At 38.0% G+C, this 57,671-nt stretch carries 52 protein-coding genes and 2 riboswitches; of the genes, 9 read left to right on the top strand and 43 right to left on the bottom strand.

Features of this window, described 5'->3' with window-relative positions:
- Positions 1–77 precede the first annotated feature (77 nt).
- Positions 78–1,385 carry an ABC transporter substrate-binding protein gene (locus E7274_RS06890; protein WP_304174775.1) on the top strand — a complete coding sequence of 436 codons (1,308 nt, stop codon included), beginning with the start codon at positions 78–80 and terminating at the stop codon, positions 1,383–1,385.
- A gap of 16 nt (positions 1,386–1,401) precedes the next feature.
- The gene (locus tag E7274_RS06885) at positions 1,402–3,174 is read left to right on the top strand and encodes a methyl-accepting chemotaxis protein (RefSeq protein WP_304174774.1); all 1,773 of its coding nucleotides are present in this window, start codon (positions 1,402–1,404) and stop codon (positions 3,172–3,174) included.
- Positions 3,175–3,262: 88 nt separating this feature from the next.
- Here the strand turns inward: E7274_RS06885 and E7274_RS06880 are convergent, their stop codons facing one another.
- The 8 genes from E7274_RS06880 to E7274_RS06845 all read right to left on the bottom strand — a co-directional run bounded on the left by E7274_RS06880 (position 3,263) and on the right by E7274_RS06845 (position 14,133).
- Entirely contained in the window at positions 3,263–5,668 is a 2,406-nt protein-coding gene (locus tag E7274_RS06880) for a glycoside hydrolase family 3 protein (protein ID WP_304174772.1), read from the bottom strand.
- Between the two features lie 99 nt (positions 5,669–5,767).
- The gene (locus E7274_RS06875; RefSeq protein WP_304174770.1) at positions 5,768–6,811 is read right to left on the bottom strand and encodes a glycoside hydrolase family 53 protein; all 1,044 of its coding nucleotides are present in this window, start codon (positions 6,809–6,811) and stop codon (positions 5,768–5,770) included.
- Complete coding sequence (locus E7274_RS06870) at positions 6,808–7,827, bottom strand: LacI family DNA-binding transcriptional regulator (RefSeq protein ID WP_304174768.1); 1,020 nt, start codon at positions 7,825–7,827, stop codon at positions 6,808–6,810. Before E7274_RS06870 ends, E7274_RS06875 begins: the two co-directional genes overlap by 4 nt.
- A gap of 21 nt (positions 7,828–7,848) precedes the next feature.
- The gene (locus tag E7274_RS06865; RefSeq protein ID WP_304174766.1) at positions 7,849–9,123 is read right to left on the bottom strand and encodes a glycoside hydrolase family 53 protein; all 1,275 of its coding nucleotides are present in this window, start codon (positions 9,121–9,123) and stop codon (positions 7,849–7,851) included.
- A gap of 3 nt (positions 9,124–9,126) precedes the next feature.
- Positions 9,127–10,635, bottom strand: coding sequence for a glycoside hydrolase family 53 protein (locus E7274_RS06860; protein WP_304174765.1), 1,509 nt, complete (start codon positions 10,633–10,635; stop codon positions 9,127–9,129).
- Between the two features lie 50 nt (positions 10,636–10,685).
- Positions 10,686–12,290, bottom strand: a complete 1,605-nt coding sequence (locus E7274_RS06855; protein ID WP_304174763.1) for an ABC transporter substrate-binding protein — start codon at positions 12,288–12,290, stop codon at positions 10,686–10,688.
- A gap of 28 nt (positions 12,291–12,318) precedes the next feature.
- The gene (locus E7274_RS06850) at positions 12,319–13,215 is read right to left on the bottom strand and encodes a carbohydrate ABC transporter permease (RefSeq protein WP_304174761.1); all 897 of its coding nucleotides are present in this window, start codon (positions 13,213–13,215) and stop codon (positions 12,319–12,321) included.
- 15 nt (positions 13,216–13,230) lie between these two features.
- Complete coding sequence (locus tag E7274_RS06845; protein ID WP_304174760.1) at positions 13,231–14,133, bottom strand: ABC transporter permease; 903 nt, start codon at positions 14,131–14,133, stop codon at positions 13,231–13,233.
- A 332-nt stretch (positions 14,134–14,465) separates the two neighbouring features.
- On the opposite strand from E7274_RS06845, the gene E7274_RS06840 reads away from it, so the two are divergent.
- Both E7274_RS06840 and E7274_RS06835 read left to right on the top strand, forming a co-directional pair.
- Positions 14,466–14,663 carry a hypothetical protein gene (locus tag E7274_RS06840; RefSeq protein ID WP_304174758.1) on the top strand — a complete coding sequence of 66 codons (198 nt, stop codon included), beginning with the start codon at positions 14,466–14,468 and terminating at the stop codon, positions 14,661–14,663.
- A 187-nt stretch (positions 14,664–14,850) separates the two neighbouring features.
- Positions 14,851–15,240: a hypothetical protein gene (locus tag E7274_RS06835; protein ID WP_304174756.1), complete on the top strand. Its 390-nt coding sequence runs from the start codon at positions 14,851–14,853 to the stop codon at positions 15,238–15,240.
- Between the two features lie 397 nt (positions 15,241–15,637).
- Here E7274_RS06835 and E7274_RS06830 read toward each other — a convergent pair whose 3' ends face one another.
- Positions 15,638–16,306 (bottom strand): DUF6037 family protein, encoded by a 669-nt coding sequence (locus tag E7274_RS06830; RefSeq protein ID WP_304174754.1) that lies wholly within the window; start codon positions 16,304–16,306, stop codon positions 15,638–15,640.
- Between the two features lie 40 nt (positions 16,307–16,346).
- On the opposite strand from E7274_RS06830, the gene E7274_RS06825 reads away from it, so the two are divergent.
- The gene (locus tag E7274_RS06825) at positions 16,347–16,538 is read left to right on the top strand and encodes a helix-turn-helix domain-containing protein (protein ID WP_304174752.1); all 192 of its coding nucleotides are present in this window, start codon (positions 16,347–16,349) and stop codon (positions 16,536–16,538) included.
- Between the two features lie 73 nt (positions 16,539–16,611).
- Here the strand turns inward: E7274_RS06825 and E7274_RS06820 are convergent, their stop codons facing one another.
- The 4 genes from E7274_RS06820 to E7274_RS06805 form a co-directional block, all read right to left on the bottom strand.
- Positions 16,612–17,259 (bottom strand): hypothetical protein, encoded by a 648-nt coding sequence (locus E7274_RS06820; protein WP_304174750.1) that lies wholly within the window; start codon positions 17,257–17,259, stop codon positions 16,612–16,614.
- A gap of 208 nt (positions 17,260–17,467) precedes the next feature.
- Positions 17,468–17,797: a type II toxin-antitoxin system RelE/ParE family toxin gene (locus tag E7274_RS06815; protein WP_304174748.1), complete on the bottom strand. Its 330-nt coding sequence runs from the start codon at positions 17,795–17,797 to the stop codon at positions 17,468–17,470.
- Positions 17,790–18,047, bottom strand: a complete 258-nt coding sequence (locus E7274_RS06810) for a type II toxin-antitoxin system Phd/YefM family antitoxin (protein WP_304174746.1) — start codon at positions 18,045–18,047, stop codon at positions 17,790–17,792. The genes E7274_RS06815 and E7274_RS06810 overlap by 8 nt, the downstream gene beginning before the upstream one ends.
- A 117-nt stretch (positions 18,048–18,164) precedes the next feature.
- Positions 18,165–18,500, bottom strand: a complete 336-nt coding sequence (locus E7274_RS06805; RefSeq protein ID WP_304174744.1) for a hypothetical protein — start codon at positions 18,498–18,500, stop codon at positions 18,165–18,167.
- A 233-nt stretch (positions 18,501–18,733) separates the two neighbouring features.
- Between E7274_RS06805 and E7274_RS06800 the strand changes: the two genes are divergently transcribed.
- Both E7274_RS06800 and E7274_RS06795 read left to right on the top strand, forming a co-directional pair.
- A complete protein-coding gene (locus E7274_RS06800; protein ID WP_304174742.1) occupies positions 18,734–19,216 on the top strand; it encodes a GNAT family N-acetyltransferase in 483 nt (160 codons plus the stop codon).
- Positions 19,213–19,791 carry a GDSL-type esterase/lipase family protein gene (locus E7274_RS06795; RefSeq protein ID WP_304174740.1) on the top strand — a complete coding sequence of 193 codons (579 nt, stop codon included), beginning with the start codon at positions 19,213–19,215 and terminating at the stop codon, positions 19,789–19,791. The genes E7274_RS06800 and E7274_RS06795 overlap by 4 nt, the downstream gene beginning before the upstream one ends.
- Before the next feature lie 1,138 nt (positions 19,792–20,929).
- Here the strand turns inward: E7274_RS06795 and E7274_RS06790 are convergent.
- The 20 genes from E7274_RS06790 to E7274_RS06695 all read right to left on the bottom strand — a co-directional run bounded on the left by E7274_RS06790 (position 20,930) and on the right by E7274_RS06695 (position 41,195).
- A complete protein-coding gene (locus E7274_RS06790; protein WP_304174738.1) occupies positions 20,930–22,168 on the bottom strand; it encodes an AGE family epimerase/isomerase in 1,239 nt (412 codons plus the stop codon).
- A gap of 23 nt (positions 22,169–22,191) precedes the next feature.
- Positions 22,192–22,995 carry an HAD family hydrolase gene (locus E7274_RS06785; protein ID WP_304174736.1) on the bottom strand — a complete coding sequence of 268 codons (804 nt, stop codon included), beginning with the start codon at positions 22,993–22,995 and terminating at the stop codon, positions 22,192–22,194.
- A gap of 4 nt (positions 22,996–22,999) precedes the next feature.
- Entirely contained in the window at positions 23,000–23,980 is a 981-nt protein-coding gene (locus E7274_RS06780; RefSeq protein WP_044935785.1) for a carbohydrate kinase family protein, read from the bottom strand.
- A 128-nt stretch (positions 23,981–24,108) separates the two neighbouring features.
- Positions 24,109–25,254, bottom strand: coding sequence for a substrate-binding domain-containing protein (locus tag E7274_RS06775; protein WP_044935784.1), 1,146 nt, complete (start codon positions 25,252–25,254; stop codon positions 24,109–24,111).
- Positions 25,255–25,338: 84 nt separating this feature from the next.
- Positions 25,339–26,559, bottom strand: coding sequence for a sugar ABC transporter permease (locus tag E7274_RS06770; RefSeq protein ID WP_044935780.1), 1,221 nt, complete (start codon positions 26,557–26,559; stop codon positions 25,339–25,341).
- 32 nt (positions 26,560–26,591) lie between these two features.
- Positions 26,592–28,127, bottom strand: coding sequence for a multiple monosaccharide ABC transporter ATP-binding protein (gene mmsA, locus E7274_RS06765; RefSeq protein WP_044935777.1), 1,536 nt, complete (start codon positions 28,125–28,127; stop codon positions 26,592–26,594).
- 27 nt (positions 28,128–28,154) lie between these two features.
- Positions 28,155–29,372 (bottom strand): ROK family transcriptional regulator, encoded by a 1,218-nt coding sequence (locus E7274_RS06760; RefSeq protein WP_304174734.1) that lies wholly within the window; start codon positions 29,370–29,372, stop codon positions 28,155–28,157.
- 378 nt (positions 29,373–29,750) lie between these two features.
- Entirely contained in the window at positions 29,751–30,215 is a 465-nt protein-coding gene (locus tag E7274_RS06755; RefSeq protein WP_033151672.1) for a MarR family winged helix-turn-helix transcriptional regulator, read from the bottom strand.
- Between the two features lie 53 nt (positions 30,216–30,268).
- Complete coding sequence (fabZ, locus tag E7274_RS06750; RefSeq protein WP_033151673.1) at positions 30,269–30,697, bottom strand: 3-hydroxyacyl-ACP dehydratase FabZ; 429 nt, start codon at positions 30,695–30,697, stop codon at positions 30,269–30,271.
- Complete coding sequence (gene fabF / locus E7274_RS06745) at positions 30,697–31,929, bottom strand: beta-ketoacyl-ACP synthase II (protein ID WP_304174732.1); 1,233 nt, start codon at positions 31,927–31,929, stop codon at positions 30,697–30,699. Before fabF ends, fabZ begins: the two co-directional genes overlap by 1 nt.
- 3 nt (positions 31,930–31,932) lie before the next feature.
- Positions 31,933–32,658 carry a 3-oxoacyl-[acyl-carrier-protein] reductase gene (gene fabG, locus E7274_RS06740; protein ID WP_304174730.1) on the bottom strand — a complete coding sequence of 242 codons (726 nt, stop codon included), beginning with the start codon at positions 32,656–32,658 and terminating at the stop codon, positions 31,933–31,935.
- Entirely contained in the window at positions 32,655–33,608 is a 954-nt protein-coding gene (gene fabD / locus E7274_RS06735) for an ACP S-malonyltransferase (RefSeq protein ID WP_304174728.1), read from the bottom strand. The genes fabG and fabD overlap by 4 nt, the downstream gene beginning before the upstream one ends.
- A 147-nt stretch (positions 33,609–33,755) precedes the next feature.
- Complete coding sequence (locus tag E7274_RS06730; RefSeq protein WP_044935756.1) at positions 33,756–34,691, bottom strand: nitronate monooxygenase; 936 nt, start codon at positions 34,689–34,691, stop codon at positions 33,756–33,758.
- A 2-nt stretch (positions 34,692–34,693) separates the two neighbouring features.
- The gene (locus E7274_RS06725; RefSeq protein WP_304174726.1) at positions 34,694–35,623 is read right to left on the bottom strand and encodes a beta-ketoacyl-ACP synthase III; all 930 of its coding nucleotides are present in this window, start codon (positions 35,621–35,623) and stop codon (positions 34,694–34,696) included.
- Entirely contained in the window at positions 35,624–36,475 is an 852-nt protein-coding gene (gene accA, locus E7274_RS06720; protein ID WP_304174724.1) for an acetyl-CoA carboxylase carboxyl transferase subunit alpha, read from the bottom strand.
- Between the two features lie 11 nt (positions 36,476–36,486).
- Positions 36,487–37,257, bottom strand: coding sequence for an acetyl-CoA carboxylase carboxyltransferase subunit beta (locus E7274_RS06715; protein ID WP_304174722.1), 771 nt, complete (start codon positions 37,255–37,257; stop codon positions 36,487–36,489).
- A complete protein-coding gene (gene accC, locus E7274_RS06710) occupies positions 37,254–38,645 on the bottom strand; it encodes an acetyl-CoA carboxylase biotin carboxylase subunit (RefSeq protein WP_304174720.1) in 1,392 nt (463 codons plus the stop codon). The genes E7274_RS06715 and accC overlap by 4 nt, the downstream gene beginning before the upstream one ends.
- Before the next feature lie 2 nt (positions 38,646–38,647).
- Positions 38,648–39,094, bottom strand: coding sequence for an acetyl-CoA carboxylase biotin carboxyl carrier protein (gene accB / locus E7274_RS06705; RefSeq protein WP_304174718.1), 447 nt, complete (start codon positions 39,092–39,094; stop codon positions 38,648–38,650).
- A 2-nt stretch (positions 39,095–39,096) separates the two neighbouring features.
- The gene (locus E7274_RS06700) at positions 39,097–39,321 is read right to left on the bottom strand and encodes an acyl carrier protein (protein ID WP_330371737.1); all 225 of its coding nucleotides are present in this window, start codon (positions 39,319–39,321) and stop codon (positions 39,097–39,099) included.
- Positions 39,322–39,503: 182 nt separating this feature from the next.
- Positions 39,504–41,195 (bottom strand): methyl-accepting chemotaxis protein, encoded by a 1,692-nt coding sequence (locus tag E7274_RS06695; RefSeq protein ID WP_304174716.1) that lies wholly within the window; start codon positions 41,193–41,195, stop codon positions 39,504–39,506.
- A 149-nt stretch (positions 41,196–41,344) separates the two neighbouring features.
- Here E7274_RS06695 and E7274_RS06690 point away from each other — a divergent pair, with 149 nt between their 5' ends.
- Positions 41,345–43,018 carry a GGDEF domain-containing protein gene (locus E7274_RS06690; RefSeq protein ID WP_304174714.1) on the top strand — a complete coding sequence of 558 codons (1,674 nt, stop codon included), beginning with the start codon at positions 41,345–41,347 and terminating at the stop codon, positions 43,016–43,018.
- Between the two features lie 6 nt (positions 43,019–43,024).
- Here the strand turns inward: E7274_RS06690 and E7274_RS06685 are convergent, their stop codons facing one another.
- The 10 genes from E7274_RS06685 to E7274_RS06640 form a co-directional block, all read right to left on the bottom strand.
- Positions 43,025–44,698, bottom strand: a complete 1,674-nt coding sequence (locus E7274_RS06685; protein ID WP_304174712.1) for an SGNH/GDSL hydrolase family protein — start codon at positions 44,696–44,698, stop codon at positions 43,025–43,027.
- A gap of 113 nt (positions 44,699–44,811) precedes the next feature.
- Positions 44,812–45,447 carry an ECF transporter S component gene (locus tag E7274_RS06680; protein ID WP_304174710.1) on the bottom strand — a complete coding sequence of 212 codons (636 nt, stop codon included), beginning with the start codon at positions 45,445–45,447 and terminating at the stop codon, positions 44,812–44,814.
- Positions 45,448–45,556: 109 nt separating this feature from the next.
- Positions 45,557–45,686, bottom strand: a riboswitch (FMN riboswitch).
- 93 nt (positions 45,687–45,779) lie between these two features.
- A complete protein-coding gene (locus tag E7274_RS06675; RefSeq protein ID WP_304174708.1) occupies positions 45,780–47,399 on the bottom strand; it encodes a Na/Pi cotransporter family protein in 1,620 nt (539 codons plus the stop codon).
- Positions 47,400–47,538: 139 nt separating this feature from the next.
- Positions 47,539–48,771, bottom strand: a complete 1,233-nt coding sequence (gene hflX / locus E7274_RS06670; protein ID WP_033151687.1) for a GTPase HflX — start codon at positions 48,769–48,771, stop codon at positions 47,539–47,541.
- A 152-nt stretch (positions 48,772–48,923) separates the two neighbouring features.
- Positions 48,924–51,017: an RICIN domain-containing protein gene (locus E7274_RS06665; protein ID WP_304174707.1), complete on the bottom strand. Its 2,094-nt coding sequence runs from the start codon at positions 51,015–51,017 to the stop codon at positions 48,924–48,926.
- Between the two features lie 20 nt (positions 51,018–51,037).
- The gene (locus tag E7274_RS06660; RefSeq protein WP_304174706.1) at positions 51,038–52,021 is read right to left on the bottom strand and encodes a LacI family DNA-binding transcriptional regulator; all 984 of its coding nucleotides are present in this window, start codon (positions 52,019–52,021) and stop codon (positions 51,038–51,040) included.
- Between the two features lie 14 nt (positions 52,022–52,035).
- The gene (locus E7274_RS06655; RefSeq protein ID WP_304174704.1) at positions 52,036–53,514 is read right to left on the bottom strand and encodes an alpha-N-arabinofuranosidase; all 1,479 of its coding nucleotides are present in this window, start codon (positions 53,512–53,514) and stop codon (positions 52,036–52,038) included.
- Between the two features lie 15 nt (positions 53,515–53,529).
- Positions 53,530–54,366 (bottom strand): carbohydrate ABC transporter permease, encoded by an 837-nt coding sequence (locus tag E7274_RS06650; RefSeq protein WP_304174702.1) that lies wholly within the window; start codon positions 54,364–54,366, stop codon positions 53,530–53,532.
- A 1-nt stretch (position 54,367) separates the two neighbouring features.
- A complete protein-coding gene (locus E7274_RS06645) occupies positions 54,368–55,279 on the bottom strand; it encodes a carbohydrate ABC transporter permease (RefSeq protein WP_304174701.1) in 912 nt (303 codons plus the stop codon).
- 53 nt (positions 55,280–55,332) lie between these two features.
- Positions 55,333–56,646: an extracellular solute-binding protein gene (locus E7274_RS06640; RefSeq protein ID WP_304174699.1), complete on the bottom strand. Its 1,314-nt coding sequence runs from the start codon at positions 56,644–56,646 to the stop codon at positions 55,333–55,335.
- 249 nt (positions 56,647–56,895) lie between these two features.
- Positions 56,896–56,992: riboswitch (TPP riboswitch) on the top strand.
- A gap of 31 nt (positions 56,993–57,023) precedes the next feature.
- Between E7274_RS06640 and thiT the strand changes: the two genes are divergently transcribed.
- Positions 57,024–57,590, top strand: a complete 567-nt coding sequence (gene thiT / locus E7274_RS06635; RefSeq protein ID WP_033151688.1) for an energy-coupled thiamine transporter ThiT — start codon at positions 57,024–57,026, stop codon at positions 57,588–57,590.
- The last annotated feature ends 81 nt before the right edge of the window (positions 57,591–57,671 follow it).

The following is a 57,671-nucleotide window of genomic DNA, read 5'->3' as shown; positions in this document are numbered from 1 at the left end:
TTTTATTCACAGATTTTTAATTCATTCGTTATACAATCAAACATAATAGACAAATTTCATTATGGAGGGTTGCAATAATGAAGAAGCTAAATTCGATACTGGGATGTATGGTTCTAGCTTTGGCTGTGTTCCTGTCAGCATGTACAAAACAAGCAGAAACTACATCCGCCACTAGTGATACTGAGGAAGGTGCAAGTGAAATCACTTTACTAAACATTAAAGCAGAAGTAACTGATCAGATAAAAACTTTGGCTCAAACCTACGAAGCAGAAACAGGTGTCCATGTCGAAGTACTTGAGGTTGGTCCTGGTGTTGATGCACAGGCTATGATTAAAGGATTATATCTATCAAATCAAATGCCTGATATCATCGCCTGTGAGGCATCCGGTTTTTCAAACTGGGAAGGTTTACTTTTAGACTTAAGTGATGAGGAATGGGCTAGCAGAACATCAGGAGCTTATGTAGACGAGAACTATGGAACCATAGGTTTTCCATATACAACAGAAGCCATAGGACTAGCCTATAATGCTGATATTCTAAATAAATGCGGAGTTGATCCTGCATCAATCACAAATCTTGATTCAATGCGCGCCGCATTTGAAGCTGTTGATGCAAACAAAGAAGCTCTTGGACTGGATGGTGTTGTTGATTGTTGCGTTGAACCTGTAAATTTAGGATGGTCTTCTGGAAATCATTTATTTGGTGTGTATGTCGATTCAGGCTTGTCTCGCGATGATACAACTTATATAGATGGCATAAATAATAATCATGCTGTTGATGCAACCAGATTTTCAAACTATGCAGCTATGATAAGTTTAATCTATCAATATTCAAATCCTGACATGCTTTTGAGTGGTGATTATGATTCTCAAGTGGCAGGTTTTGCTGCTGGCAAATACGCCTTTATCACTCAAGGCTCTTGGATTGGAGCATCCCTTGCTGCTAGTGATGCATATAAAGCTGCAGGAAGTTTTGAAGTAGGCATGGCTCCATACGCTTTTGAAGATGGTATCGATACAATCCTTACATCTTCTCCTTCTTGGTGGGCGATTCCAAAAGAGGGTCAAACCGAAGCTGCAAAAGCCTTTCTTCAATGGTGTTCAGAGGACGCCGGTCAGAAAATTTTAGTAGAGCAGGCAGGCTTCGTAAGTCCATTCACAGATTGCCAGTACGTAGCTGACGATCCATTCGCCCCTGTTTTATCTGCTTATTTATCTGAAGACAAAACTTCTAGTTGGCATTGGATGGATTTACCTTCTGGCATTGGAAGCAATGAAGGCGGTTTATGTTATTGCTTCTACCGATTTGCCACAGGCGAAGATGATGCCAATACTTTCATGACAGATATAAATAATACTTTGGAAACATGGTATGCAAAACAATAGAAAGGGGGAGATAATAGTGAAAAATAAGACTACTAATACAGATGTAAAAATTTCGGGCTTCAATTCTATAGTTGTACAAATATTATCTCTGAATATTGCAATGCTTGTAGCTTTCATACTTGTTCTAGGGATGATTATGATGGCTATGCAAACCTCCACTTCAAATAGTATTGAAATGTTCGACTCCATGATGACATTAACGGAACATGAAGCCAATTTAAAAACTGACGTAATGACTTTGTACGATCAGTGTATAGGTTATGTTGCTTCTGGTTCTCAGGAAACTATGGATACGATTTTGCCTCAAATTGATATTGCTAAACAGGCTGTAAGTGATGACATTGATGATTTAACAAACGATTTCTCTACCTACAATAATGAAGATGCAGCTGCTCAACTGGAGGAAATCGCTGCACAATATGAGCGTATGTGTGGATACATTGATAAAGCCATCGAAAAATGCGACGCTGGAGATCAAGAAAATGCTTACGCTATGCTTTTTGATAAAGCCGAACTTCAAAAAGTAGCAATGATTCATTCTACTGTAGTTTTGGATCAGGCTATCCAGGATAATGCTGCAGCCACCAAGGAAAGCATGAATAAACTCCTTGCACAAGGAAGAATAGTCGCCCTAATTGGCGCTGCCATCATTGTATTTTTAATCATATTAAACTTCCTGATTAGTTATAGAAGTATTGTGGTTAAAATCAAGAATATAAGCAACGAAGTTAATCAGATTATTACTAATATTCAAAAAGGTGAAGGAGATCTTACTGCAAGAATTCATACAAAGACAAAGTCAGAACTTTTATACATCAAAAACGGTATTAATCACTTCATCGAAACCCTGCAGGGCATCATGAAGGACGTAAAAGACGGAACCACAGTACTTACTGAAAGCTCCGAGGAAGTCAATTCACAACTACGACTTGCAGATGATAATGTAACGAATTCGTCTGCTGCCTTAGAAGAACTCTCTGCTAATATGGAATCTGTGGTTGGTATTCTTGAATCAATAAATGAACGAGTTGACGATGTAAAGCAAGCAGCTGAAAGAATCACAGCCCAGGCTGAGGAGGGTTCTGGTACTGCGAACGAAATCAAAGCAGAGGCTGATGAGCTTCAAATTAAAGTCAACACCAAAAAAGCTGATGTTGGAGAAAAAATGGCTGTTCTGTCAACTACTCTTGAAAACTCCGTTAAGGATTCAGAAAAGGTCAGTCAAATCAGTGATTTAACTAATGATATTTTGGATATCGCAAGTCAAACTAATCTGCTTGCTTTAAATGCCTCTATTGAGGCAGCTAGAGCTGGTGAAGCCGGAAAAGGCTTTGCCGTAGTTGCAGATGAGATTAGCAAGCTGGCAGCAAACTCTACTCAGACTGCTGCAACCATTCAGAATATTGCAACTGAGGTTACAGCCGCAGTAAACACATTGGCTTCTAATGCCAAGGAAGTGCTTGATTTCATCAATGGAACAGTAATCAATGATTACGACGAGTTCGTTGATACTGGTGAAAAATACGGTCATACTGCCGAAGTCATGAATGAAATGCTAACTGAATTCACCGAAAAAGCAGACAGTCTGAATGAAATCATGATGGCCATGGTGGAATCTGTTGATACCATCACTAATTCTGTTCAGGAAAGCTCACAGGCAATCTCAATGAGTGCCGCAAATTCAACAGAAATCGTTTCCGGCATCAAGGCTATTTTTAGCGCTATGGACCGAAACAATGAAGTAACCGAGCAACTGAATGATACTACACAAAAATTTACGTCACTATAAGTTAACGTAAATGTTTTTCAACTCAAATCTTCCATTTAAAAAAAAGGACACCTTTTTTTATCTAGGTGTCCTTTTTTCTAAGTTGAAATTAATCGAACTTCAAAATTGTATTTAATATTCTTTTTGCATTAAGTTTAAGCTGGTCATGGTCAAGAGCTCCCTTTTCATCTGCAGCCATAAGTCTATCTGTGTAGCCATTTCCCATTTTAAGGTCGTTGCCTGCATTTGACTCTTTGTAATGCTCGCCTCTTGTCCACCAGTCAGATGTAACCATGCCTTCAAATCCCCACTCATCACGAAGGATTCCTGTAAGCAAATCGTGACTTTCTGAAGCACGTTCACCGTTGATTGCGTTGTATGCGCTCATGATTGTGTATGGCTTTGCAGTCTTTACAACGATTTCAAAGGCCTTAAGGTAAATCTCTCTAAGAGCTCTCTCTGAAACTCGTGAATCGCTGTGTTTTCTGTTTGTCTCCTTGTTGTTGCATGCAAAATGCTTAACCGATGCACCAACATTGTTGCTTTGAATACCATTTACCAAGGCTGCTGCAAGACGTCCTGCAACAATTGGGTCTTCAGAATAATACTCAAAATTTCTACCGCAAAGTGGACTGCGGTGAATGTTGATTGCAGGTGTAAGCCATACAGCCAGGTTGTTTTCTTTAAGCTCCTCGCCTCCTGCTTTTCCTACCTTTGCAAGAAGATGCTCGTTCCAAGTGCATGCCAAAAGTGTTGAACATGGAAATGCTGTAGTGAGGATTCCTGTCTCAGGTGCAATTCTAACACCGGCTGGACCATCTGCTGTCATAGCACTAGGCACACCATATTCTGGAAGATTTCCAAATCCAAAAGTATTTGCAACACCTGTGTTAGGCTGTCCGCCTACCAGATTCATTAAATCTTCCAAAGAAAGCTGGTCAATAAATTCATCTAATGTAATCTTGCCTTCGGCAACTTCTGAAAGAGTATGTGCTCCCTTTTTAAATGGATTAATCAGGCAGTAGCTTTCTCTGCTTCGTACAACCGGAGTAAGTCCTTCCTCTGTACCAGGCTCCATCTTTGTAATAACACTTTCATTGATATCCTTATGCTGTCCCTGTGGAAGTTCTTCGTATGTACCATCTGAAAGCATTCTTTCTTTTAACTCAACTGGTGCGAGCTTGTGAGAAAGCTCCTGAATAACTTCGTCTTCGTCGTTGTTCCAAACCAAATCTACCTTAGCCACATCCATTGAATTATTGCCAAGACAGAATCTGTACTCACCTTTTTCAAGCACATAGCTTGCATCCCTAACCTTGCCTAAATCGTCAAATGAAGACATCTGATATTTGCTCACAGATAGAGAAATAATTTGACTTTCACCTGGTGCTAGGCACTTTGTCTTTGCGAAATCTCCAAGCTCTCTGGCTGGCTTAAAAAGCTTGCCCTGTGGCGCACCATAGTAAAGCTGCACCACATTTTTGCCAGGCTTGTCTCCTGTGTTTGTAACCTTTACTGTGAAATAGAATGTATCATCACAAAGTGACATTGAAACAATGTTGCTTTCAAAACTGGTGTAGCTCAATCCATATCCAAAAGGATAAATAATCTTTTTATCTGCTTCTGGAATTGTAAGGAAATATCTATATCCTACATAAATATCTTCGTTGTAATTTACATAATCAAATGACTCATGGAAGCCTGCTGTAGAAGGATAATCCTCAAGCTCACCAGCAAATGTATCCACAAGACGGCCTGATGGATTTACAAGACCAAGAAGAACTTTGGCTGCTGCATCGCCACCTTCCATGCCGCCCTGGCCCATGTAAAGTGCGGCATTTATTCCATCCTCTTTGAGCCAGCGAAGGTCAATTACTCCGCCAATATTCAGTACTGCAATTACCTTTTTAAAGTTCTTCTTTACTGTGGTAACAAGCTCCTTTTCCTCCTTCGTGAGATAAAAATCACCATCAGGGAAAATCTCTCCCGCAATCTTTGGCATGCTTGTTTCAGTCTCCCAAGGATTGTACTCATTGTTGCATTCTACATCGCTTCTGTCCCAGCCTTCACCAGAAAAGCGATTAATCAAAATAACAGCTGTATCCGTAAATGCGATAGCACCCTTTACCAAATCAGCCGAAACCTTTGGCTCAGCAGTCATACCTGGCACTCTGCCATTTTCGTACTGCTTTTTCAAATCATCTCTATAGAAATCTATAAGTGGCTCGTACACTGATACGCCGTTAGCCTTCAATCCATCATAAAGACTATGTACGTATTTACAATATACGTCTCCTGAACCACCGCCGCCTTTTACATAGTCGACACTGGCCTTGCCGAACAAAGCAAGTGGCTGCTCCTTTTTCAGAGGAAGAATTCCATCATTTTCCAAAAGAACCATTCCCTCTTCCGCAGCTTTTCTTGACAATGCAATATGCTCATCACAGCCTGTAACTCTTCTATCTCCATATAAAGGAAGAGAAGGCTGATATAGTAATCTGGACCATTTTTGCATAATATAACCTCCCGATAATAACTATATTTACCTTCTCATATTAGACTTAAGTATTAAGTTTTTAAAGTGTTTTATTTTAATTGAAGTGAGATTTTTCATCTATATTGCAAATACATTAATTGCTTTTAATGCATGCCCATTATGGTCAAATATAGCTTGATTCTCCCACTCATTTCCTTTTCCTTTTTCTGCACCGACGCCTTTTATCTGGTACCAAACAGGTTCCCAATAATAAACACCTTCTATGCTAGGTTCATCCTGTACTATCTTTATTATTTTTTTCAGAACCTCATATTGATTTTCGCAGGACGGTTCCATTCCCATGGATTCTATAGTTAACTCCCCTGTTACTACATTTGGCGTATTGTCATTTGATACATCGGTATATGGAAATGCTGTTTCCGCAATAATAACTTTCTTTTTAAATATCGTATATACGTTTCTAGCATTTTCAATAAATTTCTCGTAAGGTCCTGCCCAGTATGGATAATAGGATAATCCTACGTAATCAAAATCTTTTATTCCATATTTTTCTAGATTTTTGAAATACTGTTCAGTCTGTTCCTTTTCTGCTCCACATTCTATGTGAATCATTATCTTTGGAGTCGTGTGCTCTTCGTCACTAGCATCCTGCACTGCATTTATCCCTGCATTAAGAAATTTAGTTATGTTATCAGGATTGTCTAAACTGCCATAGTTCCATAATAGCCCTCGACCTATTTCATTACCTATTTGAATCATGTCAGGCCATGCATTATTATTCTTGAATTGATTTAATGAGTCATATGTGTAGTCATATATTGCATTACATAGCTCATCTACATTTTTGCCCTTCCAGGCTTTAGGGATATTTTGTTTTTGCCAATCAGCCCAAAAATCACTGTAATGAAAATCCAAATATAATCCCAATCCCTTTTCCTTTATACGCTTAGCAATTGGCAACGTATTTTTTACATTGCAATAATCACCTCTATCAAAGGACATTTCCGGATCATTGAATAGTCTCAATCGTATACTATTAACACCATGCCTCTTTAGTATGTTTAATGCATCATCTTGTCTGCCATCCTCATCATAAAAAATGGCACCGTTATCTTCCATCGCCTGTAAAGATGACACATCCGCTCCGATTAATAAGCTCATTCTCCCCTCTCGCTTTCGTCTGTTCTTTTAGTTGAGTCTCTAAGTATTAACTGATATCCCAGCAATTGTCGATGTGGAATCTCATTTCCGTGCAATAACTCATATAGATTTTTTGCAGCTGTCCAGCCCAAATCTCTTGTATTAAATTCCAGCGCTGTTATAGGTGGATAATGCATTTCCAACACTGAACTGTCATAAAAAGAAGCCACCTTAATATCTCTTGGTACAACAACATTCTCCACTTTTAGTCTGTTTAAAACATTTACACAAATATTGTCATCCATACAAACAATGCATTCTATCTGATTCTTTAAACAATCATCTAACGCCTGAGCTGCCCTATGCGAATATCCAGCTTCATCAAAAATGTATCTGGTGTCCACTGATATATCATTTTCTATGTGAGCCCTGAAAAATCCGTTGTATCTATTCTGCGTAACAATATGTGTCATATCTGCACAAAATAAAGCTAAACGTCTGTATCCCATTTTAAGCAGAAGAGAAGTCAATTCTTTACATCCATTTTCCTGATCTACATCTACCTGATATACGTTATCATCCTCACAGGAACCAATAACAATAAATGGAACATTATGAGCCTTTAAATATTCAATATCTATTCCATTCCTTATTGTTCTAGTCAATATCACACCATCAACTTTATGATGTTTGATAATCTTTTTTAACTCACTAATATCGTCGGCACTGGTTTTTATTGGAATGACATTGTAATCCCTTGTAGCGTAATAATCGATTACACTCAGCAGGGTAACCTGGAAATATGGCATTTCCGCAAAGTTATCCTCGCCTGGAAGAGTGATGCAAATATTCTTCGTCCTCTTATCTGTATACTCAACACTCTTATTCTTTATGGTATAGTCATTATCCTTCAAATATTGCTGAATTCGCTCTTTGGTGCTCGCAGAAATACGACCATTACCAGACAGTGCCCTTGATACTGTAGTCGATGAAATATTAAGTTCCTCTGCTATTTGTTTAAGCTCTACTTCTTGCATAAGTACTCCCTAATCTATTATTTATTGGCCAATATGATTAAATAACTGTAACGATGAAAGTGCTTTCCCGTTGCTGTCAAACAATGCCATATTATCCCATGAGCTTCCGCAATTTGATGTCGAATATTCTGAAACTGTTGAATTATACATCAATTCATAGTTGCCCGATTCAGCAGAAGCGAATCCTGTTCCATAGTTTGCACAATCTGATGCTGTTGTACCTATCCATGTTGGTTCCCAATAGAATCCTCCAAGACCATACCCATTTGTTCCAGACTGATTATTAACAGCATCCACTGCATTCATTACTGCCAAAATCGCCTCTTCTTGACCAGACACGCTAATATCATATCCTGAGAAAGACATATCATTTATAGAACCAATATTATTACCTTGGCTATCAGCATTATTAAATGTATATGGATATGCTGTTTCAGCTACCATTACCTTTTTATTATATGTTTTTGCTATATTCTTTAATGACGATTCCAAGTCAGAAGGTGAGCCATGCCAAAATGGATAAGCAGAAACTGCAAAAACATCATAATCTACACTTTGATTATTTAATTGTTCTGCATACCAAGAAGCAGTCGTATTTGGATCAGTAAAATGAACAACCTTCAATATTTTGTTACTGCCTGTTCGTCCATAATAAGAGTTGATATCATCCACAGCCCAACAACCATTTTTTAATCCATTTGCCACGCCAGAGCTTAAGTCCCATGTTCCATCATATAGCCCACCCATTCCACATAGTGATCCTTGAGTTTCATTTCCAATTTGAACCATAGAAACATCAACTCCAGCATCAATTAATGTTTTAAGAGAATCATATGTATAGTTGTAGATAGCTATACCTTTTTCATGTACTGTAAAATCTTTCCATTCCTTTGGTGCATATTGTTTAGATGGGTCCGCCCAAAAATCGGAATATTGAAAATCTATCATACATTTCATGCCATGCTGTGTGGCTCTTTTTCCAATTAGAGTTGCCTTATATAAATCATTATTACCGCCACCATATCCAACTCCAGATGAATTATATGGATTATTCCATACTCTGATTCGAACATAATTAACGCCTGCATCTTTTAATATATCGAAGATATCTCCAGCTGTTCCATTTTCATATTTAAACGTTGTTCCCGCGTTTTCAAAGGCGATAATACTTGAAATATCTACACCTTTGACTTGGACAGAACTAGAAGCTTCTACATCTATTTTGGGATAAACTAAGGTTATTAATAATCCAAAGCATACTAAAACTGATAATAGTTTTTTTCTATTACTTTTCATATACTATTTCTCCTTTAAATACATTCCAATATTTCTTATCTCACCATTAATCTCAGGAGAATCTATTTCAACTCCTACCTCTACGCTCATTCCCTCGGTCAAACTAATTTCAATTGTTCCTCGAGTCCACATTTTGTCTGAAGGATAAATATTAGTTTCTCGACGGTAATCCGGCAATTGTATAAATGGCTTTACGCACACACCAGTTGTGTTATCTCCCTTGTATTCAACAACTAAGCTGTAATTTCCAGTTTCTTTTGCTTGAACCTTTTGATGTAACGAAAAATAGACATTTCCTTTACTTTGAAAACATAATGTATCTACATCATCGATAGTTTTTATTTCATAGCTAACATTACTAGGCTTTTCATAGCTCCAATTGCTTAAATCACTCGCAAATCCTGAATTGTTAATGATATTAATACCGCCAACAAGCTCATTGCAGTTATCTGAATATTCAAGTTCTGAATACAAGTGTCTTGCTTCATCTATATCTATCGGAAATGCGGTATCAATCAGCTCCAGTGCTTTTAATGGCTTCCCATCTTCATCAACAATTCCCATGCAATAGCCCCAGGAAGATGGATTTTCCGCTCTCATAAATGGCTCCCAGTAGAAAAATCCTTTACCACGGTTATTCTTAACGCCACCAATTATTCCAGAAATAATCTGCAATGCATCAAACTGACCATCCTCGCTCGCCTTAAATCCACCAAGTCGTTCCTGGCCTTTTCCAAATAAGGAATCATCTCCTAAACGATATCCATATGCAACTTCGGCAACAATCAAATCCTTATGATATCGCTCTTCAAGTAATGTTAACGTCTCATCTAAATCTTGGTATGTACCATGCCAAAATGGATAATAAGATAATCCAATAATGTCGAAATCTTCCACACCGTTTCGTATCATGGCATCAAACCACTGTTCATAGTAATGATATCTTCCGCCCTGATCCAAATGGAGCATTATTTTAATTTCACTTCCATTTTGAGAGTCTCTCACGCCCCTTATTCCTGCATTAATGAGTTTTGCTAAAGTTCTGTAGTCTTCAGTGCTTCCATCAGGCCACAACATTCCACAACGGATTTCATTGCCTACTTGTACCATAGAAGGTGAAACATTATTCTCAGCAAGTTTATTAAGGACATCCTTTGTATATTCATACACTGCTTCAACCAAAGCTTTCCCATCAAGATAAGCCCATTCCTTAGGTTTTGTTTGATTTCCAGGATCAGCCCACCAATCTGAATAATGAAAATCTAATAAATATGGTATTCCTAATTCTTTGATTCTCTTTGCTAGCTTTAATGTTTCATCTAAGCTACAGTATCCACCAGATTCAGGTATGTTTGACGGATTATTCCATATACGCACTCGGGCATAATTAAACCCTTTCTCTATTGCATATTCCAAAATATCAATCTGATTGTCATTGCAATCAAAGTATTTATACCCTTTGTCCAACATTTCCTGATAAGAAGAAATGTCCATGCCCTTAATATATTCCATTACAACTCCATTTAGTAAAAAGGGCCAGTAAAAACTGACCCTAGTATTTTTTATATACCGTTAGCCTCTTTATATTCAGTGTACTGCTTGATGAATTCTTCTGTAAATGCCTCAACGCCTGCATCTTTCAAATCACTTCTGAATTCTTCAAGAGCACTTTCTGTATCCTTGCCATAGATTCCAAGCGCAAAACTTTGCTGATACTCAGTAACAACAGACTGTACTGCAGTATACTGATTCTGAACAGGTGATGGATCAAAAGTGAAACCTGTCTGAGCTGGGACAAATTCCATCTCTTCGCAATGCTCACCATATTCAATAGCCCTCTCATCCATTCCTGCTTCATCTGGCTCATCCTGTCTGTTAATTGCCCATGCCCAACCGTTCCATGGATAATCAGCAGCTTTATCAAGTGTAACTCTGTTTCCATCTGCATCTAACTCATAATGTGTACCTTCAATTCCACCGAGGAGTAATCTGTTAAGATTTACATCACTCTTCATATAATCAAGAACTAATGCTGCTCTTTCAGGATCTGCAGATTTTTCCGTGATAGCTGTTGCATCAACTGAATATGCACCTCTTGAACGTTTTGTATCTGGTGTTACATCATAAACTGCATATGTTCCAAGGTCAGCAGATTCAAGATTATCACCAGCTGTGAATATAGAACTATTCCATACAAATGCGCCTGATGTACCATTTTCAAAATATGATTGTGAATCAGTAGTGTCGTTAATTGCATTTGCTGACCATACACCCTTGCTAGCTAAATCAGCCATCTGCAGTGCATAATCTGTGTAGTAATCAGACATATATGAGTATTCAATATCCTCTGGTGCAGGAGCTGCTTCGGAGTTGTTTGCCTGATAAAGGAAATCATAACCTTCGGTTACACCCTGAAGTGTATTTTCCTGGCAAAACATTGTAAATAGCTGCTCTCTATTTGCGTTAGTATTTAATGCTGTTACACCTGTTTCACTCTGAAGAGCTGCTAATTCTTCAAGATACTTTTTGAAATTATCCCAGCTATCAGGAGTGGTAAGTGAATATTCATCAATTAAATCCTGTCTTACTACTGCTCCATTATATGCTGTGAATGTAGCTTTTCCTTTTGGTACTGCATATACATCTCCTTTAATTGCTATTTCCTTCCAAGCCTCCTCTGGAAGCTCAGCATATGTATATGGCAAATATGTTTGGATGAATTCATCATCTAACTTCTTAAAAGCACCTGCTGCAACTTCATCATTGTAGTAGCACCACGATGCAGTATAAATAAGATCAACCTGCTCTCCACCTGACAAAAGTAACGAATATTTTGTTGCATAATCGCTCCAGTTCAAAAACTCAATATCAAGCGTAGTGTTTAAGTTAGGTTCAAAGTATTCAGAGTTTGCCTTCTCCAAAACTGTGTCCATATCTGCAGGTCTATCACCTAATACATACATTACGATAGTCTCGGCAGTGGAAAAATTGAATCCCTTTCCTGCATATGGACTATCTGCTGATATTGCAGAATCATCTGACCCATCTGCAGTAGTCTTGCCATCGATAGTATTAGTTGCCCCAGAACTACTACCGCATGCCATCATTGACATTGTCATCGATGCCGCTAAAATTGCCCCCACAATTTTCCTCATTCTTTTCTTCATTTTATTCCTCCTCCAATTTTTAATATTATCAACCCTTAACTGCGCCAAGAGTTAATCCCTTAACAAAATATTTCTGCAAAAATGGATACAACAATACAATTGGGCCAGTTGCTATAACTGTCATTGCAAGCTTTAAACCTTCAGATGGTAATTGTCCAACCTGCATACCAGTTAATACCGCTATTCTTTTCAATGCCTCTGAACTGTTCAAAATATTTTGCAAAGTATACTGCAAGTTCCAATGTTCACCTGTGCTCATAAACAACATGCAATTGTACCAATCATTCCAATAAGCTAATGCTACAAATAAGGTTATTGTTGCCACCAAAGGCTTTGCCATAGGAAGAATGACTTTATAATAAATACAAAAGTCACCTGCACCATCAATTTTTGCAGCTTCAACCATCTCAAAAGGAATACCTTTCATAAAGCTTTTTGCAATAATCATATTCCAGACAGAAAACATACCTGGGAGAATAAGAGAATATATTCTGTTGGTGAAGCCTAAATATGTTGTGCATAAAAGGTAATATGGTACTAGTCCCCCATTAAATAATGTTGTGAAGAAAAAGAAGAAAGAGAAGCCATTCTTCCATGGAAAATCCTTTCGTGCCAACACATAACCTGTCATTGTTGTTAAAAAGATAGATAACGCTGTGCCTACCACTGTAACAAAAATTGTCACCCCATAGGCCTTCAATATGGTATCAGGACTTTTGAATGCCATTTTATAAGCTTCAGTTGAAAAATCCTTTGCGCTTAACCATAGCTTATATCCAGTAGTAACTATGGTACTTTCCTTTGTAAATGAACCCATTATTATCAAATAAAAAGGAATAACACAGGCTAGCGCAAACAATAACACTAAAATATACCCTATTATTTCAAAAATGATTTGATCCTTACCTTTAATTTTTGCCCCCATAATTGCCTCCCAATTTTAGAATAATGTATAGTCTGGTGCTATTTTCTTTACTATCCAGTTTGCTGTAACAATAGTCACAAAGCACAATATAGACTGATACAGACCAGCAGCCGCTGTCATACCTACATCAGGTGTAGTTAAAAGCAATCTGTAAATGTAAGTATCCAAAATATCTGATGACTTAAGAAGAAGTTGATTTGAACCAACCAACTGATAGAACATACCAAAGTCACCTCTGAAAATATTTCCTAGAGCAAGCAACGTCATAATCATTACTGTAGGCTTCAATGATGGAAGTGTAATATATCTAATTTTCTGCCATACATTTGCACCATCTATAGCTGCTGCCTCATACAAATCCTGACTGATTCCAGCAATAGCAGCCAAATAAATTACTGTACCATAACCAGTTTGCTTCCATAAACGCACGCAAACCATTATCACCGGCCACAAAGCTGTATTACTGTATATACTGTACTTCTCTCCCCCTGCGGAAGTCAGAATAGAGTTTAAAACACCATTATCTCCAAATATATTCAACATAATTGTTGAGACTACAACCCAAGAAATGAAGTAAGGCAAAAACATAAATCCTTGTGCAAATTTCTTAAAGACCTTATTGTTTAATTCACTCAATATAATTGCGAATCCTACTTCAAATATCATTCCAAAGATGATGAAGAAAATATTATATAGAAGTGTATTACGTGTTAACTGCCAAACCTTGTTTGAAATAAATAAGAATTTAAAATTATCAAGTCCAACCCAAGGACTTCCAAATATGCCATCAGCATATCTATAATTCTTAAAAGCTAAAACAATGCCTGCCATTGGAATGTAACTAAATACTATTACGTACACCAACGCTGGGATTAGCATAATTAATAAGACTTTGTTTCTAGAAATTAATTTACCCATATACCCTCCCAATATTGCGCACAATTGCGCAGAATTGCAAAGCTCATCCTGTTTGTGAATATTTTATGAACTCGCCTTGTGATATTATCTTAGCCCTATTTTTGGCCTCAAACAATTCTCACAACCACTAAGAATTTTGCGCAACTATTATTAATTTGAGCAAATTTTAGGCATAAAAATTGCGCAATCATTATATGATTGCGCAAAGCTATTTTCTCAGGAATTAATCATTCAATATTCAGACAGCCGTCACTTTGGCCGCATATGCATTTCAGATAAGGAATCCATAATATCCCACGGTATTTAGTAATCGCTAAAAAAGGATTTAAATTATGGATGTTTCAAATATCTATTTATTAAAAGATGCCTATGGCTCAAAAATTACCACAGGCACCTCATTTATGTCGGCATATCAAAAAGCTGCTGCTAATCCAAAATGTTCCACAATTGAAAAGGTCAATGTAGACAACAGTAGTATGGATAAAATCTCTACTGTTTGGAAAAGCAGCAGCTTTGATGTTTATGTATAATTGAATTTTTATTTGTCAACTCTGATTTTTTATTTATATATATGAATAAAACTTTACTTGGTTTTTATTTATATATATGAATCACTTTTTCTGAATTTATAATTTTTTATTGTCATTTTTAAATTGTGTAGTATATATATTACACAATTTCTCATCCACATCTGTTCCTGCAAAAACAGCTACTGTTATGAAAGGATCTGGTACAGTTACTTTCACAGCATCAAGTATGTCTGGAAAAACATCTGGTACTGGCTCGGGAACATGTTCACTTCCAGCAGGAAATATCCTTTTAGGAGCTAAATCAATTTCAGTTACTGCAACTGCAGGTAAAGTTAACATAAAACTCTATAATAAATATGGGGCCCTTTTAAGTAACAGAGCTTTTAGCTCATCTAATTACAATTATGCTTCTACCGCAGTTTTTGATTTATCAGAAATGTCAGATGCAGAATTAACTGATGGAGCATATATTATTGTTACAATGTATACGAGTTCTCCTATATATAATTCTAAAGATGTTTATGTTGGTCAAGTAGCTGGCCCATACAGTTTCAATTCAATTGTAGTGACTTACTAAGTACATAAGGCTTTTATCTTTCATAAATACATGTAAGGTAAGAGCCTTTTGCATTTAGTTTGAAAAATAATAAGGATGTGAAAATATGATATATAAAAATTTTTATAATAATACCGAGGTATTTTTAACAAACTCCCCCCCAGGAAATACAGCCAGATATAGAGTTAGCACTTGCTAAATTTAAAGAAATGGTAACTCAAGAAAATGTTTCATATAAAATTCAGCAACTTTTTCTCTATCGAAAGATTGACATAAACACCTACGGCATTGGTTATGTACAGGAATATGAAGAGATTCTTGCTTGTTATATATTAAATAATACACAAGATCAAAATGAGGCTAATATTTTTTTCTTATATGTAGACACAAATAACAATATATATTCTCTACATAAAGCTTAACGCTTAGTATAAGAAGGATGATTTATAATAAATCTTCGATAAATATCCTCTTCAGAGGGTTCATTATCTATATCATCATTAAACCCGAAAGTGACCTTTTTATCATTTTCAAATAGCTTTGATAGTCTAGGAAATTTAAGTTGAGCCAATTGATAAGTATAGCTATTTCGATATTTTTGCTTACCATTTTCATCCAGCCCCAGTAATATTAGCGAACGTCTGGATATTCTGTTTTTATCACGATTTTCGTGTTCGCAAACTGTAACAGCAGCCGCATTAGTACAAGTATCATCCATCATTCCAATATGATTAGGAATTGAATTTGCAAACGCTTGTGCAAAATAAAAAAGAAATCCCATGCCATTTGGCTGAAAAGGGATACCAAATAGATACCTTACAGAAGTAGCATTAATGCCCAAAAAATTATTTTCGTTTGCATAACAATCAACATAAATATCCAAATTATCAGATTTCATAAATCTAATACGCAAAAGTGCTGTTTGCAATTCAGGGCGAAGTTTTTCTCTTTCTTCATCTAGTATGATACAAAGAGCAACAAAACATTCAGTATTTTTATACTCAAATAGATACGAATATACCGCACGTTCATTTTGCTCCATCTCTTGTTTTATTTGTAACAATTTCTTGAATATATAATTTATCACCTCACAAATACATCATTAACGTAACAAAGAGGATTATAACATGGAAAACAAAAATCTAAAAGAATTGATCAGATCTAAAAAATTAACATACCGTCAAGTAGCAGAGCTATCTGGAGTCCCTGCCGCAACCATAAATAGAATTTGTACGGGCAAACACGATAACCCTAAAATTGACACTATTAGAAAAATAGCAGATGCCTTGGGCGTAACAGTTAATGATCTAATTTACTGAAACAATAGCGGCAATAAAAAAAGCACCCTGATGTTACTCAGAGTGCTTTAATCGTTTAATTCAATTTATGCATTTAATATAGAATAATAAAATCACTACCTGTCCAATTATCTAAAGTAACATCATCAAAAGAGCTTTCCCACTCAGCATCCATAGCTGCAAGTTCAGATTCTGATAATACAGATCCGTCTGTTCCTGTAGAAACCTTCTGTCCGTCAACCCAAATGTAATATGTTTCCTCTGTATCAGTAGATGAAGATGAAGCTGAAGCAGTACCAGTTGTGCTTGGCTGAGCAATTACAACATCTGGATTTGAAAGAGAAGTAACTGTGATACCACTTGCAACAGCAGCCTCGATTGTAGCAATTCTGTTCTCATTTACACCATAGTTAGCATAATGCTGAACATAAGCATTTACATTATCACCAAATACTGCAACAAGATCTGGATTTGCTGAAGCATAAGCATCAAGATTGAATGTAGCTGAAGCATTTCTTCCCTCTACAACACCGCTTGTAAGATAGTGTGCAAGTAGTGCGTTTGCATCAGTACCAAGTACAGCAACCACATCTGGATATGTCTCTGCATAATAAGTAGCATCAAATACTGTTGTAGCAGTTGTAGCATCAAGCTCTGCCGCATTTGCTGTTGCCGTCATGCCAAAAGCAGATCCTAAAGTAACAATACCTGTTAATGCGAGTGCAATGATATTCTTTCTCATTGTGTTAATCCTCCGTATTCTTAATATAGATTACAAGTTTTTCGTTGGTTACATAATACCCCCCCATTTTGTATTTTCAAGTATTTATAACTAAATCTTCGTGTTTTCTAAAAATATCTGCATCAATAAATCCCTTTAGCATCAAACAAAAAAACTAGGAGTTGATGCTCCTAGCTTTTGCATTTAATATGAAATTATCGCAACTATATTACTGCATATTATCACGATTTTGAAGCGTATGAGTAAAACGTCTCACTTCCATAATTCGCTTATCGTTTTCAGGAATTACAACATAATACACAATATAATTCCCTATGTAAATGCGATAATATGGATAATCCCTTTTCTTTTTAGACGGAACCGGTTCGTATCCTTCCGGATTATTTTCACAACGATTAATAATTGCACTTTCCACAGTATCAAGAAGATTTTCTGCTGCTGCAGGATTTCCCAATCTATTTGCAATATAAAGTACTGCCGATTCTAATTCTTCATAAAATAGTGGTAAATATCTTATTGTGTATTTCTGATTATACATTTAATTTCCCCCTGATAGATCCAAAGACCTCATCATGAGTCAATCTCTTGTCCGTTGAAGAAGCTGATGCATCAGCAACATCCATAATGTACTCTTCAGGCTCAGTCATTCTCGAATATGCATCAAGACTAAGTACAACCATAGCGCCATATCCATTTTTTGTTAAATATACCGGATCGCCACTTTGAACTGCTTTTTCAATATCTGTAAATTTATTTCTTAAATCTGAAACGGGTCTTATCTGCATCATATTAATCCCTCCATTATCTTATCATAATTTTATCATCTTTATGATAACATTATTGACATATATTTTCAATGTTCCCCGTCTTCTGTTGATTCATTGAAATTAGAATTGAGTGTATGTTTACGCAATAACTGACATCATAGCAAGCATTCCTAAATTTGTTATATAACTTCTTCCCTCATGTATGTTCCAATACTTCTCATCAACTGACTTTACATCGAGAAATTCTCCGAAGTTTAACGGAGAGCCCGGTCCATCCGCAACAAATGGAACAATATATCTTCCTGAAGCATTATCTTTATAAACCCCAATCCCCGCCTCATCAGTATCATTAATATTGATAGTTCTGCTGAAGGATATTAATTCATCTAAACTGGAAGCTTCTGCCTCAAAGAAGTACTCCTCATCCTCCTCTTCTTCATTTCTTATTACATCTAAATCGTACTCTATAATCAAAAACTTTTACCTCTATTTCTAAAAATTAGCTTTGATATATTAGCACGAGTTGTTAAATGACTCTACATGCAATTTTTTCAGTATGTGTTATATGTAACCAAGTAGAAAAACTATAGATAATAGTCTTGAAAACTTTGAAAATAATGGCTATTCTCAATCTATCCAATACAATTCTTATGGAGTTATGAAATGACAATCAAAAGAATTAGATGGTGTATTGAAAGGATTTAAAAATGATAATTAGAACTGCAACTATAGATGATTTAGCAGATATTTCTGCAGTTGAAGCCAAATGCTTCCCACCTGCAGAAGCAGCTACTATAAATGAATTTAAAGAAAGACTCGAGCATTATGCCAATCACTTCTGGCTTATGTTTGATGGAGATAAACTTATAGCTTTTGTAGATGGCTTTTGCACTGATGAGCCTGACCTTACCGATGAAATGTATGCTAAAGCTGATATGCATAGTGAAGAAGGTGCATGGCAAATGATTTTTGGCGTAAATACTCTACCAGAATATAGAAAACAAGGCTTCGCTGGAGAGCTTATTAAACAAGCCATTTCAGATGCTAAATTCCAGGGTCGAAAAGGCCTCGTCCTAACTTGCAAAGATAAGCTTATTCATTACTATTCAAAATTTGGCTTTGTAAATGAAGGCATAAGTGAATCAGTTCACGGTAATGTTACCTGGTATCAAATGAGGTTAACTCTATGAAAAAACTAATTCTATTTGGAGATTCAAATACATATGGCTACGATCCAAGAGGGTTCTTGGGTGGTAGATATCCTACAGAAGTTCGCTGGACTACTCATATAAAAGAAGCCCTAAAAGATAACTATGAAGTCATTGAGGAAGGAATGAATGGCCGAATGTTGCCAGAGTTAGGCTACGGCTATTTCACAACAACCATTCAAAATCTAACCAAAGATGATGTCTTTGTTATGATGCTTGGCACCAATGATATTCTACTTACAAATCATCCCGATGTTGAAGCTACACTTCAAAGACTTGATGGCATTCTTGATTATGTGAATCAAAACAGCCTTGCTAGATTTATCCTGATTGCCCCACCATATATAAGCGCATCAGATTCTGAAATGGAACTATACCATGACTGCAGTTTACGACTTAATGCAGGCTATATGAAACTAGCACAGGAGCATAACATAAATGCTATCGATGCTGGAAAATGGAATATAGAGATGGGTTACGACGGAGTTCATTTTTCAATTGATGGGCATAAAAAGTTTGCCGAATCTCTATTGGAATTTTTATCTGGAATATTGTAATGTTGACTTTATCGGATTTTATAGCTGTTACTAGTTTATGTATTACTTGCTTCAGTCTTGGCTATTCCGTAGGTCGAAATAGCAAGACAAAAAAATAGAACCGCCCAAGCTACCAACTTTGCGGTTCTAAGTAACCATATAAGTTAGGGCGTCCGTCTATCGGTGGCGCCTTTTCTTATTTCTATTATATAGACAATACTATTAATTGTAAATATATATTGAACTTTTCTAATGCCTTGGCGGCATTTCTTATGGGTTTGAATAGACCACAATTTCACAACTGTAACATCCCTTTTTCACAGATATTTCGCCACTTTGGCATGACTCAAAGGCTATTAGCGTGGCAAATATTAACATCTTAATCGTTATATTATTCCCTACCACTGAATTTTCCTAATAAAATGATAAACCACAAGGCGAAATCATTTTTAATGAAATACTAGAAACTAATGCCGGTGCAGTTGTGCCATTACACTGCGGTTCTCCTACTACCTATATTTATTTTGATTATTCGGATAGTAAGATTTTCTGCAATTACTACTGCCTAGATTCATTATCTGTTTCTAGATAGTAAGATTTCTCCTGTTTCTTACTACCCATAATCAATTTCTACTTATAGACAGTAAAAATCTGCTCTATCACTACTATCTAGATTTATTTCTTTCTCCCAGATAGTAAAATTTCCAACCAACACTACTGCCTAGTTTCATTTTTAACCCACAGGCAGTAGTGTTTCCCACATTCACTACTGCCTAATTTTATTTTTTGCCCTCAGGCAGTAGTAATTCTAGCAATCACTACTGCCTAGTTTCATTTTCTGCTCTCAGGCAGTAGTAGTCCTCACAATCTCTACTGCCTAGATTCATTTTTAGCTCTCAGGCAGTAGTAGTCCTCACAATCTCTACTGCCTAGATTCATTTTTAGCTCTCAGGCAGTAGTAATCCCTGCAATCTCTACTGCCTAGTTTCATTTTCAGCTCTCAGGCAGTAGTAGTCCCACAAAAAACTACTGCCTAAATTCATTTTCTGAATCTAGGCAGTAGTCAGCCAATTCAAATATCCCCAATCTTAGCCATGACCCACAGCCATAGCCCATATCCATCGCCCATAGCCGCAGCCACAACCTCAACCCGCAGCCTCTAACTATTCCCTCTAGCTACAGCACTGGCAATGGACACGCCAACCAAATCATTGTATGGAATCATTGTGGCTTGCAAAGCGTGGTAGATGTCGGACTTGCCAGGCCAGACTGTTCCGATTACATTGTTGTGCTCATCGAGCTGATGGAACCAAGAGCCTGTGGCCTTGTCGTATACCTTTTCATCCAAATATTCCATGAAAGCAGCGTAATCTTCTTTGTATTTTTCATTTCCTGTGACGCGGTATAAAACTGCAGATGTATTTATTGCTTCTGCAAGAGTCCAGTGCATTCTATCATGAACTACAGGCTTTCCGTCCCAATCGGTGGTGTAGCAGATGCCTGGTTCGCCGTCTGCATTCCATCCATCCTCCACAGCTCTGTTATATAGCTTCTCCGCAATTACGATATAGTCCTTAGCATTTTCATTATCGTATTTACCGTATGTAGAAACTGCCCATTGCGTGATAAGCCTAGCCCATTCAATTCCGTGGCCTGGTGTGGCACCATATGGTTTGAACTGGTCATCTGGTTTGTCTTTATTACACTGCAAATCAGGCTTCCAATCGCTTGTAAAATGCTCTGGAATTCTCCAGTTGTTTTCCCTTGCCCAATTCACAACATGATTGATAATCCTGCCTGCGCGAACGCGATAGTTTTCATTTTTCAATGCATCAGCTGCTGCAAGAAATGCTTCTACTGTGTGCATGTTTGCATTGATACCCCTGTAATCATCGCAGACTGTAAACTCTGTATTCCAGGTATCTGCAGATAATCCCAATTCCTCATTCCAAAAGAATTTGTCATACACAGCCAATGCATCCTCTAGAAGTTCCTTTGCTCCCGGTCGCTTTGCCAAAAGTGCACTGCTTGCTGCAAGTATCACAAAACCGTGGGCATAGCACTGCTTGTTTGGAAGCACCTCTCCATCTACAGTCAGTCCTGCATACCAGCCACCGTGTTCATCGTCATGCAATTCACCAGCCAATCCCTTTAACGCCGCATCTGCAAGGGCTTCACTTCCCTCGTGGCCAAGCATAGCCCCCAAACTATATACATGGCACATTCTACTTGTAATCCAGGTTTCTCTTGGACGGTCCTTCCAAGGAGTTCCATCATCTCCTAAATAATAAGAGCCTCCGCCAGGAGAAGGAAATCTGTGTCCAAATGACAACAGACTATTCCTCATCTCTCTGACAAAGGCTTTGTTTTCAGCTGAATCAAGTTCGTATCGTTCCATGCAAAATCCCCCTTTCTAGTCGATTAATCAACTAGTCCTATTTGCTTCAAACCATGATATATCCCATCAGCATCATTGCTAAAAGTAACATTTCCGATTCGTTCTTTTAGCTCCTGTGGTGCATTCTCCATCAAGAAAGGTTTCCCCACCGTTTCAAGCATTTCAAGGTCATTATAATGATCTCCGAATGCCACCGTTTCCTTAATATCAATATCCCATTTCTTGCAGAGAAATTCAATACTTTCTCCCTTAGAAATGTTTTTATTCATAATTTCAATAAGAATATCTGACGAACGAACTATTGATAGGCATGGAAATTCTTTTTTTAGTCTATTTTCAATTTCTATAGTGTGAGCGGGGTTGCACATGCATAGTATTTTTCCTATTTCTGCACCTTCAGACAAGCTATCCACATTGCCTTCTGATGCCTGTGCCTCAACTATAGATTCTTCCCTTGCCACCCTTTCGTCAGCACGGTCTTTGACGATCCAATTGTCCATAGAATAGATATTCCATGTACAGTCAAGATTCTCTTTTTCTATGAAGTTAATAAGCTTTTTTGCTGTGCCCTTTGTGAATCCATTTGAGTATAATACCTGGCCATTGTAATCAATGATTAGCCCTCCACTAAAACAAACCATAGGACACACAAACTTGTATCTTTTAAATATTGGATAAATACCAGAAGGTCCCCTAGCAGTAACAATTACAAATGGCAGATTTTTTTCCTGTAAAGCTTTTATGGACCTTAAGGTACTATCCAATAATCTATGTTCTTTATTAAGCAATGTTCCATCCACATCACAGAACACAATTTTATAAGTCATTATCTCACCTTGATTTAGCCAATTCATTAACCTTATCTAATGATGGCATTACCCTAAGTGCGCCTTTAACTCTTGTAATCAGAGATGCTGCAGCGTTTGCAACTGTAAGCATTTCCTTTAATTTATTTTCATCTAATTCGTATATACCATACTCCAATAAATAGTGAATTATACATCCGCAGAATGTATCACCTGCACCAGTTGTTTCGATTGTTTCTGGTGATAAGAATGAATCCACCTCTACGATTATTTCATCCTTGCCCTCTGGCTGATAGTATGCACGGCTTCCTTCCTTGCCCAAAGAAACAGTTATAAGCGGGATATTGAACTGCTCTCTGATTTTGTGCACACCTGCTGTATAATCCTGTTCTCCAGTAAGCCACTGGATTTCATTATCTGATATTTTAAGATAATCAGCGTATTTCATGCCACATAAAATCTGCTCTTTTGCCTCATCCAAGCTGTTCCAAAGGGGTTCTCTTAGGTTTGGATCAAATGTGATGATAGCACCATTTTTCTTAGCCTCTTCAAGAGCAAAAATTGTAGCCTCTCTTGGCAATTCATGAGTCATAGAAAGTGTTCCAAAATGGAAAACCTTTGTATTTTTGATTAGCTCTGTGTCTACCTCATCCTTTCTGAGCATCATATCTGCTCCTGGATTTCTGTAGAATGAGAAATCTCTATCTCCATCTGGGAAAGTCTCTACAAAAGCAAGTGTAGTACGAACATCCTTATCCATTAAAAGATTCTCTGTACCAATGCCAACTTCCTCAAGTGTAGCTTTCAGCTTTCTACCAAAAATGTCATCTCCTACCTTACCAATAAAATTAACTTCGTGGCCAAATCTTTTAAGCATAGCAAGTACATTACATGGTGCTCCTCCTGGATTTGCCTCAAACAAGTCATTATTATTTTCTGATACTCCGTTGTTAGTCATATCTATAAGGAGTTCTCCCAATGCCACAACGTCAATTTTCTTTTCCACAACACTACCTCCTAAAATATCATTTAATAAGGGCAGTGGATTGTCACTGCCCTATAAGTGTTTAAAATACAATCTCTGAGTTAATTATACTTTAAACATATTATCAAAAAAAGAATATGAAGAAGAAATTACTTTAATAACTCTAAACGTGAAGGATCATTTGCAAATACTTCCTTCTCGTTGTCCTTTGTAACTACTACTGGTGGAAGCTCATATACTGGAACTTCGATTACACCGTTGTCTGCTGTTACTTCTGTAGCAGGCATACCGTTACCAGCCTGAAGTGAATCGATGATTTCGATTGTCTTAGCAACAAGGTCTTCTGTTGGCTTAGCAACTGTAGAGTACTGACGTCCCTGCCATACCCACTCAACTGACTCATTCTCAGCATCAAGACCAGATACTACTGGGATATCCTGACCAGCGTTCTCACATGATGTGATACATGCTCTTGCAATACCATCGTTAGGGCAAAGAACACCATCGATTTCCTTGTCTGAATAGAATCCTGAAAGAAGTGAATCCATTCTTGACTGTGCCTTAGCATTGTCCCAATCAACTGTTGCACACTGTGTAAAGTCTGTCTGACCAGATACAACTACAAGTGTTCCATCATCAATCTTTGGCTGAAGTACTGACATAGCACCCTTGAAGAAGTTTGGTGCGTTAGGATCAGCAGGACCACCACCGAAAAGCTCGATGTTGTAAGGAGCCTCACCCTTCTGCTCCTCAAGACCCTGTAAAAGAGCCTGAGCCTGAAGCTCACCAGTCTTTACAGAACCGAACTGAACTACACCATCAACACCTGTTGTGTTCTCAAGAAGACGATCGTATCCGATTACGTATACGCCAGCTTCCTTAGCCTGCTCAAGTACTGAACCAAGCTGAGAACCATCTACAGGACCTACAACGATAACCTTTGCACCATTTTCAATCATAGACTCAATCTGCTGTTGCTGCTGAGTAACCTTATTGTCTGCAGCCTGTACAAGTGGAGTGTAACCTGCTTCTTCAAGCTGTGTTGTAAACATTTCCTCAGCTTCTTTCCAGTTCTGAGTTCCAAGCCATGGAAGTGAGATACCAATTGTTGCTCCCTCTTCGAAACCAGGCATATCTGTTGCAGCTGTATCAGCTGAAGCCTCTTCTGTTGTTGCCTCTGTTTCTGTTGTTGCTGCTTCTTCTGTAGTTCCCTCTCTACTTCCCCCACAGCCTGCGAATGTTGCAACTGTCATAGTTGCCACCATTGCCATTGACAATAATGTTCTTTTTTTCATTTTCCATCCTCCTTAAATAATCACATATTGTGCACTTAATATGTAAGGCCCAGCAGTTTATTACTGCAGGCAAGCCTTCTTAAATTAGTTGGCAGCTTTTTTATTTCCCCCAAATACTCTGCCAATGATTGAGCTCTTGCCGCTCTTCTTGTTGTAAACATCAAATGCTACAGCAGCTAAAAGAACGAAGCCCTTGATAACCTGTGTCTTGTCGGCACCAACACCCATAAGCATAAGACCGTTGTTAAGAACTGCCATTACAAGACCACCGACGATTGTTGCAAGAATTGTACCAACACCACCTGATACTGCAGCACCACCGATGAATACTGATGCGATTGCATCCATTTCCCATGATGTTCCATCAGCAGGACCAGCTGCTGTTGAACGACCTACAAAAAGAATACCTGCGATTGATGCTAAAAGTGACATGTTTACCATTGTAAGGAAATATGTCTTTTTAACATTTACACCTGAAAGGGCAGCTGCTGCCTTGTTACCACCTACCGCATATACGTGACGACCAAACTTTGTACGCTGTGTAATGATGTGATAAACGATTGTAAGTAATAATAAGATAAGTCCTGGAACAGGGAATGATGTACCAACACGTCCTGAACCAAATAACCATGTAAAGTAACCAATGAGTAATGTCATAAGAGCAATTCTTACGATTACAGCCCAAAGTGGATCCTTTGTGCCATTGCCATCACCTGAGTGCTTATACTTTCTAAGCTGAGCTACTACGTAGCAAACAATTCCAATAATTCCAAGTAAAAGTGTTGAGTTGTTCATGCCTGTAAATGCAGGTCCCCATTCAGGTAAGTATCCAGCACCAAACCACTTTAACTGCTCTGGAGCAGGAACTGAAATTGAGTGAGAAATCCAAATAACACCACCACGGAAAATCATCATGCCACCAAGTGTTGTGATGAATCCTGGAATACCAAGCTGTGCAAGGAAGAAACCGTGCCATGCACCGGCTAAAATTCCTATCGCAATTGCGATAAGAACCGCTGCCCACCAAGGAACGTTATAGTTCTTTGCAACAAGTGCCATAACCATTCCTGCGAAACCAGCTACAGAACCGACTGACAAATCAATCTGACCAATAACGATAACCATCAACATACCGAGAGCTAAAATAAGTACGTATGCATTACCTGAAATCAAGTTCTGGAAGTTTGAAGAAGTAAGCATTCTTCCACCAGAAATAATGTTGAAAATAATAATCAAAGCAGCTAACGCAACAACCATTGTGTATTGGCGCAAATCCTGGCCTAATACCTGTTTTAAGTATTTCATAATTTATTCCATCCTTTCATAATTCCCATATACTAGTTTGAAGTAATTGTCATCCTCTTCATTAAGCCTTCCTGGTTAGCTTCAGCACTCTCAAGTTCGCCTGTGATAGTTCCCTCGAAGATTGTGTAAATTCTATCTGCCATTCCAAGAAGCTCTGGCAATTCAGATGACACCAGGATTACTGCCTTACCATCATCTGCAAGCTGATGAATCAATTTGTAAATTTCATATTTAGCACCTACATCAATACCTCTTGTAGGTTCATCAAGGATCAAAATATCTGGTTCTGTAAACATCCACTTTGATAAAACAACCTTTTGCTGATTACCACCTGAAAGTGTTGTTACTCCAGCATCTACATTTGATGTCTTGATTTTAAGAGAATTACGATACTCTTCTGCTGCTTTCTTTTCATCATTTATATCAAGAAGACCATGCTTTGTGATTTTGTCCAAATCAGCTGCAACAACTGTCTTTCTGATTGAATCCAAAAGATTTAAACCTAAATTCTTTCTATCCTCTGGAACATAAGCAAGTCCATTCTTTATTGCTGATTCAACGGATGTGAGCTTTACCTCACGACCTTTGATTTTGATTGAACCGCCTCTGTATATTCCATAATTTCTACCGAATAGTGAGCGCATAAGCTCTGTTCTACCGGCACCCATAAGTCCTGCGAATCCAACGATTTCACCGGCTCTTACATTGAAGCTTGCATTCTTGCAAACCATTCTGCCTTCAACATCTGGATCCTCAACACACCAATCCTTTACTTCGAAGATAACTTCTCCAATATTTGGTTCGTGCTCTGGATATCTATTCTCAATCGAACGACCAACCATGGCTTTGATGATTTTATCTTCATCAACCTTACCTGCTTCAACGTCGTAGCTTTCTACGGTGTGACCATCTCGAATAACTGTAACAGCATCTGATACTGCAGCGATTTCGTTCAACTTGTGAGAAATCATGATACATGTGATGCCCTTATTCTTAAGGTCAATCATAAGGTTTAGTAAGTTTTCTGAATCAGCCTCATTCAATGCTGATGTTGGCTCATCCAAAATTAGAAGCTTTACATTCTTTGAAAGTGCTTTTGCAATTTCAACAAGCTGCTGCTGACCAACACCTAAGTGTTTGATTAGCACATCTGGATTAATTGAAAGACCTACTTTTTTAAGAATCTCATAGGTTCTTCTTTTTTCTTCTGCCCAATCAATCATGCCCTTCTTTATGATTTCATTTCCCATAAAGATGTTTTCTGTAATGGACAATTCTGGAATCATTGTCAGCTCCTGGTGAATAATTGCTATTCCAGCGCTTTCTGATTCCTTGATGTTTTTGAATTTCATCACTTGGCCCATGTAAACGATGTCGCCATCATATGTGCCATAAGGATAAACCCCCGATAAAACCTTCATCAGTGTAGATTTTCCAGCACCATTCTCACCGCAGATTGCATGAATTGTGCCTTCTTTCACTGAGAGGTTTACATCATCAAGTGCTTTTACACCTGGAAATTCTTTTGTAATCCCTTGCATTTGAAGGATAAAAGAATTGCTTTCCATATATCAAATACCTCCCTATTTTGATGCCTAATTTGAAGCCAAATACTCGCTTGGTTTTCTCAGAACCCTGTCAGTAGCAATTGCTGCCGCACCATAAAGAGTAGGATCAACTTTTAATCTAGAAATCTCTATTCTCACTTTGCTACTTACTTCTGGAATTGTTCTTTCCTCTACAATCTTTTTGATTGTTGGTAAAAGGAATTCATCCCCTTGCGATACGCTATCCCCAATAACTATAATTTCTGGATCGTATGCATTTATCAAAGTTACGCATCCGTATCCAATGTATGTTGCAATTTCTTGTAAAACCCTAATAGCCTTTTCATTGCCCTTTCTAGCTGCTTCAACGATTCTTGCAACAGCCTCTGATCTGTTCTCATATTTTTCTTTAAACAGCTCTGGCAATTCCTTTTCAGCTTTTTTCAAAAGTGCCATTGTAGAACAATAAAGCTCTAAGCATCCTTTATTACCACACTCACAAGTACTTCCATTAAAGTCGATGCTGATATGACCAACCTCGCTGGCAATCCCCCGATATCCAAGCAAAAGTCTGTCGTGATCAACTATTCCTGATCCAACACCTTCACCAACCAAGAAATAAGTCAGTGAGCTAAGTGGTCTTCCATGATCACCAAACCACCACTCTGCCAGTGCTCCAGCATTAGCATCCTGTTCAATAAACACAGGCTTATCAAATTCATTTTTGAACTCATCAATGAAATTGATATTGTGCCAGCTTGGCATTCTTGTGACCATTGCAATACGTCCTTCTTTTCTAAGATAAGGACCTGGAAGTGCAAGACCAATGGCTACTACATTTTCATATTCATCAAGAAGCTTTCTTATCTGGTCTTTCATAGCTGTCAGAACTTTACCTGTATTTTCATCCAAGCTGAACTCTGTTTCGCTTTGCGTATAAAGCTTTCCGGATATATCGAAAACTCCGATAGCAAATACATGTCTGGAGAACTTAACACCAATTACCAGATTCTTTTCGGCATTTAATCGAAGGCCAATGGAACGCCTATTTCCATTTCCCTTCACAATACCAACCTCTGATACGATACCCATATCTATCAGATAGGCTACAAGCTTTGTGATAGATGCCTGTGTAAGGCCCATCATCTTTGCAATCTCTGCTCTGGTACAAACCTCTCGTTGCTGAAGGATTCGTACAATTGCAGAACGATTCATTTCTGTTAAATCGCTTGTATTATTGCCTGCAACTTCTTTGACTTTTTTCATTTACATTACCTCGCAATTGCTTTCAAGTGTTAATCACTTAACACTGTTAACACATTAACGCTGTTTCATAATTAGGTCAATAGATTTAGAGCCCATTTATTTATTTTTGTGAAACTTAATTAAAATAAATTATTCAATTTCAGCAAATACGTCAAAAGCCCATATTTACGGGCTTTTTAACAAAATAATCAGTAACTTAATCACAAAAATACAGATTTATGCACTGCTTATTAATTAAAAAATGATTACTTTTGATAATTCGCAATCAAAGTTAATCAAACGATTCTACATATCATACAAAACACAGGTCAGGCAACTGTGCACATTTTTTTGCACAAAAAAAGCCCTTGGCTTTCGCCAAGGACCTGTTATTTTATATTATTCTTCTTCACTTCTACGATACTTTGGAATATCTACTTCCTTCATAAGGAAATCTGACATATCGTTAAGTATATCATTTAATGTTTCAATACGTTCTTCTGTGAAACGCTCTTCTGCTCTTTCAGCTACTGTCTTAACATAGCCTTCTGAGAGATTTAAATACTCAAGGTATTTGTCTGTAACATGAAGATGGAACTCTCTTCTATCCTTTTCAGACTGAACCTTTTCAATGTACCCCTTATCAATTAAGCAAGCAATCTTATATGCAGCATTTGGTGAAGAAATACCAATAAATTCTGCGAACTCTTTTACAGTTGGATTTCTAAGTACATAGATAATCTCTACGCAAAAAAGCTCTACGATTGTAAGTGATGTTTCTCTGGAATGAAGCTTTTTGAACATCTCCTGGTAAAAGTGAACTTTAAACTTGGTGTAAACCTCTGTAAGTGCTTCTTCTAACATTTCTAGCTCCTATCTTTCTTTAATCTAAAACTTCTAGAAATATCATACTCAATTTAATCGCCTAACGCAAAGGAAATTTCTGCTTTAGCGGCAATTTTTTCATTCACATAAGCCACGGCTTCCCCAAATCCCACAGGACCTTTTCTTGATGTTAGCTTACATTCCAATTGTAAAACATCACCTGGTTCAACCTGTTGCTTAAACCTTGCATTCTTGATTCCACCGAAAAATGCAAGCTTCCCCTTGTTTTCCTCTTCTGTTAAAAGCGCAACTGCGCCTACCTGTGCCAATGCTTCTATTATAAGAACTCCTGGCATAACTGGATGTCCTGGAAAATGCCCCATGAAATGCATCTCATTTGCAGATACGCATTTGATTCCCTTAGCATATACCCCGGGTTCGCATTCTGTGATTTTGTCCACCATCAAAAATGGATATCTATGTGGTAATATTTCCTGAATTTCTGAACAGCTAAGTTCCATTAAAACCTCCTAAATACAATTGATGCATTGTGCCCACCAAAACCTAGAGCATTTGATAATGCTACATTTATATCTGCTTTTCTTCCAATATTTGGCACATAATCCAAATCACAAGCTTCATCCTTTTCAAGATAATTGATTGTCGCTGGAACAAAACCATCCTTTAAAGCCAATGCTGTGATAATTCCTTCTACAGCACCTGCTGCACCAAGCAAATGTCCTGTCATAGATTTTGTTGAGCTTACCATAAGCTTATATGCATGCTCCCCAAAAGCCTTTTTAATAGCAAGGGTTTCTCCCGCATCATTTAAGCTTGTGCTTGTTCCATGAGCATTGATATAATCCACATCAGTCATTTCAATTCCAGCATCAGCAACTGCAAGAGCCATACATTTTGCTCCGCCCTCACCTTCTGGATTTGGTGCGGTGATGTGATATGCATCACAGTTTGAGCCGTAGCCAATTACCTCAGCATAGATTTTTGCACCACGTGCTTTTGCATGTTCTAATTCTTCAAGCACAAGTATGCCGGCGCCTTCGCCCATAACAAATCCGTGGCGTTCCTTATCAAATGGAATAGACGCACGGTTAGGATTTTCGCTTGTACAGAGGGCCTTCATAGACTGGAAGCCACCAATGGCAAGCGGCATAACAACCCCTTCCGCGCCTCCGCACAGCATAGCATCCTCATATCCATCACGAATTCTGTGGAATGCGTCACCAATAGCATTATTGGAGCTGGCACATGCAGTAACTACCGATGTGCACATTCCCTTAAGTCCATACATTATGGCTATCTGTCCAGCCGCCATATTGCTGATAGACATAGGAATGAAATAAGGGGAGATTCTACTGTAGCCTTTTTCCTCACCCTTTGAGTGCTCTGTAGCTATTGTGGAAAGACCGCCAATACCTGATGAAACGATGCATCCAAATCTGTCCATGTTTTCATTTTCAACATCAATTCCAGCATCAGCAAATGCTTCCTTTGCCGCAGCGCAAGCATACTGTGTGTAAACATCCATACGCTTAGATTCCTTAGGACCTAAAATCTCTGCTGCATCAAAATTCTTAACCTCGCCGGCAAGCTTAACTTTTAATTCTGATGTATCAAAATGTGTAATAGGGCCAACACCGCATTTCCCCTCTTTTACGGCCTTCCATGTATCTTCTACTGAATTGCCAAGGGGGTTTACTGTACCCATTCCAGTAATTACTACTCTACGCTTCATGTTTTACATTCCTCCAGTTACTTCTATTACCTGTCCTGTAATATAAGATGCTTTGTCTGATGCCAGAAAATCTACAACATCTGCTACATCCTCTGGTGTTCCAAATCTTGCCAAAGGAATTTGCTTCAAATAAGCTTCCTTTACATTGTCTGGCAACTGATCTGTCATAGCCGTCTGAATAAATCCTGGAGCTACCGCATTTACGGTAACACCCTTAGAACCATACTCTCTTGCTACCGACTTCGTAAATCCGATAACGCCTGCTTTACTTGCGCTGTAATTTGCCTGTCCAGCATTTCCCTGGACACCTACAATAGAAGTGATGTTGATGATGCGGCCATTTCTAGCTTTCATCATGTCCTTTATAGCAGCCTTTGTGCATAGGAAAGTTCCCTTAAGATTAGTATCAAGAACTGCATCATAATCTGCCTCGCTCATTCTTAGAAGCAGACCATCTCTTGTAATTCCTGCATTGTTTACAAGGATTTCCACTGGTCCCATCAATTCTTTTATTTGATTAAACATTTCTGTCACATCATCAGCATTACTCACATCTGCCTTGACATACATAGCCTGAACGCCATGCTTTTTGCAGGCTTCAATAGTTTCCTGTGCTGCGTTCTCATTTCCTGAATAGCAAATTGCAACATTAATACCAGATTTTGCCAAATGCTCAGCAATAACTCTGCCTATTCCCCTGCTACCACCTGTAACTAGTGCTACACTCATGCTCCAAGCTCCTTTACAATGTTTTCAAAATCCTCTACTGAATCGATTGAATATACTTTTGCATTATCAACAGTCTTAGTTATAAACTTACTTATTGCTTTTCCTGGTCCGATTTCCACAAAAGTATCCACACCGGCTTCCGCCATATATCTAATTGAATCTTCCAAATAAACAGATGACTGCACCTGCTTTTCTAGAAGATTAGCAACCTCTTCATTCTGATTTTTTTCTCTTCCAAGACAGTTGAAAACTACCTTTGTTTTCTCTTCCTTAAAATCTACTGTTTTAAATTCCTGAGCAAGCTTATCTCCTGCTGGCTTCATAAGCTTTGTATGGAATGGTCCACTTACCTTTAATGGAAGAATTCGCTTTGCCCCTGCTTCCTTAAGAAATGCACTAGCCATATCAACAGCACTTGAATGGCCGGATATAACAATCTGACCTGGGCAATTAAAGTTTGCCGCCTGAACTACACGTTCACCTTCTGTTACTTTACATGCTTTTTCACAGCATTCTAAAACAGTCTCTCTATCCATTCCAAGGACAGCAGCCATTTTGACATTCAATCCCTGGGAAGCCTCTGTCATGTACTTGCCCCTTTTTGCAATCAGCTCCATGATTGTTGCTTCATCTACAACACCAGCCTCGTATAAAGCCGAATATTCTCCAAGGCTAAGGCCGCATGTATAATCAGCATTGATACCTACTTCCTTAAGAAGCTTAGTTACTCCAATTGCAAAGGCAACCATGGCAGGCTGAGTATAAGCTGTCTGTGAAAGCTGCTCAATTGGCCCATTAAATGAAACCTCTGCCACATTCATATCAGTTACTTTACTCACAACCTCTGTTGCATTATCAATTGTCTCTTTAAAACTATCGTATTTGCCATAAAAATCCTGGCCCATCCCTACTCTTTGAGAACCTTGACCTGCATAAACAAAACCTAACATACTCTAATACCCCTAACCCGGTTGTTACGGTTACAAGCCTACTGATTTCTCCGTTCGGCAACACGCCTCACTTGAGAAATAGTAGAGCTTGTTTCCTACAACCTCATATAAAAATTTATAGTTTGTATAATATTTTACTTTTTGTTTCTAAAGCTCAATGGAAGCAGCATTTTTTAAAGATTCTACCGCGCCTCTGTTGAGTTCCTCCAAAATTTCCGCTACGGGACGGACCTCTTTGAGTTGGCCGCAAACCTGGCCAGCCATTACCGAGCCACGCAGCATATCTCCATCAACTACAGCTCTGCGAAGACCACCAAGTGTAATCTGCTCCAGGCGCTCTCTATCTGCGCCCTCTGCCTCCAGCTTTAAATACTCTCTTGCCATTTCGTTTTTGATGATACGAACTGGTGCGCCCTGTGAACGTCCAGTTACTGTTGTGGCATTATCCTTTGCCTTAATAAGAGCCTGCTTGTAGTTGTCATGGATTGGACATTCCTCTGAAACAAGAAGACATGTACCAATCTGTACACCACATGCACCAAGCAACATAGCCGCTGCCATCTGCTCTCCTGATGCAATTCCACCTGCTGCAATTACTGGAACGTCCACTGCTGCAACTACCTGTGGAAGCAAAGTCATTGTTGTCATGTCACCTACATGACCACCTGACTCTCCACCTTCCGCAATAATTGCATCTGCGCCTGCTCTTACCATGATTTTTGCCAAAGCAACTGAAGCCACTACAGGAAATACCTTTGCTCCCATTGCTTTCCAACCAGCCATATACTTACCAGGATTTCCTGCGCCTGTTGTAATGAACTGTACCTTTTCCTCGATAAGCATCTGGGCGATGTTATCCACGTCTGGATTCATCAACATCAGATTTACACCAAATGGCTTATCCGTTTTGCTTTTGCAAATTCTTATTTGTTCTCTCAAGGCTTCGGCATTCATACCGCCACTGGCTACCAAGCCTAGTCCGCCTGCATTTGAAACTGCAGCGGCGAACTCACCAGTAGCAATATTCGCCATGCCGCCTTGAATAATCGAATACTTTGTACCTGTTAAATCTCTAAGTTTCATATTTACCACTGCAGTACCACGGCGCCCCATGTTCGGCCAGCACCGAAAGCGCACATCAGTACCTTGTCTCCTTTTTTAATCTTTCCGCCTTTGACAGCTTCATCCAAGGCTAAGCCAACGCTTGCCGCAGATGTGTTGCCGTATTTTTCTATGTTTACTACGAATTTGTCCATTGGCTGATTAACTTTTTTTGCTATGGACTCTATGATTCTAAGATTTGCCTGATGCAATACAAAGTAATCAATTTCATCGTAGGTTAAATTCGCTTTATTAACTGCCTGCTCAATCACCTTTGGAACTGTTGCCACTGCAAATTTGTATGTACCCTGACCATCCATGTGAATGTAACCATCTGGAGATTTGATGTTAATCATTTCCTCATCACCATCCACGCCAATAACTGATGTATATAGCGAATCAGCCGGCTCAACAACAACTGCTGCTGCCCCATCTCCGAATAATACACAGGTGCTTCTGTCTGTCATGTCCATTTTTTTAGAAAGGACTTCGGCTCCAATCAAAAGACCATACTTGGCATTTCTAGCCATCATAAGTGCTCTGATTGTCTCCATTCCAAAAACAAACCCTGAACATCCAGCTCCAATATCGATAGCGATAATGTCATTTGACAGCCCAAGTCTTCCCTGAATTAAACATGCAGCTGAAGGAGAAAAATAATCAGCTGACACAGTGCAAACAACAACTACGCCAATCTCATCTTTATTAATTCCTGCGTTTTCGATAGCTTCCTTAGCAGCCATTTCTGCAAGATATGTATGATTCTCATCACCAGTGACATGATGTCTTACTCTCATGCCAGTTCTTTGCTTTATCCACTCATCACTTGTTTCAACGATTTTTGCCAAATCATCATTACTAACAAGCTTCTTTGGAGCATAGGCTCCTGTTCCTAAAATCCTTATTCCAGTCATTTACACATTTTCCATTCTTTCTGAAGTTGTTTCCTCCAAATATTCCTTGTCGAAATATCTGAACTTTTCATATCTGTGAGTAATCAACTGTTCTGCGCTTTTATTCTCAAGTTCCTTCAATGCTGAAGAAATTTGTTTATCGATTCTTCCATATAATCTGCTGTATTTATCAACATTGTCTGTTTCTGACACAAGCTCGAAACCAGTGCCACGTTCAGAAATGATTCCATCTATAACACCAAATTCCAAAAGATCTTTTGCGGTAAGCTTCATCACTTCTGCTGCCTCATCTCTTTTTGCACTATCATGCCAAAGGATGGATGCAAAACCTTCTGGTGAAAGAACAGAATAAATCGCATTTTCCAACATATAAACCTTGTTTGCCACTGCTATTCCCAGGGCTCCACCACTGCTTCCCTCACCTGTAACTATGGTAATGATAGGAACCTTTATATCACTCATTTGGGCCAGGTTGTTTGCAATAGCCTGAGCTTGTCCATACATTTCTGCTTCAAGCCCCGGATATGCACCTGGGGTATCCACAAATGTAATAATTGGTCTTCCGAACTTTTCTGCCTGCTTCATCAATCGAAGTGCTTTTCTGTAGCCCTCAGGCCCTGGCATTCCAAAATTACATGTCATATTTTCCTCTGCTGTGCGGCCCTTGCGATGGCCAAGCACAGTCACAGGCTTGCCGTGAAACATTGCTATTCCACCATATATACTGGCATCTTCCTTACCTAAAAAATCTCCCTTTTGCTCAAAAAAATCCGTAAACAGATTATCTATATAATCTGTAATCTTTGGTCTGTCTTTATCTCGTGCGTTTAAAACTCTATCAATAGCCTTCATCTGATTCCTCCTTAACTGTGAAGCTTCAGCAGCTTTCCAAGAGTGTTTTTCATATTCTCCCGCTTAACTATCTGATCCACAAATCCGTGCTCTTCCAAGAATTCCGCTCTCTGGAATCCTTCAGGTAGCTTCTGACCAATTGTCTGTTCAATAACTCTTGGCCCTGCAAACCCAATAAGAGCACCTGGTTCAGCTAAAGTAATATCTCCTAAAGTAGCAAAGCTTGCGCTGACGCCACCTGTAGTTGGATGAGTGAGAACTGTAATATATAATCCACCAGCTTCCTTGAACTTTTGGATTACAGCGCTGGTTTTCGCCATTTGCATGAGGCTAAGAATTCCTTCCTGCATTCTGGCGCCACCGCTTGCTGTGAATATTATCAGTGGTAGTTTATTTTTCATTGCATATTCAGCAGATCTACAAACTATTTCTCCAAGCTCCATTCCCATGGATGCCATCATAAATTTCTTGTTCATAATGGCAATCACAGTCTTGTACCCATCTATCTGACATGTGCCTGCGATGATTGCATCATGAAGATTTATCTCTGTTCGCAGTGCCTCTTTCTTTTCAACATATCCCTCAAATTCAAGAGGATTTGTTTCAGGAAAGCTGAACTTGAACTCTTCAAAGGTGCCCTCATCCGCAATGTCATTAAGTCTGTCCCACACATCATATTCCTTTACAGGTTTGATGGCTGGCTCCAACATTTCTGTTGGGTTTTCACGCAAATCTTTGTATCTATTGAATTTGTTTTTTCTTTGATCTACAGCACTTATCATTCATTATCCTCTGGATATTCTGATGCAGCTTTGTCCCAGGATAGGATTTCATCCAAATGCTCCTCGATAAAGCTAACATTGTAATTTCCCTTTATAAAATCAGGATGATGCAACAACAGGTAATCAAAATCTCCATTTGTTTTGATTCCATCTGTAACAAGCTCTAAAAGAGCTCTTCGCATACGTCTGATTGTTTCAAGTCGCGTAGGTGCATGAACAATTATCTTTGCCATCATGGAATCATAAAATGGACTGGTTTCATATCCGTTGTACAAAAGTGTGTCCACTCTGACTCCAGGTCCTCCAGGCACATTTAAAAAAGTAATTTTGCCTGTGTTAGCCATAAAATTCTTTGCCGGATCTTCTGCATTTATTCTGCACTCCATGGCGTGGCCTTTGATGTTTACATCCTTCTGCCTGATTTTTAATGGCTCATGAAAAGCTATCCTAATCTGTTGTTTGATAAGGTCAATTCCGGTAACGGCTTCGGTAACGCCATGTTCCACTTGAATTCTTGTGTTCATCTCGATGAAATAGTAATGATTCTTTTCATCCAAGACGAATTCTACAGTACCAGCATTTGTGTAGTTGGCTGCTTTTGCTGCAGTAACTGCCGCCTTTCCCATAGACTTTCGTAAGTCTTCGTTTATATACATACATGGACTTTCTTCAATCAGCTTCTGATTCTTTCGCTGAATTGAACAGTCGCGCTCCCCTAGATGAATCACATTACCGTGCTCATCCGCTAAAATTTGGAATTCAATGTGTCTAGGATTGACAATCAGCTTTTCCAGATACATTTCATCATCATTGAAGCAAGCCATTGTTTCTGCCTTTGCTTCATCGAAAAGCTTTTTCAAATCCTCTGGTTTATAGACACGGCGCATTCCACGTCCACCGCCACCTGCACTGGCCTTAATCAAAACAGGATAGCCAATCTTTTTAGCTATTTTTTCTAGTTTGCTGTAGTCCGCAACTGGACCATCAGATCCTGGAACTACAGGAACTCCTGCTTTCATCATCATTTTTCGTGCTGCTGCCTTATTTCCCAAGGCATCCATTGCATCAGCTGTTGGGCCAATAAATGTGATTCCAGCCTCGTTGCATTTTCTTACGAATGTAGAATTCTCTGAAAGGAATCCGAAGCCCGGGTGTAAAGCATCACACTCCATAACCTGAGCAGCAGTGATAATAGCATCCATATTCAAGTAACTATCTGCTGCTCGGGCTGGACCAATACAAATACTCTTAGTAGCAAGCTTTACATGAAGCGAATCTTTATCAGCAGTTGAATAAACTGCAACTGACTCAATATTCATTTCCATGCAGGCCCTAATTATTCGAACTGCAATCTCACCACGATTAGCAATCAAAATACGCTTAAACATAACTAATCTCCTATTAAGAAGAGTGGCTGTTCAAACTCCACCACATCCTGATTCTTTACAAAGATTTTTTTGATTACTCCGTCCTTTGGTGCAGTGATTTCACTCATCATTTTCATGGCTTCGATCAAGCAGAGAACCTGTCCTTTTTTGACTGCATCCCCTACCTGTACATAAGCATCCTCTTCTGGTGAAGGAGCTGCATAAAAAACTCCTACCAAAGGTGCCAATACTTGTTCACCATCTAATTGGGATTCTGGGCTGTTATCCACATTGCTATTATTCTGTGTAGGTGGTAATTGTTCACCTACCTGTGTGGCATTCTCCACAACAACCTTCTGCTCAGAATACTTTTTTAACTTTATTTTTGTATTGTCTATTTCTACTGACAGATAAGAACTTTTACTTTCATCAAAAGCCTTCAAAAGTTCTTTTACATCTTTTAATTCCATGATTATTTATGTGCCTCTAAGTAATTTACGATATCTGCAACTGTCTTAATTTCAGCCATTGCATCCTCATCAATTGTGATACCCGTTTTTTCTTCAACTGCAAGGGAAAGCTCTACTGCATCAAGGGAGTCAGCACCAAGATCATCAAAAAGATTTGCCTCCATTGTAACTTTCTCTGCTGCACAGCTAAGTGTATCAATAATTACTTCCTTTACTGTTTCGAACATAATATTCTCCTTTTCTTTTATCTCGATTTAATTAGTTAAAATATTTTATCTTAACCACCACCTATAATAACTAAAAAAATTTAGAAGTCAACAAGATTCTATAAAATCTTTTAGATAATTTTTCTCAAAAAAATAAGGACGCCCTGTTTTTACAAGGCGTCCTTGATAATTTAAATTTCTATTTATTTTTTAAGTTCAAAGCGTTCAACTAATCCCTTTAATGAATCAGCGTGTTCATTCATTTCGTAGCTAAGTGCAAGTGATTCTTCAGATGTAGCAGCATTGTTCTGGCCAACTGATGAAATCTCACTAATATTTGCAGACATTTCCTTTACAGAAGCAGCCTGTGAATTTGATGCCTCTGCAATTGTCTTCACCTTATCTGCAATTCCCTGAACCTGAGAAACCATACCATTTAATTTCTCAGCTGTATCATTGGCAATAGCAATACCTTCCTGGACACTCTGAAGTGATGCATTAATAAGGCCTGCAGTATTTTGAGCAGCTTCTACAGTCTGACCTGCAAGCTGAGAAACCTCTGTAGCAACTACTGCAAATCCCTTACCAGCCTCACCTGCTCTTGCAGCCTCAATAGAAGCATTAAGAGAAAGAAGGTTTGTCTGATCGGCGATAGCATTGATTGTATCGATAATCTTTGAAATCTCCTGAGAAGATGCTGAAATTGCATCCATAGCATTAACAACATCCTGCATTCTCTGGTTTCCTTCAACGATATTCTGTGCAACCACTTCAACTTCCTTGGAAATCTGTGTTGCATCTGTTGAATTGCTTGAAATCTGATCTGTAATATTGTTAACAGTAACAGACAAATCTTCTACGATATTTGCCTGAGATGTAACTGTATCTGCAAGGTTCTGTCCAGCTCCCGCTATCTGATTTGCTCCATCAGATACCATATCAGATACTTCCATAATCTCTGTCATAGAATCTGAAATCTGCTGTGAGAAGGATTCAATTGCTGTCTGAATTGCTCTGAAATCACCATCGAAATTCTTTTCAAAGCTAATATTGAAATTGCCGTTTGCCATTGTAGACATCTTGTTTCCGATTTCATCAATATAGAATGACAAAGAATCTACAGCTGTTCTCAATTCATTAACAACCTTGCCAATTTCATTATCAGCTTCATAATCAATTTCTACATGTACATTACCTTCTGCGATTTCCTCAGTAGCCTTCGCAAGTACAGCCAAATCATTTTCAATTGTTTTAATAAGCGTATCAGCCTTCTTCTTACTGATTGAACTTACAACTATAAGTCCTCCTACAAGAACAACTACCCCAGCAACAATGATAAAGAGAATAGCTTTATACTTTCCTGCTGCTGCATTTTCTGCAAGTTCTCCTGTTTCATCAAGTGAATCAGCAAGAGTTTCTGAAACTTCATTCAATGTGGAATTATAATATTCCAATGCACCAGCAGTATCGCCTGCTTCCACCAAATCAAGCATCTCATATGATGCATCTTCAAACGCTTGCCAGTTAGTTGTAAGACGATTTCCCAGCTCTTCGTTATTTAAATTTGCAGATATTGTAGAGAAATAACCTTCAATCTTTGGAAATCTTCCTTCCAAATCTTCCTTCTGCGCTGCAGTAACTTCTGAATCGTTAGAAGCAAGTGCAAAAAGAAGTCTCTTGTTAATTGTCTGGACATCTTTTCTAATTTCCATCTGGTATGTCTCTGTTACAAACTGGACATTATAGAAGCTATAGATATTTGCAAATACCAAGCCAAAGAATATCAGCATAATAACAGTTACAAGTAAGAACATTTGGATTGTAAATCCAGAAAAAATACCGAGTTGCCCAGCAATTGTTGTCTTGTCTCTTTTTGATCCTTTTTTAGCCTCCATCTTTTACCTCCGCTTTGAACTGTAGAATATTACACAGTTACCATTTAACGCTATTATAAAATAAAGATTTTGCATTATGGGATTTTTCACAACATGTTCATTAAAAGTTCTATATTTGTTGATATAATGCTCCACAAGGAGCGGAAATTATGGATTTATCATTTATTAGAAGACTAGTAGCATTTATTTATACTTTAATACTCCTATTATTCATAGGCTTCGGTTTTTGCTATTCTAACGAGGTTAAATATGAATATCGTGAGAATACTGTCTATTTCAGTAATTACTGGAAGGTAAATGGTAGAGTGATTACATTCCCTTACGAAAATCATGAAGAATTCACCATGACCAATACACTTCCTACAGTTTATGGGGATCAGATGCTGGTTCTGCGAGTTTATTATGACTCTTTCGAAGTAGCTATAGATGGAGAAGTCATACTGGAGTCCAGAGATAATCTCCTTTTCGGCCACAAGACGAATATTGGCCAGAAGGAAATTTGGATACCACTGGAGTATTCATATACCGGATGCGATATATCTGTAACTATTGATTTACAGGATTCACTCTACGGCTCCCAGCTAACAGAAGGTTTTATCACCACTCGCTCTTCATATGGCATCCGTCAAATGCAGCAAAACATTCCTTCAATAATCTTGTTCGTTGTATTTTCGGTAACAGGTGTTTTAGAAATGATAGTTGCCGGATACTATATAGTTAAACGTACTGCTCTGATTAGAAAGCTTACATTTGAAGCATTATTCTACGCCGGTGCTTTTTCCATAATATCTGCCCAATGGATTATTAATGAAACCCGAATTCCATTTGTAATTTGGGGCCATATGACGGGATTTTCAATATTAAACATAATAGCCTTTATTCTTATGCCGATGATGTTCTTTGAATTATCCCGAGCATTATTCATGCGAATCGGCAAAGTGGATAACATGATAGATGGCATCATCGCCCTTGCTATCGTGATAAGCTGTTTTCTCGCCACCATCGGAACAATTGAATGGGGTACTGTTGTATATGTAGCTCACGCCATCGATTTGCTTGTAATGGGCATGGTAGGCTACTACTCATACACTACAGTAAAAGATGAGCAGAAAGCCCACGTTAGTGCCGGTATCGCCATTGCTAATTTTATCTTTCTTTTGTTTGCCGGTATCGCCCTGGTTCAATATATAAATCACATCGATTACAACTACTTACTTGTTGTTATCATTGATTTAATGATTTTCATTATGGTTCAGGTAGGCTTGATTTACCGTCGAATTGGACTGAATGTACGTGAAGAAAAAGAATTTGCCCAGGCAAAAGTTTACGCATACACCGATGAAATGACAAAGCTAGGCAATCGTCGCCATTTCTATGCTATAGTTGATGATTATGAACAGCACAAGCTACCTAAAGATTTAACCTATTTGGCATTAGATGTAAACCGACTAAAATACACAAACGATACCTTAGGGCACGATGCCGGTGACGAATTGTTAATAGGTACAGCTGAATGTTTGCGCCGCGCCTTCAACACCTCTTCCACATGTACTATTGCCCGTATGGGCGGCGATGAGTTTGCTGTTCTTTTAGTTGCAAACGAGACAGAATTAAACAGAAGACTTTTCAATTTAAAGCATTATCTTTCACATTGGAGAGGAAAGTATATCGACGGAATTTCGATTTCTTTGGGATATGCCTCTGTACGAGAAGATTCTTATGCAACTGTAGATACACTTGCAAAGCTTTCTGATGAAAGAATGTACGAAGATAAAAAGAAATATTATGAGGAAACCGGTTTTGACCGCCGGTCCCCTCAATAACTGATACTATTTTACTAATCCGAATCCAAGGATTGTAAATTTATTTCGAATATCATCTGATTCAACGCGAATCTCAACATGATGCGCCGCTGTAGTCTTTTGATTTACCAGTATCAATGGATTGCAGTGGCACCATCTATTTACATATGGATCTAAGTCTCTAACAAACTCTCCATCCACATATGCCTTTGCAATAGCACCATCTACTTCTCCTGTGTCCTTCATAATAACCACGAGAGCTTTACATTCCACATCTACCGTAAATACGTTATCAGTATTTTTGCTGCCATCATACATCCAGTTGTATGGGAATTCTGGTGTCAGCTCCAAATCCAGTTCACGCTCAACGGACTGAAGGACTGTATCCGTATATACGAATCCACCTGGATTGATAGTCAGCATATCAGTATTATCTTTTTTATCAACTAAAATTACATTATCAAAAGAATTTCCTATAGCAGGCTTTGCTTCAAAATCAGGATTATATTCTTTGTCTATAGCTGCCTTTTCTATAATGGTATGCATAAGATTAATGAGGCAATCAGCCATAATAGTATGTCCCAAATTTGTTGGATGGAACATGTCATAGAAGAACTGATTCTTTGTAATTATACGTTTTGATCTATCATAAAACTGAGGTACTACAGAATCCTTCACGCTAACCATAGGTAATTCATATCTGATTCCCACTGGCTTTAATCTATCCTGAAGATTAAAATCATCAGCAAATACAGAGAACAGCAAAATCACCGCTGGCTCATAATCAAGCTTAAGAATCTTTCTTACAAGACTCTCGTAGCAGTCGCCCTGTGTCTCATCCCCCTCATCATTTACAGCAAATTCCACAATTACAAGGTCCGGCTTTATCTTTCCATCATTAGTTACATCTCTATCAAATCTCAGCATACCCAGCTCTGATGGAGTACCGCCAACACCTGCTTTTACATAATGAATATTATCCCCATCCCCCAGAAGCTTCTTGAAGCCTACAAAAGACTTATAAGCATAACACTCTGTGTTTATAGGAGTTGCACCTGCTCCCTGTGTGATTGAACCGCCGATATAGGCAATTGTCACATTCTTGCCGGCTTTTGCTTTTTCAATAAGTTTCCCAATGCGCTTCGTATTTCCAATCTGCATTAGAGAATTTGAAATCATATCCTTATACTCTTTTGAATCCACAACTACAGGAGATTCCTCCTCCTGCTCCGGTGCCTCAAAACCGTCATTTAAATACAGACGCATTGTAATAAAGCCTCTAGCCTTTTCATCCTCTGATGTAAGAATAATCTGACCTGGCACATTGTCATCCTCAGTCCATTCCACATCCTTTAGATACAGCCTCTGCTCAGAACCATCAGCTGGAATAGTAGCGTAAATATTTGCGCCTCCGCCATACTGATCCTTCTTTCCATAGAATTGAAATCTAAAATCAATTGATTGCTCCTTATCCTCCATTTCAATTGAAACACCAATACTATGTACAAGCTTTTTAAAACCATCCACTGTTTCAAGAAGCTTTAGCATCTCTTTATCATGCACGTTTCCTGTCACTTCCGCACTATTTGGCAATCTACATGCATCCTGATAAAGCTCCGTTCTCTTTCCATAAAACTCTTTTTCCTTCATAGTGAAGAAAAATCCCCTGTTCTTTTCTGGATCTGTTGGTGCTTTAACCATATTCCCCCACTCTCCTTACTATAAATTTATTTCATAGTATAAAAAAAATCCCACATCATCTACACAAAATTTGCGATGAATGTGGGATAAATTGCTATTTCGATATTCAGTTATTAATTATTGCCCTTAAGAAGTGGTCTAAGTGGCTGATAAATTAAAATTGTAATAATTGCTGAAATCATGCCCTTTACAAATGTAAATGGTACATTGAAGAATAACAAGCACTGCTCAATTGAACTGATCTTTGCAAATGGAGCAACTACCTGGTATGCTGCGATGATTGCTTCCTTTGACATAAAGTTGTAATACACTGGATAAACAATAAAAAGGTTTGATGGGAAGCTAATTACACCCATAATCAAAGCACCAACAACAGCTCCTACAATCGCACGCCCCTTTGTCTTTTTTCTATGATAAATCAAACCTGCTGGAAGCACAAAGCTTGCTCCCAAAATGAAATTTGAAAGCTCACCTACACCGCCTGTCTGTGTCATTGTCAAGTGAAGCAGATTCTTAATAAGACAAACAATAACGCCCCATACTGGTCCCAATGCAAAAGAAGCAATAAGTGCTGGAAGCTCAGATAAATCAAGTTTAATAAAGTTTGGCATAAGAGGAATAGCAGTATCTAAAAACATCAATACGAAAGCTGCTGCTGAAAGCATTGCTGTCACTGTCATATTCCTTACATTTACTCTGCTCTGCACCTTGTTACCTACTCCTTGTCCTGTCATTTGTGTTGAATCCATAATTCAATCCTCCTAAAAATAAAATATTATTAAACTTTAGGAAGTCTCCAAAAATTAATTGTGCACAATATAATAGCCCTGAGATTACTCTCAGGGCTTAACTACTATATCGCTTCTTCTTTCATCCAGACTATACTGTCGGTACTGGAATCTCACCAGTTCGGCCCTAAGGCTCGCGGACTTTACCGCCGGTCAGGAATTGAAAACCACCGTTTTCGCACCTTGCCCTGAAGATTTCCTATTTAATTGAGTACAATATACTACACTTTCCCCCGCAGCGCAACCCCTATTTTGGGACCGCCAACTTGTTACGCCTACAAGCCTACTGAATTCTACGCGTGCTCCTTCAGGGCGTAGGCGATGTTGATGGCGTGGTCAGCACATCGCTCCAGGTCGGTAACCATGTCGGAGAAGATTACACCGGCAACAGGTTCGCATTTGTTCTCCATGAGACGCTCTACGTGGTGGTTGATGAGCTGCTTCTCCTGCTTATCTACTTTCTTTTCAAGCTTTTCAATCTTGTCTAGGTTCTCGTAGTTTTCAGAAGTGAAAATATCGATGGCAAGCTCAACCTCTTCCATAGAGTTGTCAGCCATTTCCTTAAGTTCCTTGGCTGCCTTCTTTGAAAGCTTTGTCTTTTTATTCTTCATACGAGTTGCATACTCGATGATGTTTTCAGCGTGATCTGAAATACGTTCGATATCTGTAACTGCAATTGTGATTGCAGATATACGGCGAAGCATGGCTGGTGTAAGGTTCAAAGTCTGAAGCTTAACCATTGCATCCTGAATAGCGTGGTTGAGGATGTTAACTGTTTCCTCGCGCTGCTCTACATCCTCAACCTTTTCAGGTGAGTAGTCGAAGAAGCAGTCGATGGCCTTTTCAAAGTTTTCTGCTGCGATGGCACCCATTCTGGCTGCCTCAAGCTGTGCCTGGTGAATAGCCATGTTTGGTGGCACATTGTTGACCTGAGTCATGAATACAAGCTGTCTGTCCTCTGCTGCACGAGTTTCCTCTGGAAGCTTAGGAATAAACATATATGTAAGCTTAATAATGTAATCAGTGAATGGGAAGATAATACAAACTGCTAAAATAGCAAAGATTGTATGTGTGTTAGCTATCTGACGGGCTGGATCAGATGATGTAGACTGAATCCATGTCAGAAGTGGTGTTACATTTATAATAACTACGATTACAATTGCTCTTATTACATTAAACAAAAGGTTCAAAATAGCTGATCGCTTGCCGTTTCTGTTTGCTGTAAGGGATGCCAAAAGGTTTGGTGTAACTGAACCAATGGCTGCACCGATAATCAAGTAAACTGCTACATTGTAGTCCAATATTCCCTGCACAACGAATGTCTGGAAGATAACTGTTGCAGATGATGAGCTTTGAAGTAATGCTGTGAATGCAATACCAAATACAAGAGCTACAAATGGATTTGTTAATCCAGCAAGGAAGTTTTTAAACATTACTGAATTTGCAAGTGGTGCAATGGATGCTTTCATGATTGTGATACCCTGAAAGAGCATACCGAATCCCATAAAGAAAGAACCTAAATGCTTAACAATATCTCTCTTCATGAAAAGATACATTACTGCACCAATAAACAAAATGAATGGTGTAAATGTAGCAATATTAAAAGCTGTAATCTGTGCTGTGATTGTTGTACCGATATTGGCACCTAAGATAACGCCGATGGCCTGTGAAAGCGCCATCATACCTGAATTTACAAAACCAATAACCATAACATCGGTTGCAGATGAACTCTGAACCAATACTGTCATAGCTATACCAACGATGACTGCTACAAATTTGTTTGTAGTAGCCTTCTCTAGAATAACCTGAAGATTATCTCCACAGCTGTTTTTTAAGCCTGTAGACATAATCGACATTCCGAAAAGAAATAGACCCACTCCACCAAGAAGTGATAGTATCTCTGCTAAAGTCATTATTTTCTCCTTCTACCGTACTTTTCCTTCACGAAAAGTAAAATCCTTAATCCTTCTTTTTTTAGTCCTTGATAATCATAACATGTTAGAATGCCATTGTCTAAGTATTTTCTATGATATAAGTAAAATTTGTGTAAATTCAGATATAAGCCTTGATAAAAATACCGTCTTCGCGATATTCCTCTGAAATCAATTCTCCTGTCTCTCTAATCTTTGCAATACTTCCAGCTTCTGTGTAAGGAACTAATCGCTCAATATATTCCTTATTTCCACGCATCAAAGTAGCAAGGATTTCTCTTACTTTATCCAAGCCTTTTCCTGTCTTAATGGAAGTGTGTACTGTATAATCAGCTCTTAAATCGTGATAATCCAGCTCATCTTCAAGCTTATCTACTTTATTAAAAATAGTAAGAACAGGTTTGTCGCTAACTCCTAATTTGTCCAAAGTCTCATATACGATTTCCATCTGACGGTCCATCTGCGGATTGCTAACATCCACCACATGAATAATGAAATCTGCATACTTTGCTTCTTCCAATGTACTCTTGAAAGCATCCACCAAATGATGAGGAAGCTTTCTGATGAATCCTACTGTGTCTGTGAGCAGAATCTTTTGATCATTATCCAAGAGGAGCTCACGAGTGGTTGGATCAAGGGTTGCAAAAAGAGCATCCCACTCAAGGATGTTTGCATCTGTAAGTTTATTTAAAAGTGATGATTTGCCTGCATTTGTGTAACCAACAATAGCCGCTACAGGCACACCATTTCGCTGTCGCTTTGAACGAGTAAGCTCACGATGGTTTACAACGTCATTTAACTCTTTCTTCAGCTGAGTAATGCGACCTGCAATAAGACGCTTATCCATCTCCAGCTTTTTCTCACCAGGACCACGAGTTCCGATAGCACCACCGCCACCTGCTGCAGTACCACCCACACGGGACATATTTTTACCAAAGCCAGTCAATCGAGTCATCTCGTATCTAAGCTGTGCCAGCTCAACCTGAATCTTTCCTTCTGCTGTGCCAGCACGGGCAGCAAAAATATCAAGGATAATAAGGGTTCTATCCATGACCTTTGTATCTAGCGCATCAGCAAGATTGCGCATCTGTGCTGGTGTTAATTCATCATCGCAAACAATACCTGTAGCCTCTGTCTCCCAGATTAAATCTGCGATTTCCTCAACCTTGCCAGAGCCCACATATGTGCCAGGGTTTCTACGCTCCAGATTCTGCATGATTTCTCCCACGACCTGTGCACCGGCGGTTTCACAAAGCTCTGCAAGTTCGTGAAGGGAATCCTTAGCCTCTACCTCGTCCCCTTCATTAACTGATACAAGTATTACTCTTTCTATAATCTTTTCTGTATTTACCATCTAATATCCTATCTTTTCAAAATCTCTTATAGTTACATTCTACAATGTTGTTTTATGATTTGACAAGATATATCAAATAATGCTTTCAAGCATAACAAAAGGAAGCCCAATATGAGCTTCCTTTACAAGAGAAGAAGAATCTATATTAATTTTTAATTAATCCCTTCTTTAATAAGTGTCCATTCCTGACAACTATAACCAGTCGATCCCCATTGACCAACAGCAGCACCATCAGATGAGAGATTATTAAATACCTCAAGATACTTTCCACTATTTACATTCACAATATTATAGTATCCCGAATCTGTTTCCTGTAACTCCCATAACTGTGAACTACTTGTACTATAAGTAGTCTGAATTGCATTGGCCCCGTCTGAAGTGCTAGCATCTTCAATTGTAAGATACATTTCACTATTTACATTCTTAATCCTATATCTATCATTTCCAGCACTTTCAAAAATCCATTTCTGACAAGAATAGTCTGTATCACCCCACTGTCCTATACTTGCACCATCTTCTGTTGACGCACTAACTACTTCCAAATACTTCGAGCTATTTCTGTTTACAATCATAAATTCAGAAGGTGTATCACTAACTTGGATACAATCCAATTCTGCATAACCTACATTTTTAGTAAAAGCAAGAGTGTTTACGCCTGCACGTAAGTATGTTGTAAATGTTGCCCATTGGTATCTGTTCCAATCAGTGGTAACTGGATAATTTATAGTACCAACTGTTGACCCATTTTTTGTAATTGTATGAGAAGCTTCACTACTTTCACCATTTGAATATCTTACATTTATCGTATAGTTTCCAGAACTTTCAACATAGATATCATCAAATTCAACTGTACTATCACTTTCATTTATGTATTGAACTTCTTGCCCATTAGATGCATCAACGTTCGAGCCGACAGAAACATCTGTAAGTTCTGCATTTTCCGCCTCATAAATAGTACCATTTAAAGGCAACGAGCCAACTCTAATGTCATTTAAATTATACGATGTTCCATCTATAGTTTTAGCATTTGAAAAATTTTCTACATTCGTTGCTTGATATAAAGTTGTTCCATCAACACTTACATCAAAGCTCTGACTAAAACCTGAGAAATATCCTCCATTTGTATCTGTAGCATCATAGGTAACAGCCATAGGTAGTCTTTCCCATGTACCGACACCTAGATTATAGTTAACATAGAAGTTTTGGCCACCACTTATATTGTCTGAGGAATCTGTTCCCCACTTAGCCGATACAATAACCATTCCATTTGGTCCGCCTGCATCAACCCATTTAACATATGGTGAAGAACCTATGCCTCGACCATTTGCCAGTGAAATTCTAGTTCCTAGTGAATTTTCATCCCAAGTTATTCCATCATCAGAAAATTTACAATAAACAACCGCATTATTATTACTAATTGATGGACGATTTACCACTTCGTATGTTGCCATATATTTACCATTCGGTAATGAAGTAACAGTAATCATGCCTGGTCTATCTTGGTTATTTGTTATTGCTGCAACATTACCAAAATTTCCCCAAGATATTCCGTCTGAACTAGTTTTGAAACTAACTGCCTGTAAAACGCCATCCGCTTTCTGACGCTCATCTGAATAATAGCATACCAAGTCACCATCATCGTCAAGACCTAAAAATGGTTCCCAAATCGTAGTTGTAGTTGATGTTGTACTTGGGTCATATACACAAGGACCACCTGTATCTACCTGACTCAAAAACGACCAACTCGCACCATGATCTTCGCTCTTGTATATAACAATTCTAGATACTGTAGCTGGATCATCATCAAAAATATTTCCTGCTAAAAGTACTGTGCCAGCTGGCATATCACCCACCGCCTGTGGTAGCTCATATAAGCATGGCTGCGATGTTCTTAATAAACCATATTCCTGATCAAACACATTTGATATAAGCGTCCATGAATCGCCACCATCTGTACTTCTATAGATAGGGTATACTTGCTGGGAAGAGCTTGTTCCATCATCATAGGTAACATCAACATTTTTCAATTGATCATATGTACATAATAACGTTCCATTCGAAGATCCACTATGTTTTAGACAAATTATTCTTGCATAGGTCGCTCCACCTGGATCAAATGTTGCATCATTATCTGATACATAAACCGCAACACCATTACCACTAGTTTGTGCATTAGCCGTAGTTACAATCATTAAAGCCGTTGTAAAAATAGCCATTGACGACAACAACACCTTTTTTAATTTCATGTTCTGCAAAACCTCCCTTTCTACAATGTCTCTCCCCCTACAATTGTATAAGGAATAATAGTTTCTTGCTGAACCTCCGTACCATCTATAAGGTCAAACATAACTTCCACAGCTTTAGTCGAAACGTCCCGCACTCCATTATCTATTGTTGATAATCTTGGCGTGATATAATCCAGCATATCAATATTATCAAATCCCATTATTCCATAATCCTTACCAGCCGTTAGGTTTCTCTTTCTTAAGTGTTTCATTATATCTAGCGCATATAAATCACCAGAGCAAAAAAAGGCAACTCGATTATTCGCTTTATCGACTAATCTATCAATGTCGTCTAAATAATTCCATTTACCTATTACATGACCATTTAGATTTAGCTCATTTACTTTCGCTAGAAATCCCTCTTGTCGTTCTACATGGGAATATACATTTTCCTTTTCTATATCTTCCAAAGGAGGACAGATGAAATATATTTCCTCATATCCTTTCCGTGCTATAGTTTCAACTGCTTCCATTGCAGCACTTCTTTCATCTATTCCTACATATGGAATGTCTGAATCTATCTTATTACCAATTATTACAACTGGTATGTTGAGCTCATGTACGAATTCACCGAATTCAGAACCTTTTGAAACCGGAGAAAGTATTATTCCTTCAACCCTAAAGCCAGCAAGTCTTTGTAGCATATCATGTTCTTGTTTTTCTTTTTTTTCATGAAGAGAGATATTTACGCTGTACCCTCTTCTTTGCGCTTCTAAATCAAGCGTATTTAGCATTTCAGCAAAGTATTGGTTCTTAACGTCAAAAACAACAACACCAATATTACCAGTACGTCCTTTTTTTAAACTTGTCGCCAACAAATCAGGCTTATAGCCCATCTTCTCCGCAGTATCCAAAATATATTTTCGAGTTTCCTCACTAATTCTACCCGTATTATTGAAAGCTCTGTGGACCGTTGTTCTAGATACGTTGCATCTCTCAGCTATATCCTTTGTTGTAACTGCCATAATTATTTCTCCGTTCAAACACCTATTTGGATTAAATTCCAAGAAAACTTTTCGATTCTAGTACATATTATATCATTTTTAATTATGGCATCGTTCCTTTGTTTTGGCTTTACTGAATCATGATTATATTTATTAGTAACTTTTAAATCATCTGATTTTAAAATGATTTGTTCCTTAATTTCTAATGGAAGAAAACCAGCACAATCCATTTCCAAATCAATATCTTCATTACTTCTGTTTAAAATAAATGCAACTATTTCATTATTTTCCTTATTGTAAATTAATACTGAACTGAGTAAATTATCGATGTCTGTATCCCTAGTGTCTAAAACAATGCCTTTTCCATGTTTAGCCATTAAAGAGAAAGGATAATATATAGTCTGAAGCCACATTTCACCATTTTTATCAGTCATAATCATTGAAGATATGTTTGTAACTAATGCCTGACATGCAATCTTTACAATGTTGCAATTATTTATTATTGACATTAGCATTCCGGCAAAAAGAAGTGAGTCTTCAAATGTATAAATCATTTCACTAATTGCTGGAGCTTGCGACCATCTTAATGCTTCACTTTCTTTTACTGTTTCACTTGATGCATGTGTCCAAACACCCCATTCGTCCAAGCTTATATAAACATTATTATTAGCCTTTTTCTTAGCTTTAGTATATTTAATTATAGAATTCACAGTATCTACGTACTGATTTATCTCATCAGCCTGTCTCAAAAATGCTTCTGTTCCTTTTTCCTGACCACCAAAATATTGATGTAATGAAATGTAATCTACATATTCGTAGGCATCATCGAGAACTTGTAATTCCCAATCAGGGTATGTTTCCATAGTATTTAGCGAACTTCCACAAAGAACTGTCTCTATCGATGGGTCAACAACTTTCATTGCTTTCGAAGTTTCAGCTGCAAGCCTTCCATATTCGTGCGCTGTCTTGTGACCAATTTGCCACTTTCCATCCATTTCATTACCAAGACACCACATTTTTATGTCATACGGCTCAACTATCCCATTGTTGATACGCATTTGACTATACTTACTACCACCTTTTATGTTGCAATATTCAATGTAATTAATAGCATCTTGTATCCCTCGGGTGCCTAGATTTACCGCAACCAACGGTTGCGTATTTGTTAACTTTGACCATTTCATAAATTCATCAGTACCAAATCTATTTGTTTCAATAGATCTCCAAGCGAGGTCTAGACGAGAAGGTCGCCTTTCAATGGCTCCTACGCCATCCTCCCATTCATATGTGGATACAAAATTTCCTCCTGGATATCGAATCGTTGTTATCCCTGCTTTTTGTATTGCTTCAATTACATCAGTACGAAAATTGTACTCATTAATATTTTCACTATTTTCATCGTAAATACCTGTATATACAACACGCCCCATATGCTCAAGTAAAGAGCCGTAAATACGATTATCAATTCTTCCTATTACATAATCTTTATTACAACTTATTTTTATTGTTTTCATTTACACTCTCCCTTACTATGATTTCAAACCAGAGCTAGCCATTCCTTCAACAAAATATTTTTGTCCGAAAATATAAAGAATTAGCATTGGTAACAATGAAATAAGGGCTCCTGCAAAGGATGCTCCATATTGAATAGAGTTCTGTCCTACAAATAGTGCTAAACCATTTGCAAGTGTTCTCATATTTGTATCACTTGCAACAATCATCGGCCACAACAAATCATTCCAAGATCCATTTATACTCAAAATAATCAAACATATAACAGAAGATTTTACTTGTGGTAGCATAATTCTCCAAAAAATACCATATTCTGATAAACCATCAATCCTAGCGGCATCTTCTAACTCTTTTGGTAGTCCCGAAAACGCTGCTCTCATCATAAAAATGGATCCTGCAACAGCTACCCTAGGAATTATTAATCCCCAGTAATTATTGTACATTCCCATCTTATAAACTATTAAAAACAACGGAACCATAATTACTTGAAATGGAACCATCATAGTTGCCAACGTCATAAGGAAAAATCCATTTTTTCCTTTAAATTTTTTTCTTGCATAGGCATAGCCTGCCATGCAATTAACAACGACTGCTAAAGCCGTAGTTCCTACCGAATATATAATAGAATTTAAAATATATCTGAATATCTTAATTCGTTTATTTGTAGCTATAAAATTATCTAACGTAAATGAGTGTGTCCAAAAAGTGGGCGGATAAGATAATATCTCTTTTTCTTCTTTAAATGCGCTAAGTGTTAGCCATAGAAGTGGTACTACCACTAGCAGCGCTATAATTATCAATATGATATATGCTGGGATTTTGGCGATTACTCCTTTTGCATTTGATTTCTTCATTTTATTCTTCCTCTGCATTCATTTTTTTATACAACAAAACAGTTACTACTAGAATTATGAAAAACAGTATCACAGACAACGTGGATGCATATCCCATCCTTGATTCAGATGAAAAAGCTCTAGTATATATATAAGTAACAGCAGATTCGGTTGTATAATTAGGACCACCATTTGTTGTCATAAAAATAATGTCAAAAATCTGTAGTGAACCAGCTAACCTAGTCATTAAAATATACCAAAATGTTGGTTTGATTAATGGAACTGTTACATTCCAGAACTGTTTAATTTTGCCGGCTCCATCCATCTGAGCAGCCTCGTATAAAGACCCATTTACATTTTGAATTGCTGTAACATAAATGATTGCAGATACTCCAAAACTTCTCCAAATAGAAATGAATGTGACAACAAAAATTGTTAGATGGACATCATTTAAAAAATTTATTCTTCCCAAACCCAAAGCTTGCAAAGAATAGGTAAAAAATCCAACATTTGAATGAAGAATCATCTTCCACATAATACCGATTGCAGTTGCAGAACATATAACTGGAAGAAAATAAATAGCTCTAAATATTTTGTTAGAAATATTATTTTTTGAGATAAGTGCTGCTATAATCATCGCTCCAAATACTTGTATTGGAACTTCAATAGCAGTAAATATTAATGTGACCTTAAGACTATTAAGAAATCGTTTGTCTTGAAAAGCTTCCTTGAAGTTATCAAACCCCACAAATTTCGCCGAATTTAGTGTCATCGGAACATCAAAAAAGCTCAACCCAAATGCCATAATCAATGGCAAAATAATAAACAAAAACAATAAAATTATTGATGGAAGGATGAAAACATATGCCGATCCCTCATCGGAATTTAGGTACTTCCATATATTCTTTTTGTTGTTTTTAGCTAGACTATTCATTATCATTCTCCCAATTATTTGGGGTGATATATATCACCCCAAATACATAATCATTAATTATATTGTGCAACTAAATCATCAGCTTCTGATTGCAATTCATTTAAAACATCAGCTGGATCTTCACCATCAAATAATACAGGCTGTGTCATTTCAGGTATTATGTCTGAAATAAATGTTCCTATTCCTGGGAATGATGAATCTACAATAAAATCAGCGGAAACATCTGTATTTGTATTTGTCATAGACATAACTTTTTCATTAGCCTGATAAGCATCACTATTTAAAACTGAATTTAGGTAAGTAGGATAACCAAAATCTAAAGACCAAGTCTCTGCTGGACAATCACCATTTGCATCCTGTGTATTCCACCATTCAATAAATCTATAGCATGCAAGTTTCTCATCTTCATCAGCTGCCGTTGTCACAGCCATACCAATAACCTCTGCTGAAGTCATTTCTCCAGCATCTCCTGTAGGAATAGTTGTAATTCCATAATTAATTCCTGCTGTATCCATTCCTGATGTAAGCCAAGGACCATTTATTGTCATACCTAACTGTCCAGCCGTCATCATTGAATCAGTGTCATCTGTAAGTGGATTATCACCACTATCAACAAGAGATTTATATGTTGTTAAAAACTTCTCATAGCCTTCGTTTCCTGCAAGGTTTGCTACCCAGTTTCCCGATGAATCTTGTGTTACTGCCAAGCCACCAAATCGCTGGATTGTATGAGCCATTTGATAATTGTATCCATAGCACAATCCAGAACCATATACATTCTTGCTAGAATCAGTGATGGCCTGTGCATACTCTACATATTCATCCCATGTTGTAGGCCCCTTTTCTGGATCTAGTCCAGCTTCTTCAAATAAATCCTTATTCCAGTATAAATAGAAACCAACTATTTCCATTGGTACAAGATATAAATTGTCATCTTCTGAACAATAATCTAAATAAGATTGAATAAAATCATCCTTGTTTAAACTAGTCTTGTCAAAGATATCGCTCATATCCTGAAGATAATCGCCATAGGTAAACCTGCTAGCGCTTGAAAATAAAACTAACTCTGGACCTTCACCAGCTGCAAATGCCGATGAAAGTTGTTCATCTAAACTTGATGAAATATCCATATCTACTGTTATTCCGTATTCATTTTCACTATTAAATTTGTCTACTAGCTCAACTAGCTCATCCCCATCTGAACCAGTAAAACCATTCCAGAACTTAATAGTAATTGCATCCGCAGATTCCTCTCCTGTGTCTCCAGAAGAGCTTGTGTTTGAACTGGTAGATGCTCCACCACATGCTGTCATGCTTGATACTATCATCGCTGACATAAGTAAAGCTGAAATTAATCTTTTCTTCATGACCTTCTCCTTTTCATAAACTGTTGTGTTAACACGTGCGTACTCGTGTACGCTTCATCTATAAAAATAATACTCCCCAGAGGAGTAGTCTGTCAATTTCATCTTTTTAATAAAAATAATTCTTATTTTTTTTGCATTTTTGCTAAATAATTTAAACTCTAATAAAATAATTTAACAAATAATAATTCTTGTTTTTCTATTTTTCATTGACTATATCTTACTCTAGTGCTATGTTTATAATCGAATTAAATAATTTGCTAGGGGCGCATATGCTGAGAGGTGCTTGCACCGACCCTTAATACTTGAACTGGATAATACCAGCGTAAGGAAGCGATAGACGAATCTCCTAGCATTGATGTACGAAGGGAGATTTTTTAATGATTAATCACATGTCTAACGAAAAAACTAAAATCACATTTTCTGCAAAGCAACTAGCTTTTTGTGCTGCTTCTATGGCACTTGCTTTTGTTTTGTCTAATATTAAGGTATTTAAATTCCCAACTGGCGGTTCAATTACATTACTTTCAATGCTCGTTGCATGCCTTCCTGGTTTTTGGTTTGGTCCTATTGTTGGAATTATCACAGGTGTTGCCTATGGATTGCTAAACCTCATTGTTGATCCTTACATTCTTTTCCCAGCACAGGTTATTGTTGATTACATACTCGCCTTTGGTGCTCTTGGATTATCTGGATTCTTCAAGGATTCTAAATATGGTCTTATCAAAGGTTACATCGCAGCTGTTTTAGGACGCTACGTATTTGCGGTAATCTCAGGTTGGATTTTCTTTGGCGAATGGGCTTGGGAAGGTTGGAATCCACTAGCTTACTCACTTGCTTACAACGCAATCTACATCTTTGCTGAGGCTGCTGTAACACTCATCATTCTTTTCATTCCACCAGTAAGAGATGTTATGAACAGACTTAAAAATATGGCTACTGAATAATTCTTAATCAAAACCACCGGCTTAGCCGGTGGTTTGTTCTAGCCCTATAAGGGCTTGTTACCGGCACTGGAGTCTAAAGAC

The sequence above is a fragment of the Pseudobutyrivibrio ruminis genome, assembly GCF_015057245.1.
In the GTDB taxonomy this organism is placed as follows: Bacteria; Bacillota; Clostridia; order Lachnospirales; family Lachnospiraceae; genus Pseudobutyrivibrio; species Pseudobutyrivibrio ruminis_E.
Note: the sequence above shows the minus strand (reverse complement) of the source record. Positions and strands in the feature narration are given on the sequence as shown.

What these genes read in the sequence shown, in the direction of transcription:
- E7274_RS06890 (WP_304174775.1), top strand. Translation starts at nt 78, where the DNA reads ATGAAGAAGCTAAATTCGATACTGGGATGTATGGTTCTAGCTTTGGCT.
- E7274_RS06825 (WP_304174752.1), top strand. Translation starts at nt 16,347, where the DNA reads ATGGAAAACAAAAATCTAAAAGAATTGATCAGATCTAAAAAATTAACA.
- mmsA (WP_044935777.1), bottom strand. Translation starts at nt 28,127, where the DNA reads ATGGAAAGCAATTCTTTTATCCTTCAAATGCAAGGGATTACAAAAGAA.
- E7274_RS06700 (WP_330371737.1), bottom strand. Translation starts at nt 39,321, where the DNA reads ATGTTCGAAACAGTAAAGGAAGTAATTATTGATACACTTAGCTGTGCA.
- E7274_RS06800 (WP_304174742.1), top strand. Translation starts at nt 18,734, where the DNA reads ATGATAATTAGAACTGCAACTATAGATGATTTAGCAGATATTTCTGCA.
- E7274_RS06655 (WP_304174704.1), bottom strand. Translation starts at nt 53,514, where the DNA reads ATGAAAACAATAAAAATAAGTTGTAATAAAGATTATGTAATAGGAAGA.
- E7274_RS06880 (WP_304174772.1), bottom strand. Translation starts at nt 5,668, where the DNA reads ATGCAAAAATGGTCCAGATTACTATATCAGCCTTCTCTTCCTTTATAT.
- E7274_RS06660 (WP_304174706.1), bottom strand. Translation starts at nt 52,021, where the DNA reads ATGGCAGTTACAACAAAGGATATAGCTGAGAGATGCAACGTATCTAGA.
- E7274_RS06790 (WP_304174738.1), bottom strand. Translation starts at nt 22,168, where the DNA reads ATGGAACGATACGAACTTGATTCAGCTGAAAACAAAGCCTTTGTCAGA.
- E7274_RS06865 (WP_304174766.1), bottom strand. Translation starts at nt 9,123, where the DNA reads ATGAAAAGTAATAGAAAAAAACTATTATCAGTTTTAGTATGCTTTGGA.
- E7274_RS06730 (WP_044935756.1), bottom strand. Translation starts at nt 34,691, where the DNA reads ATGAAACTTAGAGATTTAACAGGTACAAAGTATTCGATTATTCAAGGC.
- fabZ (WP_033151673.1), bottom strand. Translation starts at nt 30,697, where the DNA reads ATGGAACTTAGCTGTTCAGAAATTCAGGAAATATTACCACATAGATAT.
- E7274_RS06640 (WP_304174699.1), bottom strand. Translation starts at nt 56,646, where the DNA reads ATGAAGAAAAGATTAATTTCAGCTTTACTTATGTCAGCGATGATAGTA.
- fabG (WP_304174730.1), bottom strand. Translation starts at nt 32,658, where the DNA reads ATGAGTGTAGCACTAGTTACAGGTGGTAGCAGGGGAATAGGCAGAGTT.
- E7274_RS06795 (WP_304174740.1), top strand. Translation starts at nt 19,213, where the DNA reads ATGAAAAAACTAATTCTATTTGGAGATTCAAATACATATGGCTACGAT.
- E7274_RS06685 (WP_304174712.1), bottom strand. Translation starts at nt 44,698, where the DNA reads ATGGTTAAAGCACCAACAGATCCAGAAAAGAACAGGGGATTTTTCTTC.
- E7274_RS06645 (WP_304174701.1), bottom strand. Translation starts at nt 55,279, where the DNA reads ATGAATAGTCTAGCTAAAAACAACAAAAAGAATATATGGAAGTACCTA.
- fabF (WP_304174732.1), bottom strand. Translation starts at nt 31,929, where the DNA reads ATGAAGCGTAGAGTAGTAATTACTGGAATGGGTACAGTAAACCCCCTT.
- E7274_RS06755 (WP_033151672.1), bottom strand. Translation starts at nt 30,215, where the DNA reads ATGTTAGAAGAAGCACTTACAGAGGTTTACACCAAGTTTAAAGTTCAC.
- accB (WP_304174718.1), bottom strand. Translation starts at nt 39,094, where the DNA reads ATGGAATTAAAAGATGTAAAAGAACTTTTGAAGGCTTTTGATGAAAGT.
- E7274_RS06775 (WP_044935784.1), bottom strand. Translation starts at nt 25,254, where the DNA reads ATGAAAAAAAGAACATTATTGTCAATGGCAATGGTGGCAACTATGACA.
- E7274_RS06715 (WP_304174722.1), bottom strand. Translation starts at nt 37,257, where the DNA reads ATGATAAGTGCTGTAGATCAAAGAAAAAACAAATTCAATAGATACAAA.
- hflX (WP_033151687.1), bottom strand. Translation starts at nt 48,771, where the DNA reads ATGGTAAATACAGAAAAGATTATAGAAAGAGTAATACTTGTATCAGTT.
- E7274_RS06695 (WP_304174716.1), bottom strand. Translation starts at nt 41,195, where the DNA reads ATGGAGGCTAAAAAAGGATCAAAAAGAGACAAGACAACAATTGCTGGG.
- E7274_RS06875 (WP_304174770.1), bottom strand. Translation starts at nt 6,811, where the DNA reads ATGAGCTTATTAATCGGAGCGGATGTGTCATCTTTACAGGCGATGGAA.
- accC (WP_304174720.1), bottom strand. Translation starts at nt 38,645, where the DNA reads ATGTTTAAGCGTATTTTGATTGCTAATCGTGGTGAGATTGCAGTTCGA.
- E7274_RS06855 (WP_304174763.1), bottom strand. Translation starts at nt 12,290, where the DNA reads ATGAAGAAAAGAATGAGGAAAATTGTGGGGGCAATTTTAGCGGCATCG.
- E7274_RS06725 (WP_304174726.1), bottom strand. Translation starts at nt 35,623, where the DNA reads ATGACTGGAATAAGGATTTTAGGAACAGGAGCCTATGCTCCAAAGAAG.
- E7274_RS06815 (WP_304174748.1), bottom strand. Translation starts at nt 17,797, where the DNA reads ATGTATAATCAGAAATACACAATAAGATATTTACCACTATTTTATGAA.
- E7274_RS06760 (WP_304174734.1), bottom strand. Translation starts at nt 29,372, where the DNA reads ATGAAAAAAGTCAAAGAAGTTGCAGGCAATAATACAAGCGATTTAACA.
- E7274_RS06860 (WP_304174765.1), bottom strand. Translation starts at nt 10,635, where the DNA reads ATGGAATATATTAAGGGCATGGACATTTCTTCTTATCAGGAAATGTTG.
- E7274_RS06820 (WP_304174750.1), bottom strand. Translation starts at nt 17,259, where the DNA reads ATGAGAAAGAATATCATTGCACTCGCATTAACAGGTATTGTTACTTTA.
- E7274_RS06770 (WP_044935780.1), bottom strand. Translation starts at nt 26,559, where the DNA reads ATGAAATACTTAAAACAGGTATTAGGCCAGGATTTGCGCCAATACACA.
- E7274_RS06850 (WP_304174761.1), bottom strand. Translation starts at nt 13,215, where the DNA reads ATGGGGGCAAAAATTAAAGGTAAGGATCAAATCATTTTTGAAATAATA.
- E7274_RS06665 (WP_304174707.1), bottom strand. Translation starts at nt 51,017, where the DNA reads ATGAAATTAAAAAAGGTGTTGTTGTCGTCAATGGCTATTTTTACAACG.
- E7274_RS06675 (WP_304174708.1), bottom strand. Translation starts at nt 47,399, where the DNA reads ATGACTTTAGCAGAGATACTATCACTTCTTGGTGGAGTGGGTCTATTT.
- E7274_RS06680 (WP_304174710.1), bottom strand. Translation starts at nt 45,447, where the DNA reads ATGGATTCAACACAAATGACAGGACAAGGAGTAGGTAACAAGGTGCAG.
- E7274_RS06845 (WP_304174760.1), bottom strand. Translation starts at nt 14,133, where the DNA reads ATGGGTAAATTAATTTCTAGAAACAAAGTCTTATTAATTATGCTAATC.
- E7274_RS06870 (WP_304174768.1), bottom strand. Translation starts at nt 7,827, where the DNA reads ATGCAAGAAGTAGAGCTTAAACAAATAGCAGAGGAACTTAATATTTCA.
- thiT (WP_033151688.1), top strand. Translation starts at nt 57,024, where the DNA reads ATGATTAATCACATGTCTAACGAAAAAACTAAAATCACATTTTCTGCA.
- E7274_RS06840 (WP_304174758.1), top strand. Translation starts at nt 14,466, where the DNA reads ATGGATGTTTCAAATATCTATTTATTAAAAGATGCCTATGGCTCAAAA.
- E7274_RS06650 (WP_304174702.1), bottom strand. Translation starts at nt 54,366, where the DNA reads ATGAAGAAATCAAATGCAAAAGGAGTAATCGCCAAAATCCCAGCATAT.
- E7274_RS06810 (WP_304174746.1), bottom strand. Translation starts at nt 18,047, where the DNA reads ATGATGCAGATAAGACCCGTTTCAGATTTAAGAAATAAATTTACAGAT.
- E7274_RS06690 (WP_304174714.1), top strand. Translation starts at nt 41,345, where the DNA reads ATGGATTTATCATTTATTAGAAGACTAGTAGCATTTATTTATACTTTA.
- E7274_RS06835 (WP_304174756.1), top strand. Translation starts at nt 14,851, where the DNA reads ATGAAAGGATCTGGTACAGTTACTTTCACAGCATCAAGTATGTCTGGA.
- accA (WP_304174724.1), bottom strand. Translation starts at nt 36,475, where the DNA reads ATGAAGGCTATTGATAGAGTTTTAAACGCACGAGATAAAGACAGACCA.
- E7274_RS06785 (WP_304174736.1), bottom strand. Translation starts at nt 22,995, where the DNA reads ATGACTTATAAAATTGTGTTCTGTGATGTGGATGGAACATTGCTTAAT.
- fabD (WP_304174728.1), bottom strand. Translation starts at nt 33,608, where the DNA reads ATGTTAGGTTTTGTTTATGCAGGTCAAGGTTCTCAAAGAGTAGGGATG.